Source organism: Veillonella dispar (assembly GCF_937975875.1).
GTDB lineage: Bacteria > Bacillota > Negativicutes > Veillonellales > Veillonellaceae > Veillonella > Veillonella dispar_B.
Genome location: NZ_CALJSP010000014.1, coordinates 1 through 56572, shown reverse-complemented (window position 1 = coordinate 56572; position 56572 = coordinate 1). Strand labels below are relative to the sequence as shown.

The 56572-nt window shown below is 37.2% G+C and carries 31 protein-coding genes; 2 read left to right on the top strand and 29 right to left on the bottom strand.

Annotated elements, in window-relative coordinates; translation table 11 throughout:
• The 3 genes from Q7P05_RS00635 to Q7P05_RS00625 form a co-directional block, all read right to left on the bottom strand.
• The coding region (locus Q7P05_RS00635) for an ESPR-type extended signal peptide-containing protein (RefSeq protein ID WP_303930032.1) at positions 1-5752 on the bottom strand (5752 nt) is incomplete at its 3' end.
• Between the two features lie 790 nt (positions 5753-6542).
• Entirely contained in the window at positions 6543-7331 is a 789-nt protein-coding gene (locus Q7P05_RS00630; RefSeq protein ID WP_005384742.1) for a hypothetical protein, read from the bottom strand.
• 164 nt (positions 7332-7495) lie between these two features.
• Complete coding sequence (locus Q7P05_RS00625; RefSeq protein ID WP_303930031.1) at positions 7496-15241, bottom strand: ESPR-type extended signal peptide-containing protein; 7746 nt, start codon at positions 15239-15241, stop codon at positions 7496-7498.
• 773 nt (positions 15242-16014) lie between these two features.
• Between Q7P05_RS00625 and Q7P05_RS00620 the strand changes: the two genes are divergently transcribed.
• Entirely contained in the window at positions 16015-17673 is a 1659-nt protein-coding gene (locus Q7P05_RS00620; RefSeq protein WP_303930030.1) for a class I SAM-dependent methyltransferase, read from the top strand.
• 158 nt (positions 17674-17831) lie between these two features.
• On the opposite strand, the gene Q7P05_RS00615 is transcribed toward Q7P05_RS00620, so the two are convergent.
• From Q7P05_RS00615 to Q7P05_RS00490, 26 genes are all read right to left on the bottom strand, one after another.
• Entirely contained in the window at positions 17832-20546 is a 2715-nt protein-coding gene (locus tag Q7P05_RS00615) for an S-layer homology domain-containing protein (RefSeq protein WP_303930034.1), read from the bottom strand.
• A gap of 584 nt (positions 20547-21130) precedes the next feature.
• Entirely contained in the window at positions 21131-22174 is a 1044-nt protein-coding gene (locus Q7P05_RS00610) for an inverse autotransporter beta domain-containing protein (protein WP_303930029.1), read from the bottom strand.
• A 226-nt stretch (positions 22175-22400) separates the two neighbouring features.
• The gene (locus tag Q7P05_RS00605; protein ID WP_295221013.1) at positions 22401-23780 is read right to left on the bottom strand and encodes a YadA-like family protein; all 1380 of its coding nucleotides are present in this window, start codon (positions 23778-23780) and stop codon (positions 22401-22403) included.
• 260 nt (positions 23781-24040) lie between these two features.
• Positions 24041-24592: a hypothetical protein gene (locus Q7P05_RS00600; protein ID WP_303930028.1), complete on the bottom strand. Its 552-nt coding sequence runs from the start codon at positions 24590-24592 to the stop codon at positions 24041-24043.
• A gap of 387 nt (positions 24593-24979) precedes the next feature.
• On the bottom strand, positions 24980-27277 hold the full coding sequence (locus Q7P05_RS00595; RefSeq protein WP_303930027.1) for an autotransporter outer membrane beta-barrel domain-containing protein: 2298 nt from the start codon (positions 27275-27277) through the stop codon (positions 24980-24982).
• A 549-nt stretch (positions 27278-27826) separates the two neighbouring features.
• Positions 27827-30064: an autotransporter outer membrane beta-barrel domain-containing protein gene (locus Q7P05_RS00590; RefSeq protein ID WP_303930025.1), complete on the bottom strand. Its 2238-nt coding sequence runs from the start codon at positions 30062-30064 to the stop codon at positions 27827-27829.
• A 592-nt stretch (positions 30065-30656) separates the two neighbouring features.
• The gene (locus tag Q7P05_RS00585; protein ID WP_039968814.1) at positions 30657-30983 is read right to left on the bottom strand and encodes a hypothetical protein; all 327 of its coding nucleotides are present in this window, start codon (positions 30981-30983) and stop codon (positions 30657-30659) included.
• Between the two features lie 308 nt (positions 30984-31291).
• A complete protein-coding gene (locus Q7P05_RS00580) occupies positions 31292-31702 on the bottom strand; it encodes a hypothetical protein (RefSeq protein ID WP_303930024.1) in 411 nt (136 codons plus the stop codon).
• Between the two features lie 203 nt (positions 31703-31905).
• Positions 31906-33465 (bottom strand): O-antigen ligase family protein, encoded by a 1560-nt coding sequence (locus tag Q7P05_RS00575; RefSeq protein WP_303930023.1) that lies wholly within the window; start codon positions 33463-33465, stop codon positions 31906-31908.
• Between the two features lie 34 nt (positions 33466-33499).
• Positions 33500-34741: a flippase gene (locus Q7P05_RS00570; RefSeq protein WP_303930022.1), complete on the bottom strand. Its 1242-nt coding sequence runs from the start codon at positions 34739-34741 to the stop codon at positions 33500-33502.
• A gap of 160 nt (positions 34742-34901) precedes the next feature.
• The gene (locus tag Q7P05_RS00565) at positions 34902-35855 is read right to left on the bottom strand and encodes a glycosyltransferase (protein ID WP_295792783.1); all 954 of its coding nucleotides are present in this window, start codon (positions 35853-35855) and stop codon (positions 34902-34904) included.
• A gap of 4 nt (positions 35856-35859) precedes the next feature.
• The gene (locus Q7P05_RS00560; protein WP_303930021.1) at positions 35860-36681 is read right to left on the bottom strand and encodes a phosphorylcholine transferase LicD; all 822 of its coding nucleotides are present in this window, start codon (positions 36679-36681) and stop codon (positions 35860-35862) included.
• Positions 36682-36692: 11 nt separating this feature from the next.
• Positions 36693-38027, bottom strand: a complete 1335-nt coding sequence (locus tag Q7P05_RS00555) for an adenylyltransferase/cytidyltransferase family protein (protein WP_295792778.1) — start codon at positions 38025-38027, stop codon at positions 36693-36695.
• Position 38028: 1 nt separating this feature from the next.
• Positions 38029-39105: an alanine--glyoxylate aminotransferase family protein gene (locus Q7P05_RS00550; RefSeq protein ID WP_303930020.1), complete on the bottom strand. Its 1077-nt coding sequence runs from the start codon at positions 39103-39105 to the stop codon at positions 38029-38031.
• Between the two features lie 14 nt (positions 39106-39119).
• The gene (locus tag Q7P05_RS00545) at positions 39120-39974 is read right to left on the bottom strand and encodes a phosphorylcholine transferase LicD (protein WP_303930033.1); all 855 of its coding nucleotides are present in this window, start codon (positions 39972-39974) and stop codon (positions 39120-39122) included.
• A 32-nt stretch (positions 39975-40006) separates the two neighbouring features.
• On the bottom strand, positions 40007-40765 hold the full coding sequence (locus tag Q7P05_RS00540) for a DUF4422 domain-containing protein (RefSeq protein WP_195186145.1): 759 nt from the start codon (positions 40763-40765) through the stop codon (positions 40007-40009).
• A 57-nt stretch (positions 40766-40822) separates the two neighbouring features.
• On the bottom strand, positions 40823-41920 hold the full coding sequence (gene glf / locus Q7P05_RS00535) for a UDP-galactopyranose mutase (protein WP_303930019.1): 1098 nt from the start codon (positions 41918-41920) through the stop codon (positions 40823-40825).
• Positions 41920-43356 carry an undecaprenyl-phosphate galactose phosphotransferase WbaP gene (wbaP, locus tag Q7P05_RS00530; protein ID WP_303930018.1) on the bottom strand — a complete coding sequence of 479 codons (1437 nt, stop codon included), beginning with the start codon at positions 43354-43356 and terminating at the stop codon, positions 41920-41922. The genes glf and wbaP overlap by 1 nt, the downstream gene beginning before the upstream one ends.
• A gap of 231 nt (positions 43357-43587) precedes the next feature.
• Positions 43588-44799, bottom strand: coding sequence for an O-antigen ligase (locus tag Q7P05_RS00525; RefSeq protein ID WP_303930017.1), 1212 nt, complete (start codon positions 44797-44799; stop codon positions 43588-43590).
• 107 nt (positions 44800-44906) lie between these two features.
• Positions 44907-45851 carry a DUF535 family protein gene (locus Q7P05_RS00520; RefSeq protein WP_295782509.1) on the bottom strand — a complete coding sequence of 315 codons (945 nt, stop codon included), beginning with the start codon at positions 45849-45851 and terminating at the stop codon, positions 44907-44909.
• A gap of 36 nt (positions 45852-45887) precedes the next feature.
• The gene (locus Q7P05_RS00515; RefSeq protein ID WP_005384770.1) at positions 45888-46973 is read right to left on the bottom strand and encodes a glycosyltransferase family 4 protein; all 1086 of its coding nucleotides are present in this window, start codon (positions 46971-46973) and stop codon (positions 45888-45890) included.
• A gap of 105 nt (positions 46974-47078) precedes the next feature.
• Complete coding sequence (locus Q7P05_RS00510; RefSeq protein WP_303930016.1) at positions 47079-49100, bottom strand: LTA synthase family protein; 2022 nt, start codon at positions 49098-49100, stop codon at positions 47079-47081.
• Between the two features lie 66 nt (positions 49101-49166).
• Positions 49167-49922 (bottom strand): glycosyltransferase family 2 protein, encoded by a 756-nt coding sequence (locus Q7P05_RS00505; RefSeq protein WP_303930015.1) that lies wholly within the window; start codon positions 49920-49922, stop codon positions 49167-49169.
• 96 nt (positions 49923-50018) lie between these two features.
• The gene (locus Q7P05_RS00500; protein ID WP_303930014.1) at positions 50019-51998 is read right to left on the bottom strand and encodes an LTA synthase family protein; all 1980 of its coding nucleotides are present in this window, start codon (positions 51996-51998) and stop codon (positions 50019-50021) included.
• Between the two features lie 199 nt (positions 51999-52197).
• Positions 52198-53466, bottom strand: coding sequence for a transcriptional regulator (locus Q7P05_RS00495; protein ID WP_303930013.1), 1269 nt, complete (start codon positions 53464-53466; stop codon positions 52198-52200).
• 300 nt (positions 53467-53766) lie between these two features.
• Positions 53767-54366, bottom strand: a complete 600-nt coding sequence (locus Q7P05_RS00490) for a class I SAM-dependent methyltransferase (RefSeq protein ID WP_303930012.1) — start codon at positions 54364-54366, stop codon at positions 53767-53769.
• Positions 54367-54849: 483 nt separating this feature from the next.
• Between Q7P05_RS00490 and Q7P05_RS00485 the strand changes: the two genes are divergently transcribed.
• Positions 54850-56214, top strand: a complete 1365-nt coding sequence (locus Q7P05_RS00485) for a hemolysin family protein (RefSeq protein WP_303930011.1) — start codon at positions 54850-54852, stop codon at positions 56212-56214.
• Positions 56215-56572: the final 358 nt, after the last annotated feature.

Genomic DNA, 56572 nt, shown 5'->3' with positions numbered 1-56572 from the left:
CATAAGTAACTTGGTTGCCGTTTTCAGTTTTATTAACTGTTACGGAGTTATCGTTAGAAGTTACTACTGTACGAGCATCTTTCAATTGTTTTACGTTAACTGCATCAGTATCGTTTACGCCTGCTTTCACATTAGTAATGTTCAAGTTACCAGCGTTGATACCAGTTTTAAGAACAGATGGACCACCAGAGATAGTCAAACCACCGTTGTTAACAACAGTATCACCAATAGTTAAGGAACCAGATGGAGTCAAGTTTACGTTGTTGTTAAGATCGTATTTAACTACGCCATCAGCAGCTACGGAAGCTGTTGTGTTGGAACCATTTGTGAAGTTCAAACCTTTATCCAATGTAACTTTTTGGTCGTTAGAGCCGTTCGCTTTGTATGTCAAAGGAATTTGTTTAGCAGCTTTATCGCCATCGAATGTTACTTGGTAAGTTGTGTTGTGATTTGCTTCGTCTTGTACAGGTGTAACAGTGATTGGGTTATTGCTATTGTTTGCATTGTTAACAGTCACTGCTTCACGAGCTGCATCTTTTACAGCATTACGGGAAACATTTACTTCGTATTTAGCGTTTGCATCACCAGTTTGTTTGCCGTCAGCCACAGTAATGTCAGCGATGTTAGTGTCGCCTGCTGCAGCAGATTTTTTAACTACACTTTCAACAGCAGCTTTGTCGCCTGTAGGCAAGTTGCTCAAGTCGATCTTAGCTGTTTTGTTCACTGCATTATCATTGCCATCAACATATTCCAATGTAACTGTTTTATCAGCGTTCACTGTATATGTTTTGTCTTTGATATGAATGTCGTTAGCTTTGGAGATACGTTTAACATCGCCAATGTTAGCTGCGTTATTGATCACATCACCACCAGATTTAAGGTTAGTGATGTTGTTGTCGCCCATATTCACATTACCGCCATCGAATTTGAATTCGTTGCCGCCGATTGTGAAAGTAGCAGGGCCTTCGTTTTTAATAGTCTTGATGTTAGTCAAGTCACCAGCTAAACCGAATTCAACTTTAGCGCCATCTTCAGTGTTAGATTGTTTTACAGTCAAGTTTTTACCTGCTGCCATTTCAACTGTTTTACCATCAGTAATAGTTTTTGCAGTTGTTGCGGAGTCAGCAGTTGTATTACCAGTGGATTTCACATTCCATACGGATTGTGCAGCACCTGGAGCTACATGCAAGTCATAAGTAACTTGGTTGCCGTTTTCAGTTTTATTAACTGTTACGGAGTTATCGTTGGAAGTTACTACTGTACGGGAATCTTTCAACTGTTTAACGTTAACTGCATCAGTATCGTTTACACCAGCTTTCACATTAGTAATGTTCAAGTTACCAGCGTTGATACCAGTTTTAGTTACGGATGGGCCACCTGTAATTGTTAAGCCACCATTATTAAGAATAGTGTCGCCAATTTTTAAGGAACCATTTGGAGTCAAGTCGATGTTGTTGGACAATGCATATGTGTAAGTATGTTCGCCAGTTGCAGCATCGATATTTTGTTTTACAGTCAAGTTATCGCCTGCAGCATAGGAAACAGTTTTACCATTGCCAACAGCTGTAACAGCGTGGTTACCAACTACATTGCCTTTAGCGTCAGTGGAGAAGGAGTAACCGTCTTTGATTTGATCAGCCAAACCGGACAAGTCGATTTTCGCAACTGTACCAGCTTGGTTAGCACCGTTACCATCATTATATTTCAATGTTACGGATTTGCTTGCTGCATCGTAAGCGTAAGATGTAGTAGTTTCACCTTGACGATCAGAGGATGTTGGAGCAATGTGCAAGTCGTTAGCTTTAGAAATACGTTTTACATCGCCAATGTTAGCTGCATTGTTATTTACATCGCCACCAGATTTAAGGTTAGTGATGTTTTGGTCACCCATGTTGATAGGGCCATTTGTGATGTTAATGGAGTTAGGACCAAATTCCATTTTTGGACCATTTGTAGTATTGGAAATGGAATTGATATTAACTAAATCTTTATTCACATCGTATTTAACAACGCCTTCAGCATCTACAGAAGCTGTTGTGTTTTTACCATTTGTGAAGTTCAAACCTTTATCCAATGTAACTTTTTGTTCGTTTGTGCCATTCGCTTTGTAAGTCAAAGGAATTTGTTTAGCAGCTTTGTTGCCATCGAATGTTACTTGGTATGTAGTGTTATGATTTGCTTCATCTTGTACAGGTGTAACAGTGATAGGGTTGTTAGTTGTGTTTGTAGTATTTACAGTTACTGCTTCACGAGCTGCGTCTTTTACGTCGTTACGGGATACGTTTACTTCGTAAGTTGCGCCTGCATCACCGAAGTTTTCACCAGCTTTAGGTGCAACTTTAGCGATGTTTTTGTCGCTAGAACCAGCTACATCTGCTTTAGCTTGTACTTTTTCAGTAGAAGCTGCAGTAGGTTTTACGTTGTTAACATCTACAGTATATACAGTTTTTGTGCTGCCATCTGCATTTTGAATTACATTGCTTGTTACTTTCGCAGCATTTTTACCTTCTACTACAACAGTGCTGTTCAATTTATTTTTAGCGTTGTCGGACAAGTCAGCTACTACATTGGAACCAGAAGCAGTTGTTTTAATGTACTCACCATTGTTAGCACCTACAACGCCGAAGCTCAAGCCGCCTTGTTTGTTCAATTTTTGAAGATCAGTAGCGCCTGTGTTACCAGTCAAACCAACTGTGTTATTGAAACCGTTATTTACAATTTTCAATTGTTCTTCAGTAGCAGCACGACCTTTTTTAGCGAAGTCAGGAGCATCCAAAGTTACGTTAGTTAAACCAGTGATATCACCAACTTTAGCATTCAAGTTAATGTTGTGATCGCCTGCTACGTTTACAGTTTGGTTACCACCGAATACAACTTTGCCGTCGCCATCTTTGTTTGTGATGGATGTAATGTCAGTTAAATCACCTTCAACGTCTACTTTGAAAGTTTTAACGCCATTTACGTCACGGTGAGAAGCAGTTGTGTTCTTACCGTTTTCCATGTCGATAGCTTCTTTAGCAAGGTTTTTAATTACAGTCTTACCACCATTGTTGATGTTGGAAAGATCTTGTTTAGCAATACCTGTGATAACAGCAGTTTCGTTAGGAACGTCTTTGTTGTTACCATCAAGGTAAGTCATAGTTACTTTGCCGTTATTATCTACTGCGTATTCACCTGGTTTGATATGACGTTCGTCAGCACGAACTTGCTTCAATTGGCTAACATTAACAGCATCATTATCGTTTACACCAGCTTTTACATTTGTAATATTCAAATCGCCAGCGTTGATACCAGTTTTTGTAATGGAAGGGCCACCATTGATAGTCAAACCATTATCTGTAATGTTTGTATCACCGATTTTTAAAGAACCATCTGGAGTCAAATCAACATTTTTATTTAATGCAAATTCAACTTGTGCATTACCATCTTTGTTGGTTTGTTTGATGGTCATGTTTTTGCCGGCTTGCATTTCAACAGTTTTACCGTCTTTGATTTCTTGAACGCCAGCGGAACCTTGTGCAACCTTACCTTCTGTAGCAGAAGATTTAACGTTGAAGGAGCTCATATCGCCAGTTTTCAAACCGCTCAAGTCGATAACTGCTTTAGGGCCATTTACAGTTTTACCATTACCATCTTGGTATGTTAATGTAACTTTTTTGTTAGCGTCTACAGTATATTCAGCTACGTTATTGTTTGTGCCTGCTGTAGGAGCCACGTGCAAGTCATTCGCTTTAGAAATACGAACAACATCGCCAATATTAGCAGCATTATTAATTACATCGCCACCAGATTTAAGGTTAGTAATATTGTTACCACCAAGATCTAGGTTACCACCAGTGATGCTGATGTTGTCACCACCAAAGTGCATTGTAGGGCCACCATTGTTAGTAATGGAAGTAATGCCACCAAGATCGCTATTCAAAGAGTATGTATATGTTTGTTCACCAATGGATTGGTTAATGTCTTGTTTAACTGTTAAGTTCTTACCAGCTGCATAGTTAACAGTTTGACCGCTTTCAACTTTAGTTGCTGTAGCAGTACCATCTAATTTACCACCGTTAGCTTTAGCATTTGTTAAGAAGTCATATTTAGCAGCAGTATCAGCAGCGTTGATTGTGTAAGTAGTTTTACCGTCTTTCACAGATGTATCAACAGTTACATTTCTACCAGCTTTTACCAAGTTAGTGTCATCGAATTTCAAAGTTAATTTGGAATCCTTACCACCATCATCGCTAGCAGCTACAGATACACGACCTTCACCACGAACGTTCAATTTACCGCCGTCAGTCAAGAAGTCACTAGAACCAGTGTTACCAGTTACAGCAACACCAACGTTTTTCAATTGAGCTACGTTAACAGCATCAGTGTCTGCAGTACCAGCAGCAAGACCTGTCAATTGACGAGTCAATGTTTTACCATTACCGATGGATACAGCAGCTGTAGTAGCTGTTTGTACATTACCTTGTAAGTTAGTATATTTACGAGTATGTAAATCAGATGGATTGTAGCCAAGAACGCCTTTATCTGTTGTTGTAACAGAAGAGGAACCAAGAGCTACACCGTTAGCAATGTTAGCTTCAGTTTCATTACCTAAAGCTATTGTAGCTTCAGCATTTGCTTTAGATTTACGACCTAATGCAACACCATATTTACCGCCTGCACGAGAAGCTGGGCCTTCAGCAATAGCAGATTCACCAGATGCTTGAGATTGCATACCAATAGCAATAGCATTTACACCAGATGCTATAACACGATCAGAAGTTTTACCACTTTGACCGATAGCAATGGAGTTATTACCAGATGCATCAGCACGAGCACCTAATGCTGTTGCACCAGATCCAGTAGCATGTGTATCTCGACCGATAGCAATTGTATCTAAGTGAGTTGCAGTATTGTCTCGGCCAATAGCGATTTGGGAGTTTTCATTACGAGTTTCAGGATCATTTGCACCACCATTTGTGGAGTCAGTTAAGTTATTTTTACCGATGGAGATACCACCCATTGTTTTAGCATTATTAGATTGACCTAATGTAATTGTGTCTGCTACATGGGATGTATTTTCAGAACCAATCGCAACGGAGTTTTGACCCAATGCATTTTCTTTGTAACCAGCGGCAAAAGATCCAGGACCAGCAGAATTGGAATATACACCCATAGCAGCAGATTCTCTACCAGTTGCACTAGAATAGTTACCAACTACTGTAGAGTATGCACCTGCATTTTTAGGTGCTGTTTGCCAAGTACCTTTTGTGTAGTCAACGTTGTTATAGGAACCGATTGCAATGGCACTTTGTGCATTAGCATTACTTACGTTACCAATAGCTACCGTTGCCGCACCAGCTGCTCTGTTGCCAGCACCAATAGCAGTGGAAGCACCGCCGCTAGATTCGTTTTGATTACCAACAGCTAAACCAGAATTACCATAAGCTTGGTTATTTGCACCAAGAGCCGTAGTACCATCTTCATTATCAGTTCTATTTTGGTAACCTACAACGATAGAATTAACGCCAACACTGTTAGCAGGTTTAGCATTAGCATGAATATCAATTCGGCTACCTTCTGTATTAATACTGCCATCGGAGCTAACTATTGCGTGAGCTGGGTTACCAGCAACTGCACCACCAACAAGTGCCAAGCCAGCCAATACGCTAGCTAATACTTTTTTCTTGCCGTTATTATTTTTAGCAGTTTCAGGTACTACTACGTAGCAGCCTTTAGATTTGCTATAAACGACTTTAAAAACCTTATTCATAGAAACTATGAACCCCTTTCTCTCTTATAAAGAAAACACTAAATGCCTTATTCATACATTTTTTGTTTCATGAATGGTTTATGACACACGTTCACATACTATTCATTAAGATATTAATATGATAACAATTTATAAACTAATTGTAAATAGAAATTCCCAAAATAATTAAAATAAATTTTATATTTCTAAACAAAATAAACCGAATTTTCTAGATATGAGAAAATATCTCCACATCCGCATAAAACAAGGCTTTTCTTTATAATGGTTTTATATATAATATAATACATTATATATATAAGACTATAAAACGGATCAATCTAGTTTATATTTACATTATATTTGAATATCTTATACAAGATCATCTTCATCTTAGATATATAAACATTCTAAATTAGATGAAGTTTAAATACAGCAAAAAAGCGTTTCTTCATAAACGTGTAGAAAAAGGTAGTTAATATAATCAGTCTATTATTTTATAATTGTTTATATTTGCACAATTATAGAGTCATATTATAGAGTCATATTATAGAGTCATATACGTATAGAAAACAATCCATAAACACAAAAAAACAACGCCATCCTTTCGGATGGCGTCGTTTTGCATAAGGATTGTGTGCCCTAGTCGGGGGCCAGGGTACATCAAGGCCCTCAAACAATCGCCGTATGAGGGCCATATGTAATTGTTCATTATATACACTGTGCGTCACACATCATCTTCCTAATTCATTGTATATCGTTTATGCCGAGCTCTCAGTGTGTTAATGATTTATTGTTAAGTTTACAAACCTTATTATTGAATCGCAGCGCGCAAGTCTACTTTTTTAGTTTCTTGGTTAGCTGGACGATTGATCGCTTCACGAAGATCTACAGTGTGTTCATCTTGAACAGTAGGTTCTTCACTAGCTTTATTTTTTACAGTTTGTTTAGCTGCGAACCAGATTGTTTCGTTCATGTAGTGACGAAGTTCTTCGTTAGAAACGTTTTCTTGGTCTTTAGCCATTACATCCAAAATAGCATCTTCTAATGCTTGTGCTTCATCGTCAGTCATAGGACCGCCAACTTCTTTTTGTTTTTGGATGATTTCGTTAATACGATCTGTCATGCCACGCAATACATTGTAACCATAGCTGTTAGTGAAGCCATCTTCTTTATTGTATTTAGGCATTTCAAAGTATTCGTATTCGTTTTTATTACGGTTTTCACCATTCCAGTTCAAGAACACTTCTTGACCATGTACACGACCGATGGAATGTGTACGGAAGTAGTCAGCATAGTTGTGTTTGTCATAGGAATGTAACCATTTTTTCTCAGCTTTAGTCATACGCTCATGGTTTTCGTATTTCACTTTAGCTTTTGCGATGTTGATCTCCGCATTTTGCCAAGCTTTTACATAGTCATGAACAGCAGACACTGTTTGTGGACTAGCCACTGGAACCAATACTACATTGCCCAATGCTGGAGCAGATACTGGGTTACGTAAAATTAGGTTATCGTCATATGTTGGAGCGGATTGTGCACCTACAACGCCTGTAGAAATAACAAGAGCCGCTGCACAAGCAAGTAATGTAGATTTTTTCATTCTATATTCCTCTTTTCTATCGTTAGATTATGGTGAAAGTATCTCTCACGCGTTTCACGTTCATATTTAAAAGCATTATTTTCATAAACAATAGGGAGAGGTAAGCGCTACGCTAGGTAGCGCATACCTTCCTTTGTTCATTCAGTTCTTACACTCACAAATGATTACATACCAAGTTTTGCCATCATAGCAGCAATTTGAGCTTTCATTTGTTCGTTTTCAGCTTTCAAATCAGATACTTCTGTTTTTAATCCAGCGTTTTGTGCTTTAACGGAAGCCATTTCTTGTTGCATTGCATAAGCAGAGCTGATAGGGCCTTTGCGGTAACGATCTGCTACAGCAGCTTCGCTATCACGGTTGCCAACTTTCCAAGTTACACCAGCATTTGCCATCATGTGACGGGAACCACCTGCCCAAGCTAAGCCTGCATGCATCATTGTGGACTCATTTTTGTAGTGAGCAACGCCCATTGCAATAGCGGAGTTACCACGGTAGTTACCATAACCAGCCATGATTTGAGTTGGTTCTAATGGATCGTATTGGATAGGTTTCAATGCTGCAAGAGCTGCACCTTGTGCACCAGTACGGCCGATTTCGTCTGTCAATTCATCGAAACGAGGGCTTGCACCAGTAGTCAAGTCGTATACTTTTGCACCATCTGTAGTTTCAGATTCTTGAACACCTACAGTACCATCAGTGGATTTAACGATTGTACGGGAATCTTTCAATTGTTTCAAGTTAACCGCATCTGTATCGTTAGTACCTTTACCAAGGTTAGTAATTTTGTTACCACCCATGTTGAGGTTACCACCAGTTACGGAAAGGTCACCAGCGTTGAAGTTCAATGCAGGACCATTGTCGCTATTCTTGATGGAGTTGATACCTTTAAGGTCTTTGTTCAATTTAACAGTTAAAGTATCGTTACCATCAGCTACTACGTTGATGTTACCAGCAGCGGATTGGAATGCAGTGGATTGAGCCGCAGTCACACCTTCACCTTGAACTTTAACAAGCGTATTCAACGCATGTTTGTTTTCAGTGCCAGTGTTGTTACCTGTGAATCTCAAACCATCATCCATAGTTGCTACTTCACGTTTGATTGGGTTACCATCAGTATCTTTCAATGGGTTGCCATCTTTATCTTTTGGTACGTATACGATACGTTCAGATTTATCGCCATTGTTAGCTTCTGGTTTAACAAGAGTTTTGGAACCGTGATCTGTAGAGATATCTACACCAGTACCATCTGCACCAGCAGGACCTTGAGGACCAGTCAAGCCAATGTGACCTACACCGTCTTTACCAGCGATGGATACAGCATCTTTACCATCTTTACCGATGGAAACTTTGCCGTCGATACCGTTAGCACCATCTTTACCGGAGATGGATACACCATCTTTACCAGCTACGCCATCTTTACCAGGAACGCCAATGGAGTTCAAGCCGTTAAGATCTTTATCAAGACCGATTACAACTTTACCATCTTTAGTCATAGTTTTGATGTTGGATGCGCTGTAGTTGTCATCAGCTTTAGTGCCTTCACCTACGATTTCAAGTTTTTCACCCAAGTTTTTATGGATTTCACTATTAGCACCAGTAGATTGTGTACCGAAGTTCAAACCTTTGTTGCCGATTGCATCAGCAGTTTCTTTAAGGTCGGATACGTTTACAGCACCAGTCTTAGCATGAGGATCAGCAGCAGCATTGTTAATCTTATCTAAGTAAGTATCGCCAGTTTTATCAGCAATAGAGGAGCCAACGTTTTGTAACTTAGTAGGATCAGTAGAAGAGTTAGCAGCATTATTCATGGATGCTATAACTTCGTTTGCTGGAACTACGTCGCCAGTACCATCAACATTTGTTGTGAAAGTACCATTTGGTTGTTTGTAAACTTTAGTACCATCTTCTTTAGTGTATACTACTGGAATTTGAGCGTTGTTTACAACACCTTGGTTATTGATCTTGATGTCATAAGCATGACCTTTAGCAGGATCAGTGTTAGTGTCTGTTACAGATATAGAGTTATCGGAAGATTTAACAGTTGTAGCGTTATCTTTCAATTGTTTAACGTTTACAGCATCTGTATCGTCTTCACCAGCTTTAACGCCTGTGATTTTCTTATCGCCAGCATTGATGCCGTCTTTCTTAACAGATGGACCACCAGTGATAGTCATACCGTCATTATCAATCTTAGTATCGCCAATTTTTACGGAACCATCTTTAGTAAGATCAAGGTCTTTAGACAATTGAACTTTCAATTTGCCATTGTCGTTATTTACACCGATGTTGTTATCAGTCAATTTGTCTTTATCAGCACCACCAACGATATCTACTACGTTGTTAAGATGTTTCTTAATAACTTTAGTTGGATCAGTTTGACCGTCGTCACCAGCAAACTTCATGCCATCATCGTGAGTTGCTACTTGATGTTCGTTGCCATCTTTATCGTTGTAGAAGATACGAGTGATACCATCAACACCGTCTTTACCGTCTACACCAGCTTTACCTTCTTTAACAGTAATATCAGCAGTTACATTTTTACCATCTTTACCAGCAGGGCCAGTCAAGCCAATGTGACCTACGCCATCTTTACCGGAGATAGATACTGCATCTTTACCATCTTTACCAGTGATACCAACTTTACCGTTGTTACCATCTGTACCTGCTGCACCAGTAGGACCAGTAATGGATACACCATCTTCACCGTCTTTACCATCTTTACCATTAACAACTACTTTATCCAAGTTAGTTAAGTCTTTGTTCAATGCATAAGTGTAAGTGTGGCTACCATCTGTACCGATTTCTTGTTTTACAGTCAAGTTTTTACCTGCACCGAAGTTTACAGTTTTACCACTTGCTACTTCTGTTTCTGTAGAAGTACCGTCAACGTTACCAGCTGCATTAGTTTTGAAGCTGTAAGCTGCTGCAGGAGCTGGGATGTTCAAGTCGGAGAAGTCGATAACTGCTTTAGTATCAGTTACTGCTTTACCGTTGCCATCATTGTAAGTTAATGTAACTTTCTTAGTAGCTGCATCGTATTTGTATACGTTTTCAGTACCGTTAGCTACACCGCCTTTAGCTTCAGTGCTACCAGCTTTAACTGCTGTAGGAGCGATATGCAATTCAGAAGCTTTCAATGTATCATGTACAGATTTCAATTGATCTTCTGTAGCTGCTTGACCAGATACGATATTGTTAGGATCGAATGTTTTATTAGTCAAACCACCGATATTGCCAGTTTTAGCGTTCAATGTGATAGGGTTAGTACCACCAACTGTTACTGTTTCGTTAGGACCGAATGTGAGTTTACCAGAACCAGCGCCATTTGTGATGGAGTTGATATCAGCTAAGTCACCTTCAACGTTAATTTTGTATGGATCAGCGTCTGTACCAGTACCAGATTTCTTAGTGTTTTTACCGTCTTCAATTTTCGCTAATTTAGCATTTACAGTGTAAGTTTTTTGACCTGTAGTTGCATCAGTTGTATCAGTAACAGTTACGTTGTCACCAGCTTCAACTTTAGAACCAAGACCAGTAATTACTTTCTTACCTGCATCAGTGATGTTGGAAAGATCTTGTTTAGCAATACCAGTAAGCTCTACTTTATCATTTGGTACATCTTGACCTTTACCGTCAACGTAAGTCATTGTTACGTTGCCTTTATTGTCTACAGCATAGCTACCTGGTTTGATGTGTTTTTCATCTTCAAGAGTAGCTACTTCATGAACTTTAGTATCACCGTCTTTAGTGTATGTAATACGGTCGCCATCGTTCTTGATTGTTGTAGTTTTACCAGTTGGATCTTGTAAGCCGATTTCTTTAGTTGTTACTTTTTCAGTAGTTACGCTTGTAAGATCTTTAAGTTCTTTATCAAGAGCGTATGCAACTTCTGTATTACCGTTACCGTCGTTAGTTTGTTTAACAGTTAAGTTTTTACCAGCTTGCATTGTAACGGATTTACCGTCTGCAATGTTTTGATCTGTGTCACCAGAATGTGTACCTTCTGTAGTAGAAACTGCACCAGATTTCAAGTTCCAAGTAGATGCTGTGCCAGCAGCTGCATTTACATGTAAGTCATATGTTACTTGATCGCCATTTTCTGTTTTGTTGATTGTTACAGAATTATCTTTAGAAGTAACAACTGTGCGAGCTGCTTTCAATTGATCGTAGTTAACAGCGTCTGTACCATCAGTAGCAGGAGCTAGGTTAGTAATTTTCTTACTACCAGCATCAATACCAGTTTTAGTAACAGATGGACCACCAGTGATAGTTAAACCACCATTGTTCATTACTGTATCACCAATTGTTAAGGAACCACCGTTAGTCAAATCAACGTCTTTGTTCAAATCGTATTTAACTACGCCATCAGCAGCTACGGAAGCTGTTGTGTTGGAACCGTTAGTGAAGTTTAGACCTTTGTCCAATTTAACTGTTTGGTCACCAGTACCATTAGCTTTGTATGTCAAAGGAATTTGTTTAGCTGCTTTTTCACCATCGAATGTTACTTCATATGTAGTGTTATGGTTAGCTGCATCTTCTTTAGGTGTTACAGAGATAGGGTTATTTGCATCAGCTGTGTAGTTGCCACCAGTAGTTGTACCACCGTTGTTAACTGTTACTGCTTCACGTGCTGCATCTTTAACTGCATTACGGGAAACATTAACTTCGTATTGAGCATCTGGATCATTAGTATTTTTACCACCAGCTACTGTAACGTCAGCAATGTTAGTGTCGCCAGCTGCGTCAGCTTTTTTAACTACACTTTCAGTAGAGGAAGCACCACCAGGTGTAGAAGAATTAGCTACAGCTACTTTATAAATTGTTTTATTAGGATCAGTTGTATCTGTAGTTACTGTTACATTGCTAGAACCAGAAGCTACTTCTACTTTGTGGTTTAATTTAGCTTTTGCGTCATCGGACAAATCAGCTACTACATCTGTACCAGAAGCAGTTGTTTTGATGTATTGACCGTTGTTAGCACCAACTACACCGAAGCTTAAACCACCAGCTTGGCTCAATTTTTGAGTATCTGTGTTGCCAGTGTTACCAGCCAATTTAACTGTGTTGTTGAAGCCATCGCTTACTTTTTTCAATTGGTCTTCAGTTGCTGCACGACCAGAAACAAACGTTGGGTTAGTAATATCCCAATCTTTATTTTGTAAGCCAGTTACATAGCCACCTTTACCATCTAAGGAAATAGGGTTGTCGCCTTCAACTTTTACAACTTGATCACCAGCGAAGGAGATTTTACCAGAACCGTTACCATTTGTAATGGAAGAGATATCTGTTAAGTCACCTTCTACATTTACTTTGTAAGGAGTAGCTGCTGTACCATCACCTGTTACAGTAGTGTTTTTACCAGCTTCAACTTTAGAAGGATCAGTGTTACCAGTAGCACCAGTGGAGCTTACTGTGTAGATATCTTGACCTTCAGCACCTTGAGATTTAGCTACAGTTACGCCTGCACCAGCTTTAACTTCTGTCTTAGCAGCTTTTAATTGTTTTACGTTAACTGCATCAGTATCATCTGTACCAGGAGCTACATTAGTGATTTTGCTACCACCCATGTTAAGTGGGCCACCAGTGATGTTGATGGAGTTGCCACCAATTGTCATTTTAGGACCACCGTCAGCATTGGAAATGGATGTAATACCTTTCAAGTCACCTTCTACATTAACTTTGTAAGGAGTAGCTGTGGAGCCATCACCTTCAACAGTAGTATTTTTACCATCTACAAGTTTAGTTTTAGCGTCTTTTAATTGTTTTACGTTAACTGCATCAGTATCGTTTACACCAGCTTTTACATTAGTAATGTTTTTATTACCAGCATCGATACCAGTTTTTGTAACAGATGGACCACCAGTGATTGTTAAGCCATCGTTGTTAACTTTAGTATCACCAATTGTTAAAGAACCATCTTTAGTCAAGTCAACGTCCTTGTTCAAGGAGTATGTGAATTGTTTACCAGCTTGGTCTAATACAATGTTTTTACCAGCGCTGAAAGTAACAGTGTCGCCAGGGCTCACTTTTTCAGAAGTTGTACCGTTTGTAGTACCACCGTTGTTAGCGGAAGTTACTTTCCAACCAGAGTTGTTGATCGCTTGAGTTACATTGTCAGTAGTAGCAATGCCGTTTGTAGTAGGAGCTACTGCTTTACCATCAGCATTAGTAGTAATATTTTCACCTACTTTAGCAGTGATTTTTACACCATTTGCATCAGCAGATGTGGAGATGAATTTGTCATCACCTTTAACATTCAATGTACCGTCTTTCAACAATACGTCGCTATTACCAGTGTCACCAGCATATTTTAAATTAACGTTTTTCAATTGAGCTACGTTAACTGCATCAGTGTCAGCAGTACCTGCTGCAACACCAGTGATTTGACGAGTTGCAGTTGTACCATTACCTACGGAAACTGCAGCTAATGTAGATGTACCAATTGCACCAGCTTGATCACTATATTTATTAGTACGGCTATCCGCTGGGTTGTAACCTTTTATACCTTTATCTGTAGTTGTTACAGAATCAGAACCTAGAGCAACACCGCCAGCGATAGATGCAGTAGCACTATGGCCGATTGCAGTAGCATCTTTAGCACTTACAGTTGTAGCCCAACCAATACCAGTACCGCCTGCAGCAGTTACAGTAGATTTACGGCCTACAGCAGTAGAACCATCTGCTTCAGTAGAACCATCACCAGCACTTGCACCAGGACCGAATGCAGTAGCGCCTAAACCATTAGCAACAGCTTGTGTACCGAATGCAGCACTGGAGGTACCAATAGATTTAGCGTAACTACCTACAGCTGTACCATTATTACCAGTTGCTTCAGTTTTAACACCAATTGCAATTGTATTATTATTATCAGCCTTTACTTCTTGACCGATTGCAATCATACCAGATGCACTTTTAGCTTTACCATCTGCTTGAGCACCGTTACCAATAGCTAGTGCAAATACATTATTTACCTGACCTGTTGCAGGATTTACAGTATCGTTACCACGTGCAATTGTTTGTAAATATTTACCAGCATCACTTGCTACACTACCAATAGCAATTGTTTTACCTGTACCAGCAATTACTTTAGTACCAATACCAATACTATCTTCTCCTGTAGTAGTATTTTCACTACCAACTGCTACGTTACGTTCACCGTTAGTAACATTGGAAAAACCACCAGCAAAGGAACCTGCTCTATTAATTTTGTTTGTACGACCAATTACAGTTGCTTGGTTAGCATCAGTTGCAATTGTATTACTAGAACCTACGGCTGTAGATTGTTCACCATCTACATTATTATTAACACCAAGTGCTACAGCAACATTCTTTTTAGCTTTACTTAAGTAACCTACAGACACAGCACTGGAAGCTGTTGCTTCAGCTTGACGACCGATTGCCACAGCAGCGCCTTCAGTAGCATTTGCGCCAGAACCGATCGCGATAGAACGGTCACCAGATGCTGTACTGGAGTTACCCATTGCTACAGATGCTTCACCAGATGCTGTATTGCCAACACCGATTGCACTTGCAGATTTATTAATAGCCTTATTTTGATTACCAAGTGCTAAAGAGGATTCTCTATTTGCAGTATTTGCAGCACCATAGATGATCTTGCCACTTTCGTCAGCTGGGCCACCAGCAGCATTATTTTGGTAACCTACAACTACGGAGTTTTTAGATGTTTGGTTACTACCATTCAATGTACCATCAGGTGTAATGTTAATGGCACTGCCCCCCAAACCTACACTAGCTTGTACAGGTGTACCTGCTGTAGCAGCTACCATAGCTAAACCAGCTAATACGCTAGCAAGAGCTTTTTTCTTACCACCATTGTTTTTTGCAACTTCGGAAACTACTACGTAGCACTCTTTAGTTTTGCTCCAAACAACTTTAAAGATTTTATTCATATTACTATGAACCCCTTTCTTAACTAGACACAATTACAATCCTTATAATTAAATCATTATAAATACAAAAGAAGGAAAAGCCTAAATTTCCCATACCTTTACGCCTTTCTGAGTATCTTTCATATTTCTTTCATTTTGTGTCATGAACAGAATATCATATATCGAAAATGTTGTAAATAGTTTTCTTCATGTTTTTATCATAAACAGCAAAGTTTGTTGTTAGAACCTTTATTTTGTTAAACAAAATTTAATATATGAGTGTTTTTTTACTCATTTTTTCGGCGTTTTATACGTATTTTATAAAATATAATCTATTTTTCTCTATGCAGTACTAGTTTTTTCGATAACAATATTAATGTAAGTTATAAATAAACGATTAATTGATTTAATCTCATTGATTTTTCTCGATTTTGTCATCTATTTATATACTATCTATAAAATATGGATCATAGAAAAATATGAATATAATAATTTCACAAGCTTTTAAAGGTACTTTCACCAATTTTTCATATATTAGTTTATAAATGAATTAACTATGAATTTTCCGGCCGATTTTGATAAAAATTATGATATACTAAATCATAATGCAGTATAATTGGGTCATCCCATAGGAGATGATACTAACCATTTTAGAAACTGTATAAACAGATAGTTCATATAGATATAGATATAGATATAGATATAGATAGAGATATAAATATAGTTACAGTTATAAATATAGTTATAGATATATAAGTTGGTATTTACCCATAAAGAATAAGAAAGGACTCGTTATGGATACACAAACTAAAGAGCCATCAAAAAACACTTCTAATGAAGTATATAAAGACAATAAAGGAAACAATCATAATGAATCACAACAAATAATTAGTGCTCCACCGCATCAAAAGTCTGCGGATCAAGAAGAGATTGATGCATTGAAGGACTCTTACGATGATTTTCTTTATGTATCAAAAGCATTTTCTAATTGTGCTATCAACTCTTTAATTGCCAAAGCACGTCTATACGGTCTCAATCCAGCGCCAATTAAAGGTGCCCGTGTCCTCGAGCTTGGTTCCTCTTGTGGTGGTAATATCATCCCTCAAGCACTGTACTATCCAGAAGCAACTTTCACAGGCATCGACCTCTCCCCTGTCCAAATTAAGCATGGTAACGAGTTAATCAAATCTATCGGCCTCACTAATATCACGCTGCTAGAAAAGGATATTATGGACATCGATGATGATTTCGGCACCTTTGATTACATCATCGTCCATGGCATCTGGTCTTGGGTGCCAGATATTGTAAAAGATAAAATCTTATCCATTTGTAATCGCAATTTATCAGACCGCGGTATCGCCTATGTATCGTACAATACATATCCTGGTTGGAAACGATTAGAACAAATTCGCGACATTATGCTCTATTCTGAAACACAGGCTAAAAAAGATAGCTTGCAAGAACGCACGATTTACACAAAGAATGTGCTAAAGCTAATTGCAGAAACCATGAAAATGGACGATGAAATTCAAAAACAGTCTGGTTATAAAATCGATAATATCAATCGCGTGTTGCAATCCAATAACTATTATGTAGCCCATGAATATTTAGAAACCTTTAATGATCCTGTTTATGTGGCTCAATTCATTGAGCGTGCAGAGCATCAAGGCTGCGTATATATTGGTGATGCACGATTAGAAAAATCCTTTATTACTTGGTTAGATGACAGCATCGTAGATAATATTAAGGTCCTCTCTAATAATGATTACAAGGCAAAGGAGCAATACTACGATTTCGTTTACGATACACAATTCCGCATGGCCTTATTAACTAAACAATGCAATGCAGATGCAATCGTGCGTAATGAAACAGTAGATAAAGAAATTCTTGATAGCATTTACTATTGCGGGCCTGCAGAGGATAGACTTGGTACACCAAATGGTTGGACAGATCCTTTACATCAAACTATCAAGTATTTTATGAATACAAAACAACTATTTACTATAGAGGATATTCAAAAATATATAGAAGAACATTATCCAAACGAAACCTTTGATATGAACAAGCTATATGTGCGCCTATTCCACCTCTCTATCCTCAACCACCTCAATGCATATGGTGAGAATTATGAATGCTTGCCATTTGTAGAAAATGTGAGCTATATTCCTGAGCGATTTATTAATTATGTTTCCACACTAATTGAAGGTAATGGCAAACAGTACATGACGTTAGGTAATATGTTTAACCAAGAGGACGCTAGTGTAGATGAAGGATTACTATATGTAATGAAGCAAATGGCAAAACCAATCTCTCGAGCAGAGTTAATTGCAATTCTAGATGAAACACTAACGATTACACGCACTCGAAATGGTGAAACATTTACGGTGCCTAGCAAACAATATTTAGACGAATCAATTCAACATATCACTGCTTTGGGATACTTCAGACAATAGATATACCATGATATAAATAAAAAAGCGTAACTGATTAGAACTTAATCTATATCAGTTACGCTTTTTATGTTCACTACTATGCAACCTCGGGGTGGAGTTGAGGTATGGCATAGTAGCTACTTATTAAGTTGTATGAACACTATAAACTAATAGTATCCTTATTTTTTATTAACACGAACGCGTTCAATTGTTGGTTCACCTTTAGCATTTTTTGCTACAGTGTCAACACGGAACAAAGCCATTTCAGGGCTGAATTCTGTTACAAGGCGATCATTAACTGTTACGCCGTCTTGAATGGCACGGTATACAATTTGAGCAAATTCATAACGTGTTAACATACGGTCACCACCAAATGTGCCATCTGGATAGCCTTCTACTAAACCACGGCGAGATAAATCGCTTACAGCTTCATATGCCCAATGGTTTGTAGGGATATCTGGGAACAATGTTGTGTGATCGGCTTTCATCTTAGTACCAGCAACACCATTTAACAATGTAGTCAATTTTTGAATTTGAGCATTTTGTTCAGCTACTGTTTTCTTAAGAGCTAATACTTCTTTACCAATTGCTACACGAGAGCGAGATACACCACTATGAGCGCCTACTTTCACAGATAAACCAGCATTGAATACTGTTTCATCACTGCCAACAGTAGAACCTACGCTAAGTTGTACGTCTTCATTAGGACGGTAGAAAGCACCGATAGCTGCTGAATCACCACTGCGGTAATGACCATAGCCTGCAGCAAAGTCCCATTTAGCATCTGGATCGAAATCAAGTGGATGCAATGCTGCCAACGCTGCTGCACCCGCTACAGATTTATCAACACGTTTATCGATTTTAGATAAATCACCTTTGATATTTTTGATATCATTTGTATTTTTGTTGATATTTGTTGTGTTATTTGTAATTTGATCAGCAATATCATCAGCAAGAGATACTTTATAGTCGTGAGTATTACCATTTACAGTTGGTGTTACCTTAATATGGTCACCAGCTGTTACAGTTGTAACACTAGAAGATGCTGCGATTTGATCTTGTAAATGTTTAAGTTGAGATACGTTAACCGCATCAGTATCTGCTACGCCAGCTTTCACATTGTTGATTTTTTGATCGCCTGCACTAATACCGTTTGTAGTGTAGTAAACAGTTGTATTCCCTTCACTAGCATACATACCATATTTATCAAATTTTGCTTGTTCTAAGCTATCTGTGTTTTCTATTTTGACACCTTCAGTAGCTGAAATACCGATATTTTCGCTACCGTTGAAGAAGCTAGCACGGTCTTTATCGATACGAGAACGCACATTATCAGTAGCTTTGCCGAAGTTAGCAGAGTTCATATCTACTAAATCTTTATTTACAGCTACTTTGTATTCCGCACCACCATTAGCATTTGTACCAGATGTGACAGTTGTATTATCCCCTGCTACTACAGTAGTATGTTTTTTAGCATCTGCCTCAACAGTAGAGATTTTAGTTTCTACCTTTTTAAGTTGTGCTACGTTAACCGCATCAGTATCATTTGTACCAGCTGCAACAGATATAATTTGACGTGTTACATCATTAGCTACGTCGCCAACGGATACAGCAGATGCTGTGGCTTTCCATGTGGAGCTTGTATCAGTAGATGCTGCTTTGGTGCTGATATCATAACCAGCTGCGCCTTTATCTACGGTCGCATTAGATTTATAACCAAGAGCGACACCACCTTCAACAGAAGCTTTTGCATCATAACCAATAGTTGTTGTATTGGCAACAGAGCGTGTTTCACTAGAAGAAAGTCCACCTATAGCAATTGTATTATCAGCAGTTATTACATGATCATTACCCATTACAATATTATTAGACGCATTAGTAATTGTATTATTGTACCCAGTTACATTATTCAATTTTGCAACATTACCAGCAGTCCCTGTAATAGTATTATTAACACCTGTCATTGATGTTAATTGCGTATAATCAGCTTTATTACCACCACCAATAGCTAAGGTAGAACCACCAGATTTATTATCTTTTACTAAATTACGCACAGTTTCTGATAATTTAGTTACCGAGGAAGGTCCTCCAAAAGCACTTGGTGTTATTGCATCCGCATCTATATCAGTAATAGAGTTAGTAATTTCATTACCTGCACCAAAAATCAAAGAACCATTAGAGTTGTAAGTTCTATTAGCGGTACCAACAACAGCATTACCTATCCCTGAATAGCTATTAGCAGCTGTAGCAGACTCAATAGAGTTTAAAGAGCCATTAATAGTAGCCCCAAAATTTTTAACTCCTGCAGTATCAGAATTAGTGCCATCATAATTACTGGAAATAACATTTAAAGCACCTGTAGTGGTTGCAACGGTACCATTGGTAAAACTATTTGTACCAATTGTTGTTGAATATACACCTAATCCAGCTTTACGTTTTTCTGTGTAAGTATCGGTGTTGACAGTAATATCACCAATTTTACCACGATAGTTATGAGATCCAATCATGGTACCACCACTACGAACATACGTATTATCCCCTATTGCTACACCAGTAACAACTTTATCTGGTTTTTGTGGAAGGCTTCCAAAACCCCAACGATTAAAAGTAGTTTGATCAAACGCAAAGAATTTATCTTGTTGACCAATTGTATTTTCTACATATGCATTTTTACCGATAGCTACTGAGCCAGATTGGTCATAGTAGCTATGGGTTGTTGCATTTTCACCGATAACTACATCGCCATTAATATTAGCATAGCCAGATCCGCCAGCATAATTGGTATGTGCACCTTTACCAATAGCAACTACTCCATCTTTTTGAGCACTAGACCCTGTGCCAATAGCTACGCCAGTACCTGCCCCAGCTACATTATCTGCAGCATTAGCTACCATACATAAACTGGATAACAACACACCGTTAATTAACAAGGTTAATAAACGTTTCCGTTTGTTCATAATTTAGAACCTCCATTTACAAACTACAAAACCTATCATTCTCTCTTTACTTTAAAATTCACGATTTATTCATGAGTCTTATATGAATATTGTAGCACTTATACGAATTTTGTAAACAGTAATTTATATATCTATTAAGAGAATATAAAAAGGATAGTTAATCGATGAGAATTAACTATCCTTTTTTTGGTAAGAGGAAGGCGAACCCCTTACCGGTGCCGTATGATATAGGTTTGTTATTAAGAGAGAGATTTTGAAGTAAACACAACACAAAGATTATCAAATAGTTGGAGAGTAACTAAGATGAACGGGCGATCACACGGCATCAATAATAAGATAATGGCTTTTATAAAAAGCCATTATCTTAAAAAACAATTGATATGAACACTAACGTTTCCCTTACCTAGAGTATATCACTTATATAGGAACAATAGTAGGTTATTTTTCATTTAATTTTCATTAAAATAAAATGAATGCAGGGAATGGCATGACTATTCAATTTGTCTATTCAGTTATCAAAATTATTGTTCAACAAAAACCGTATTAGTTCGTCTTACGAGGTTGAGCATTTTATCGCGAACTGTTGCAGATTGTTCTAAACGATGCTTGCCACCATACCAAGCCATCGGAGCTCCCGCTAAACGGAACGTAATTTTACCATATGCACCGCCAGAGCTATGTTCCGGTTTATTGTATCCCATATCTACAGATACACGCGGTGTCAGTTGCATCTCAGAGCCTATGCGCAAACCATTCTTATCAGCTTGTCGATCCTGGTTCCAGTGATAGCCTTCAACATAGACTCTAGCCCAACGCGCATTTTTAAAGGTTTTACCATATTCTAAGGTATAACCATTAGATACTCGCTCTAAGGTATGTAGGTTCGCATCCAAAACACGCTCATCGGAAGCAGAACCATACCAGTTAAAACGAAACTCGCTTTCACCAGACATATATTCAAGACCAGCACTGAGTCGATCGTGACGATTTAAGAAGCGATGGTCATAGAATAGATGAGCCCCATAGAGACGACGGTCGTCCTTGGAAATACGACGGTACCCAATGCCTACATTAAGGGTAGTACCCGTATCAGAGGCGCGAGAAATGCGCTGCTGCGTAAACCACACATCACGAGAGGTATTATCGTAATGACCTAGAGGCTGAATCGTCTCCGCAGAATACAACGGCTTCCACCCTTCTTGGAACTGAAAGCTCAGCGTAGTGCGTCGCATCCACGGCTTACCTTTGGCACCATACATAGCATTAGATACATTGGACATAGCCACCGCATTAATGGCGCGGTTCACTGCATCCACATTGCTATACTGCACGGTCTTAGTATCTTGCCGGTCCATGATGAGCGGCCCACCTTGGCCAATCACATGGTCTGGTGTAGCAGCAGGCGTAATGTGAAAGCCCTCTGATGCGGCCTTCATGCGCTCTATTTGAGCATCAGTTTTTGCAGACACTACGCCCTTATCATTATGTAATTGTTGTTTTTCTGCCTCAGCTGTACCCACACAACACAATAGGGCGCCCAAGGCGATACACACAATACGTTTCATTACTCTCTACATTTAAAATTCATGAACAACAAATGAAATATATACTAGTGTATCGAATAATGTTTATGTATGTCAAGATAGGTAGTCACTAGAAACGTATTAGTTTACTATTATATATATATAAAAAAGAGGTAATAACTATGTTATTACCTCTTTCATATCCTTTATCAATATTAAAGCTTATTCTATATTACTACACTGAATATTAAATATTAGATATTAGATTCTATTTTTCATTAAGTTTTTGCACAAGCATATCTACTGTTTCTTGTAGTTTTTTGTTTTGTGCTTCTAATGTATCTACCCGTTGTTCCAATGCGTTATAGGATGCAGGGGAAATCTTAGGCAATGTTTTATTTTCACCGAATTTATAGGATACGCCTACATTAGTCATCAAATCACCACTTACAGTTGTACCTGCTGTAAGGAGTAGGTTTTCTTTCGGATAGTAACCTACGCCAAGAGCCAATGCATTTTCGCCCTTGTAGTGACCATAGCCACCCATAACTTGGACCTTGTGGTCAGGATCAAATTGTAGTGGATGTAATGCAGCTAGTGCTGCGGCACGAGCATCACCGCGGTTGGATTCTTTTTCCACGTGGCGTACATCGCGATGCAATACATCGATTTGTTGGTTTGTACCATATAACTGGGAGCCGTTAACCGCATCTGTAGAATCCGCTGTAATACGACCTGCTGCAACATGAGTGATAGTGCGCTCTTGACCTGCTGCACCAACAGATACAGTAGACACAGGAGCAGTACCGGCGAAGCTTTCAGTAACACCATTATTGTAGGTATAACTAGGAGTGCTCACTACATCACTACTTTCAGCAGTAGAATTATTACCTAATACAACTGCATTGTCTAGAGATGTTTTCACATTATTACCCACTACGAATGTATTATTAGCACTCACTTGGTTCTTGTTACCAACACTGTAGGAATTATCGCCCTTAACAGTATCCACATTATACGTACCTACACCAAAGGCACCAGATTGGTTACCTTCAATTTTGTTATATGCGCCAATAGCGGAGTTCTTATCGCCTTTAAAGATAACACCATGACCCATGCCATAGTTAAAATTACCATTTACAGTGGAGTTAGAACCAATTAATACTGTATTGTTACCCTTACTAGCGGCAGCTTGAGAAGCGCCGAGCCATACATTTTTATTACCTTGAGAGTAGGAACCTGTAAAGTAGCCTATAGCAATCGTATCAGAAATGGTTGAATTATAACCTGCTGCAAAGTTACCTAAGAAGTTATAATCACCTTTACCGCCTACAAATGTCTTAGAACTGAGCGCTACGTTACCACCACCTTGAGAACCATTCAAGGCAAGACGACCGATGGCAATATTATTACCCTTTGCATTTGGATCCCCTACATGGGCATAGGGATCGCTATTAGCCGCCCCAGTTTGACCGCCAAGATGTACATTATCTGAGTTAGTGAAAGATGACCAGCCTTGTAAACCAATGTTATAAGTGGCACCACCACTAGAAACAACAGGAATATCTGCAGCCTGTACCAAGCTAGCAGAAGATATGGTCAAAACTCCGAGTACTGCTAATAATTGTAGTTTCTTTGCGTGATTCATAATCATACGCCTCCCTTGTTACACTACAAAACACTTCTCCTTCATACTTTCCTCATAATTCTACAAGTAGATTATACTGCCATCGAAAAAATATGTAAATAACATAAATAATAATTCATAAAGAATAGATCAGATAATATAATTAATTAATAAACAAACCCCCGTAGAATTTGTTCCTACGAGGGCATTTGTTTTGAAAACAAAAGAGGCAACGGCCTATGCCGTTACCTCTTTCATAGATATATAGTTATATATACCGATTAGCGGATACGTTTAACGCGGTTATTACCGTCACGCATAGCTTCTTTTAAGCTGTAGATTACCATTTCGTTCATGTAGAAACGCAATTCATCATTAGACACGTTAGCTGTATTCTTTTCAAGAATTGCCAAAATTTGGTTTTCATATTCAGCTTGATTCATTTCAGATACTGTAGTGTTATTCGTGAAGAATTCTTTGTAATCTAAGTACAAGCGATCTAATGCTACGCGAGCATAGCTGTCTTTTTTATAGCGATGGCTTGTGATGTACCAGCTACGACGAACGTTCATGTAGTACAACGCATTGTTAGCAAGACGTTCTTGACCAGACACACGGCCAATATTTGGTTGACCAAGTTGGAATGCTGCAAATTCAGATACTACAGCTTTTACCTCTTCACTAGGAACAGCAAGAGAGATTTCTTGTTGTTCTGCAGTCAAAGGAGCCGTAGGTTGTTCAGGCATCATCAAAGGATCTTGTGCCGCATGTACTTGGCCAGCAACACCTACAGAAGCAATTGCCATAATAGGTAATAATTTAATTAGTTTCATTAGTTCTCCTCTCTTAAAGCGCCCTCCCCAGAGCTACTTCATTTATCATACACTAGATATTATCTCTTTTGGAGCTGTTATCCCCTTAGAGATCCCCATACTAAGCATGGTAAATTTATTAATACGGTAAGCATCAATCAATAATGATTTTAGTATGCTTACTATTTTCATTAGTATACACAATATATCGTATTTCGTCTATATAGTTTTTCATTAAGGTTAGAAGAAAAATGCATCGGTGGCTATATAGTTAGTTCTATCCTCCATACAATAAAAGCCTCCTAATAATAAAGTCATGACTCTATTATTAGGAGGCTATATATGTTAGCTATTGTACAAAAAGATTGTTTAATAAATTTACACTTAGAATTTATGGTAAATCTACACTTAGAACTTATGCGTAAATCCTGCATTTACGCCCCAGTCTGCTTGGAGATCACCAGACAAACCAGTAGCAACGTCAGCAAATACGCTATTATTACTATTAAAGCCATAACGGCCGCCGAATGCCAATTCAGTCCAAGTACCTTTGAGGTCTTGTTCTGTTAATTTCACAACACTGCCACTAGCGAATGCAGTTTTCACATTGCCTGTGAAAGCATGACCTGCGGCAAAGCGTGTATAGAGGTTACCATGGCCAAATTGTTTACCCAATTCAAGGCCAAGCTTACCAGAAGTGCTATTCACACCAGATTGGTTAACAGATACATTGCCTACATTGAAGTTACGACCACCGAAGTGTGTGAAGTTCAATTGTGCTTGTGGTTCTACATAGAAACCATTAGCGTATTTCAATGTTTTGCCATAGCGAACACCGATGCTATACGCATTGGATTTTGCATCGCCAGACATAGGGTCACCAATTTCATTACGCGCTGTGAAGTCATTAGATACACGACCTACTTGCGTTTCTACATGTACGTATTGATCCTTACCAAGGTCTTTCAAACCATAGGCACCAACAGAGAAGGATTTAACCTTACCGGAACCATCAAATACATAGTCTTCAGAACCGCGAAGGTAGGATACTTGACCACCTACAGTCCAGCCACGGCTAATTTTAGCATCATAACCGCCTTGGATGCGTGTGTAATCTGTAGCTGTATCGATACCACTGCCAGAATAGCTATATTTACCGCCACCGATGCGAGCCCAAATACCAGTTGGTTCGCCTTGTTGCAATACACGAGGGCGATACATATCGTCAGCTAATGTACGCCAAGCATTGATATTACCTACTACAGCAGAACGAATACCACGCATATGAGGTGTATCGTACGCACCACGAACAACAGGATTAGGAGTTACTGGTGTAACTGGTTTAGGATCTGGTGTTACTGGTGTAACTGGCTTAGGATCTGGCGTTACAGGAGTAACCGGTTTAGGGTCTGGAGTTACTGGCGTAACTGGTTTAGGGTCTGGAGTTACTGGCGTAACTGGCTTAGGATCTGGAGTTACTGGTGTAACTGGTTTAGGATCCGGAGTTACTGGTGTAACTGGTTTTGGCTCTGGAGTTGGTGTAGGTTTTGGTTCTGGCACCACATAAGAGCCTTGACCATTACCGTCTTTCCAAGTAATATCCCCTTCTTTTTGATCTGTAGTCAACGCTTTTTTGTAGCTAGACACGATACCTTTGGAAGCGATGGATACAGTACCAGAAAGGTTTCTTTCACCCTTTACATAGTTTTCATAATAGAATTTGTGGGCCAAGTTATCTAAAATCTTGTTTACATTGCTTTCAGAAGAAGTATCAAGATGATCGCCTGTTACATAGCCATGCACGCCGGAGCCAGCTGCAGCGGATTTCACGATGAAGTTACCACCCTCGATATCAGCCGGATCAAGACCATTTTTCTTGGAGCCTTGTTTAGCGAAGTTCAAGCCCGTGCTATCACTCATGTCATAAATAACATTGATATGGCCGTCCAATTTATTTACATGAATGTCGCTGCGAGAATCTTGCGCAATACGGCTGAAACCTTCGCGCGTACGAGTGCCTGTGAGGTTATTAATACTACTGCGTTCCGTTTTACCATCAATCTTGAAAGATTCCAAACCGCCCATGTAATCATGGCTCCACATGCCCCCATCAAAGGTCATGTTAATTTCGCCACCCTTATCCTCTAAGGTGTTCACAGCCTTACCAGAAAATTGGTTAGGACTGTTGTGCGCGCGGCCTAGACCGATGTTGATAACAGATGGTTGCTGTTGTTGATGAGGAGGCATCATTTTATCAGATACCAGCACATCACCTTGCATATTAAACACTTTGTGTTTTACAGTACCCGCATCATCAATGCCGAGATTAATTTTACTATTATATGCAAATGCTACTGGATATGGAGACTTCCATGGTGCAGTAGTCACGTCCATAACCCCGCCATCCACTTGAATGGAACTGTTATTTAGCATGCCTGTAATGAAAGCTGGTTGACGATAGCGTTTAGGCAATTGAGATGCATCAGGAGTATCCAAAGAGCCAATTCTAACTTGACCACCATCAGATGCGACTACACCATTTGCAGTCGCATTACCTGTACTTTCAAATTTGCTATCTGCAGTAGTTGCAAAAATACGTCCATCGGAATTAAGACCTGCTGCAGCCCATGTGCTAGGCATAGCCATCGTAGATGACAATAAAGTCATCATAACAGCAGATAATAAAAATTTATTTCTTGCTCTCATCCTCTTACACCTCAACTATTAATACAATTACACTCAAATTTGTGAAAGTCTCTTCATAAACGAATATATCTATAAGTTGATTTATCAGTCGTTATTTATAGAAAAAGATAGATATATACTCACTTTATTAAGAACTCACATCTAACACTTTTTAAAATATATTTAAAATATTACACCATTTTTTGTGAATTGTAAATGAATTATACTCATTTATTTTAGAAATAATTAAGTTTTGATATGTATTAGATAAAAATATAGCAAAAGAGGCAACGCTTAATTCGCTGCCTCTTAGTAAATAATAACCATATAAAATTGTTTAATATACACTTGTTTATCCGTATTTGACGATATATGATATAAACCCTATAATATAAACAGATAGCCAAGCGAGTGGTTCCGTCGGGCTCATCTCAAAGTTACAAAAAATTGATGAAATGGCCTTTCAGTTATCCAGTTATTGAAGCCCCATGTATTAGATAGTTATATCCAATACATGGGGCTTCTTTTTATTCTATTATTACCATATACATTTATATGGTAACCAGTATATTAGAATTTATGTGTAAACCCAGCATTTACAGACCAGCCTGCTTTATAGTCGCCAGATAAGCCTGTGCTAAGGTCAGCAAAGATGCTGTTATTAGCATTGAAGCCATAACGACCACCGAATGCTAGATCGGTCCAAGTACCTTTAAGGTCTTGTTTTGTATATTTTGTAGTATTACCTGTTGTGTACGCTGTATTTACAGTACCAGAGAAGGCATGGTTTACACCAACGCGAGTATAGATATTACCTGCACCGAATATTTTACCGATTTCAAGGCCAAGGCCCCCTGCTGTGCTGCTCACACCAGATTCGTTGACATGCATACGACCCGCATCAAAGCTATCCCCACCGAAGTGAGTGTAGCTCAATTGCGCTTGTGGTTCAATGTATGTACCATTTGAAAGCTTCACAGTTTTACCATAGCGTGCACCGATAGAGTATGCATTAGCTTTAGTCTCGCCAGACAGTCTTTCACCAATTTCATTGCGAGCTGTGAAAGCATTAGAAACGCGACCTACTTGGGATTCAAAGTGAATGTATTGGTCTTTACCAAGATCTTTCACACCATATGCACCTACAGCAAAGGCTTTTTCCTTACCAGAACCGTTGAATACGTAGTCATCATTACCACGAAGGTAGGATACTTGACCACCTACAGTCCAGCCACTACCAGTTTTAGCATCGTAACCGCCTTGAATGCGTGTATATGTTGTATCTGTATCAATACCTTTTGCATCATAGCTATATTTACCGCCTCCAACGCGAGCCCAAATACCTGTTGGTTCGCCTTGTTGCAATACGCGTGGACGATACATATTATCTGTCAATGTTCTCCATCCGTTAATATTGCTCATGATAGCAGAACGGGCACCGCGCATATGAGGTGTATCAAAATCACCCATGATAACGTGAATATGAGAATTACGCTCTGGCACTGGAGTTGGTTTCACTTCTGGTTTAGGAGTTGGTTTTGGTGCTGGCTTAACCTCAGGTTTTGGCGTTGGTTTAACCTCTGGTTTAGGAGTCGGAGTTGGTACCGGCTTAACCTCAGGTTTAGGAGTTGGTTTTACCTCCGGCTTAGGTTGAGGTTTCGGTACAGGTTTATTTTCACCATATACGTATTTACCTTGACCATCCTTATCGGCTTGCCATGTAATATCACCTTCTTTAGCATGACCAGATGTAATTACTGTAAAACGACCAGATTCAGAACCATCAGATGCAATAGCTACTGTACCTTGAAGGTTTCTTTCACCATTAACATAGTTATGATAGTACATCTTGTGAGCCAAGTTATCTAAAATCTTGTTCACATTAGCCTCAGAGGACATATCTAGGCCTCGTTGAGTAGTATACACATGAGCCGCTGCACCAGGAGCCGCACTTGTAATATGAATATCACCACCCCAGAAGGAATCTGGAGTCAAACCATTATAGGTTGTAGTCGGTGGTTTATAATCTGGATCCTCAGTATCGCCACCTTCATCATTAGGGTCGTAAATAAAGTTTACATGACCTTCCAGCTTATCTACATAGAGCTTATTATGCTCACTTTGGGTTACCATATTCGCATAGTTGCGGTTCTTGGAACCTACAAGTCGATGTACATGGCTAGGTTGTGTACCACCATCTAATGTTCCATCATGCAAGCCGCCTTGATAGAAAAGCTCCCAAGAACCATAGTCACCAAGGAATACATTAATATGACTTGGATTCTTTGCATCTTTGTCTGCTAAGTTAAAGGCTAAACCATCCCAAAGAGATTCTTTGCCAATGATACCAATATTGATCTCAGATGCATGATTTGGGTCGCTTTTAACAATGACATCACCTACCAAAGACAAGTCATTACCAGTAAAATTACCTTTATTGCCGTCTACACCAATATTAACGGTGCCACCTTGAGCCACTGCAACAGGAGTGCTTACATTTTGAACATCATAAACGCCTTCCTTAAGGCTAACTGTACTGCCACCTTTACTACTAATGAAAGGCTTGTTATTATAGCCAATATTAGCAACAGCTTTATCAATACTAACTGTACTACCAGTATCTGCTTCAATCGTAGATATGTAGTTTGTCATTTCGCCAGCCTTAAACTTCCCACCGTTGTTTACCGTAATATTTGCACCATTAGGTGTAGTAACTAATGTACTCCCCGCCATTGCATAGGGCACTACAGAGCTAGCAATTGTCAGAGCAATCGCTAAAGATAGGTTTGCTTTATACACACGTTTCATAAAAACCCTCTCTCATTTACACACTATAAACTATTATTAAATAATTTAATTATATTTAATAATTATATTCTTGTAAATATGAGGGAAATTTGCCACATAACTATAAAATTATCACAAGTAAAAAAAAAGCAGTAATTATAGTTACTGCTAACGTATACGTATATATATTTTTGTATATTTCTATAAATAGATTCTTATTGATTCGCTTATATGTTCGCCATATAATTGATATAGGATAGTTAAGCGAGGTTGGGCCTCTCTTCGTCTATGAAGGGAGGGTTGTCTATGAGTGATTATGAGTTAATCATGCTAATCCTAGAGGTAATGACTGTAGTCATTGCTTTTGGTGCACTCGTGGCGCTTATTTGTCTTGGAAAAGACAAATAGCCCTTCGTTATCCCTAGATAATTAGGTAACTGAAAGGCCATTTCATCAATTATTTATTCTCTTGAGATGAGCCCGACGGATCTACTCGCTTGGCTATCTATTTATATTATAGGGTTAATCTTATATATCGTCAAATACGGATAAACGATACTATAGTACACTTATACAGACCAAAAGGCAGCGATCGAATCGCTGCCTTTATTCTTTATCTACGTGCCACACGCATAGCGGCCATCATACCTGGAGATTTCCATACAGATTGGCCATTGTCTGAAACGAGTTTGTTGTTATAGTAGAATACATCTGCATTGTAATAGTTACTATCGCTAGATGATACCTTATAGCTAAGGCCAGATGTAGTGTACACTGTAAAATTGAGTACATCCCCTACTCTCTTTACAGAGTCTTGGTCTACATACCAGCTATTACCATTATAAGTAGTAGCATACACATCGGTACGAGCTTCTACATCATGTGTATTAATACCGATCAACACAAGTAGAGCTGCTAACATATATAAAAATTTACGCATTAGAATTACCTCCGTTTTATCGTTGGAATACTTGTTTATTATACCAAAAAACGGTGAAATTCGCATTAAAATGGCAACTTCTGAGCCAACTACTATCGGCTGCTCAATATACAATACAATACGTTTCATAACAGATTTGTTATATAAGAGAACATTCAATCCCTATTTCTTATCTTCGTATATCTAATAAAGATATTATAGGTTGATCTAAATTTAGTATCCCATCAATTTGATTTCTACATAAAAGAAGGTATCAACTGCCGTTGATACCTTCTTTTAATTCCACTATATAGTTATTAAGAATTATCTTAATATACTAGTTCTCCATTAAATGTACGATATTCATCACCAATTTTTGTTAAATCCTTTACAAGTAATCTAGAAGTTTGATGATCTAACTTCATAACTAATGTATATCCAACAGATTTAGCCTTATGTATTACTTCACCTAAGAAATTAACAATGTTAAAGAATACCTCCTGAGGAGTACAATCTAAACATTTTAATAAAGAGTCATCTTCTTGTAATCTAATACTATATATAGTCTCTCGATCGTCTTCCAACGTAAAATTCAATAAAACAGAAGTTGTCTCTACATCATAATCCAAATGATATGTATTAAGACGACCGCGCACTATAGCTTTATTATCATCTAAAATATTTGTAATTTCAAGCTCTATAGGCCTATTCTTATCAACTGAAAGTACATATTTTTTCATAATTAAAATCTCCCAAACCAATATATTAACTAATGTAGTCCCCTAGAAATGAATACTCCCAATATATTCATTCTATAATATTTTGCTATACAAATTATAACTAATTATGAGATAGAAAAGCCATAAACTATATATCAAATATATTCGATATATTTTAAACATTAGTTACAATATACACATTATACTTTATTTAGAATAACCCCCTATTCTCTGGTTATATCATTATGCTCATAAAATTTAATATAACAAATCAAAATCCCTACAAGAATTGGATAAGCCAATATAAATTCATTACTCATAAAGCATGCAATTTGCCCAAAGAATGCTACCAATAGGTAAACTAATGTAGGGTTATTAATATACTTTTTAATCTTATAGGTTCTATATAAAATATATAAAATTGGGGTAATAAACAAGATTTCCCCTATCAACCCAAACCATGCCAATATAGCTGCAAACTCATTAAGTACTGGATACTCAAATGCTAAAAAGCCTTTTTGTAATACGTCTTCTGTCCAACGTTTAACTTCGCCACTATCTTTAGCAAAATCAGGGAATTTATCAACCATATAACTTGAGTGTAAGCCTCTACCAACACCAAATGCTAAATGATCTAGTCCAACGTTAAACATAGCTACGGTATTACCAAATCTAGCTGAATTAGATCTAGAACTAGTATTGCTGACTGACTTAACATTGCTATCAATATACTTATCTAGAGCTTTTTCTACAGATACAGACTTAGGTCCTTCTTCAATAGCAGTCGTTTGAGAAATACTAGCTTTAATCATAGGGCTTACTACGGAGTCACCAACAATGGCGAAGGAATAGCTAAAAATACTTAAACCAATCGTAAATAGACATAACTTCCACCAAGATTTATATCTAAATATTAGACTTAATACAATAAACGCAACCAGTTCGAATAGATAAACAACAACACCTGTTCGAGCCCTAGTTAAGAAAATCATGACAACTAAGAGAAATGCTAATATAATATCAAGTTTATTCTTAGAATTTACATAATGAATACCTAATAATGGTGCCAAAAACACCGCAATCATACTAAAATAGGATGGTTCTAACGCAAGGCTTCTAAGTTGACCTGGCCATAATTCCGGAGGCCACCACCCACTTTGTACTACAGGGTCATATAAGCTATTATTGATCATTACTAGTATAGAAGCTAAATAATCTGAACCACTCCATAGCCAAGAAACCTCTATAACAGAGTAAGCTATACATAGAATTGTTAATATTCTTGCAGCATTAACAATTGTATCGAGACCTTTTTTACAATCATCCTTATATAGATTAAAAATAATTAAGAATAACCCTATTAGTGGGAATATAAAGTTTCTAAATAAATACCAAACTAAAGATACCATCAACTTTACTTGTAGAATAAATTCATTACCTACGAATGAAGGAAATAGAGCATATAGTTTTTGGATAACAGATGTATTAATTAGATACGTATAGATAACAGTATCATAAAAAGGAAAAGAGAATACCCCTAAAATAGTACAAAAAACAATCCAAACGATAGATATAGCAAAATATGGTTTAAATGGAACCTCTGTCTTCTTTTTCCATATACTATATACAATAAATAACAAAATGGAAAAGAAAAGAAATATCATCGATAGATTATTACCCATTGAGAACAAAGTATACCGATCTGGTATCCGCATCAATGGTAATGCAATTATCATTGCACAAAGCAATAGCTCTTGAATTTTATAATATACTGTATTAATCATATTAAGACAAACCTCACAAACTAGTTAATACATCTTACAAGAGTCGCTTCCATAATAAGCCTCCCATAACAATCATAATTAGAAATTCTGTTAGTAGCATTGTCATTGCTACGCCTTCTGCACCCCACATATAACACAATGGGAATATAGATAACAAACTAAAGAATGCTGCTAACACTAGAGTTCGACTATAAGCACTATTCATATTAAGGGGTAACATCGTTTCTTCACCAAATACAGTACTAATAGCAACAGCTAATGGAACAAATGACAAGATTCGTAATACATCAACTGTTAACTCATAATCCGCTCCAAACAGTAGCGTAACTATAGTATCTGAAAAGAAAAATAGAGATGTACAACCAACGAGGCCAATAAGCAAATACAAGAATAATTGCTTTCTAATAAATTGTAATCCCTTGGGAATATCATCTCTCATCATCTTACTTATAAATGGATATATTGCATCACTTACAGCATATATACCTCTGCGAACACAGGTAATTAATTTATCAGCAGCACTATAATAACCAACGATAACATTATTCGTAAGCATACCTAATACTACTACATTAGTTGCAGTATACAAGTTAACTGCCAACGAAGATACGAATATAGACCAGCCTTCTTTATAAGAATTAATAATCTCATCCATAGGTGGCAATTTAAATAATCCTGTATAGTGTTTTCTTAACCAAACTATTGAAAAAATACCTGCAATTAATGGAGTACAAGCTTGTAAAAATGCCGCAAGTATATAATCATCTGGAGATTTTACGAGTAAAAATATACCAAGCATTGTACAGATACGACCACTCATATTTAAGATGGTAATATACCGCATTTTCTGTATGCCCTGGAAAAACCATACAGGAAATAAAACATTGCCTATAATTCCACAGTACATAACCTGAAATAATACTATATCAATCATATTTCCTAGTAATATACGTTGCAAATTATAAATAGCGAAAAATACTATGGTAACAAATATTAATATACATACTTTTCCATAAAAATATTTGGCAAATAGAGATCCTATCTTCTGTTCTTCAGCTTGTGCTATTGCCTTTGGTGCCGTTAAGGAGTACCCAAAATCAACAAAAATTCGGAAATATTCCATAATACCTTGCATAAAGGCAATCATCCCGAAATGCAATGGTCCTAATACGCGAATCAAATATGGTACCAAGATAAATGCGAGTACATATTCTAAAGCACGCAGAGTCAGCAGAGAAAATATATTCTCTATTAATACGGAGTAACTCTTCCTCACATTACCCATCCTCTAACATTAATATCTATCAAACCTTACTAATCATGCTTTCATAATTAGAGAAAACCCCATAGTATTATCAATCTAAAAATATCAAGATAATCTCTATGGGTTTTAATCATATATAATATACAACCTTACAAATATATATAATTTATATTTAATAATACAATTTAACCAATACCCTCTTTATATATTGTTTGCATTTCCACAATGGGTTATGGCTAGTATCAACTGTATGAGCTAATACATAGTGTTTATATTGAGTTAGTAAATCATTGTACTCTTTCTTACATTTATTTGCACAAACTCTACGAGACAATTCCACATAGGAATTTAAAAGATACAGTTGCAGCTCATTCTTTACACTACTACAGTGATTCATAATATAATCACTCATATATATATGGGACTCTACTGTATCTGTCATAAAACGTCTACTGAAATTAGCCATTATACTACCAGCGCGTTGTACATAATAATAAAGGGGTTCATTTACTGTTACTATAGTATTAGCATTTAAAAATAGCCTGAAAATAGTAAAATTATCCTCTTGAACTCTCCCCTTTGGAAAACGAACTAGTACTGTCCCATTGAATAACTCAGATTTAAAAAGTTTATTCCATACTACATTGAGATCGAATGGTTCAGTTTTTAATAGATAATATCTCAACATATCCATGCCTGTAAAAGTTCGTTTATCATCTTGAACAGACATAGTGTGTATACTTATATCATCATCGCCTCTATAGATATAATAATTACAGGAAACCATATCAGCATTGATACTATTCGCTACAGTAAATAATCTTTCACACATTGTATTTTCTATAAAATCATCACTATCAACGAATAAAATATAGTCTCCCGTAACATGATCTAAACCATAATTACGAGCATCGGAAAGCCCACCATTTTCTTTGTGAAAAACCTTAATTCGTTTATCCTTCGCCGCATAAGAATCTGCAATAGAACCGCTACAATCGGTTGCCCCATCATCGACTAAAATAATTTCTAAATTTTGATAGGTTTGATTAAGTATTGATTGAATACATTTATCAACATACTGTTCAACATTATAAATAGGAACAATAATAGAAATTAATGGCTCCATATACTCAATCCTTTCGCTCTATCTTATAAGCAACAATATTATGTCCACAGCGTTGGTCCTCAGGAGGCATCTGCATATAATCATCATACATATTGTCCAGGTATTCTCTCCAACAAGACATAACAGAGAATGATTGATCTTCAAATTCAATGGTAGTCATCTTTTCAAAATCTTGTTTAGGTAATCGTTCCTTTACACCTTCGCCCCATGCAATTACACCAACATGCTCTGAGGTGATATAATCATAGGATTTAGCCAATCGATCCATAATATCGATACAACGTTGTTTACCAAATAAACGGCATAATGGCACAATAACTAATTTGCCTAAAGCATGGATGAGAGATTTACCCTTAAATAGCTTAGCACTAGCTAATGTAAGTATTTTTTGATAAAAAATCGATTTATCATAAATTTCTTTCATGATAGACATATCTTCACTAAACCCATCAACAGGAAAAATATCTATCCACAAATACTTACTACGCAATGTATTAGAATATATATTTTCACAAGGAATATTTTTATTGATTATAGCCGCATAGGTTGCATCCAAACTATGATTGATAGGATTAGCAATTAGCTCTAATCCATCGTGATCGTAGTGCTCTTTTAAGGTTAATAACCGTTCATAATCAGGTCTTGGCATGCAAACATCAATATCATCATCCCAAGGTATAAACCCTTTATGTCGAGCTGCACCTATTAATGTGCCATAACATAAGCTATATTTTAAATTATATTTTTTGCAAAATTGGTCAAAATCCTTGAGAAGATTTAACTCTTCTAGCTGAACTTCTCGTAAAGATAATTGTTGCATACTCATCAAATCCCATACTAAATTACAGTAACATCGGTATCAGATACAAACTTATGGAGGACGCGTACCTCTTCAATTATATCTTGATGGCTCATCAAGAAGCTTTCAGAATCCTCTCTAATACATTTCAAGAACTCAACAATTCCATATCGTAAGCCTTCACCTTCAAATTTATAGAAGTACTTTTGATTCAAGTTTACATCTTCAAAGCGCATTTCAAAGAATTCTGTTTTCCACCAAGGTGCAGGTACATAGATATATCCTTTAGAACCAGATATGACTAAATCACCCTCAGCTTTAGCATTGATAGCCACTGTAGCAGAAGCCATCGCATCATCATAAAGGAAATTAATTTTCGATAAAATATCGACATCATCAACCTTATGACTTATAAAATCAACGCGGTTATAATTAAAGCCTAAGAGTTTAAAGATAGCCAATAACGGATAGGATGCTAAAGATAAAATACTACCACCCGCTATTCTAACTTGATTAGCCAAATCATCACCTAAAACTTGTGTAAAATTAGCCTCTACATTAAAGATTTTACCAATTTTTCCACTACGAGCCATGGCAATTAACTTATTAAAAGCAGGGCTATACGCTGTTTTTAAGCCTTCCATTAATACTAAGTTGGAAGATTTCGCCAACTCTATCAAGCGTAATGTTTCATCAAGGTCACTACTAAATGGAAATTCTGTTAATACATGTTTTCTAGCTTGTAGTGCTTTTTCAATATACGCACCACGTTTAGATAAAGGCATGTTAATATATACCGCATCTACCTCATCTAGTAACTTTTCAGATGAACAAAATTGCTCTAAATCATTAAACTGATATGATTTATAGATAGTATCAGTCTCATCTGTCTCTGTGTACCCACCTATAATATCAATACCACTAACAAATTTAGACTCATCTAAAAATCTGTCCAAAATAACTTCATTACCAATAATACCTAATCTAACATTCTCGGAATTTCTGATTTGAGTACTAGAAATACCTTGTGTTCTTGGTAGATAAACTACCTTACAATACTCATTTAAATAATCAAAATAGCCTTCCCAATCAGATCCAACAGTAAATATATCTACATTAAAACGTTTGATATCATCTATTTTTTGGCCAAAATATTCTTCTACTACGATTTCATCTGCAAAACCTGTAGCACGCACATTATCTATGCGCGTCATTAAAGAATCACGAACATTAAATTTGCCTCTAGATTTATCAAAATAGTCGGATGTAACCCCAACAATAAGATAATCACCTAATGCTTTTGCATTCTTTAATAGATTATAATGTCCCTCATGAAACAAATCATATGTTCCATATGTTATCACTTTTACCATATTATTTACCTGTAATCTCTTTAATGACTGATTTCATTGTTTCTACGAGCATTTTATTATCCTCAATCGTTGTATCACCAATATGAGCAACGCGTAGTACAAAGTCTTCATTGACCCCACCCGTAGGATTTACAAAAATATCATATTTGTCCTTCAAAATTGTAAATACATCTTTAGCAATTGGTTGTTCAAAACGAATAGGTGTAACCGCATTACTGATAGTAAAAGTAGGAAGAGATACTGGTAGTTCTTTAATTCTATTTCTGAAATCTTTTGCCACACTATCAATACGAGATAAATAGTTTTCAAAACCTTCTTCTTCAATTAAATGTAATGCTTTATTCATTTCTAAGCATACCCCAACAGCAGGTGTAAATGGTGTTTGACCTCTTGTAAAGTTCTTTATATATTGGTTGAAATCAAAATAAAGATTCTTAATGTGATTATTTTTTACACGTTCCTCATATAATCTGTCACTAATTACAATAGGAGATATACCTGGTGCAATACAAAGTCCTTTTTGGGAACTCAAAATAGTAACATCAATATTATTACCAGCCATATCATAATGATCAATTAAGAATGAACTAATTGCATCAATCACCAAGTACGCTTGCTTCTTTTTAGCAAAGCTACTTAATAAATTAATATCATATAACTGTGCTGTAGAAGTTTCATCAATATTAGCAATAACAAAGGTAAATGATTGTTCTTCTACTGCATCAAAGTGTTTAGCAGTCAACTCCTCGCCATCGTCTAGTTTAATCACAGTATGAGGGATCTCATGGAGTTCACATAAATCAACGAAACGTTGACCAAAAGTACCACCATTAATAACTAGTACATGGTCAGTTTCATTCATACAATTCATAATAGTAGCTTCTAATGCGCCTGTACCAGAAGCTGTTAAGTAGATGGATTTATAGCTTTCTGGTGCATTCATAAACTTTTTGAGCAGTTTATCTGAGTCTAACATAACTTCAGAAAATTCTGCTGTTCTAAAATAAGGAACTTGTTGATGTCTTACATCAAGAATTTCCTTTCTCATTTGTGTTGGTCCTACTGTAAATAGTTTCATAATATAATCCCCTCTTATTGTTTCCAATATACTCTATAGTTATGATGCGGTACCTGGCGATCTTCAGGTGGTGCTTCCATATAATTATTGTACAAATGACTTAAATAGAAATCGCTATCTGTAAGTCCCCAAAACTCAGTATCCTCAAAAGGATATAAACTTCTATTATCAAACAAGGTCTTTTCATAGACCTCTCGTTTATTACCACTTGCACAGTCAACGAGAACACTTATATATTTCGCATCTGAAAATGGATACTGTTGTGCATCTTGGTTAATCTTTTTAATTAAACTTGTAGTTGGTAAAAAATGCATTAAGCTAATGGCACCAAATTTCAAGAATGTACGAATATAACCTTTTAGCTTAGCAAAGCTACCTTTAGAGTCTACATAGCGATTACTAAATGTAAACTTCATAGAAGACCCATGGAATAACAAGTTTAAAAGTTGTTGATGTCTAAATATTTTTTGTTGTGCCTGTGTTTCATCCGGTAACCCATCAATTGGGAAAATATCTATAAATACACCTGCTTTATCAAAATTACGCCACAATGTATTATCAATCATAACTGTTTCTTGATCGAATACCTTTGCCATTGTATAGGTATAAGTGTCATCATTTTCAATAGAAAATACCTGATATCTTGAGTTATGCTCATTATATGTCTTAATAAAGCGATTATAATCATCCCGTGGCATCATAATATCAATATCATCATCCCATGGAATAAAACCTTTATGTCTAACAGCCCCCAACATCGTTCCATAGGCTAATACATATCGAATATCATGTGTATCACAAAAATGTGCCACATCTTTTAAAATATCTAAAGCGACACGCTTAATTTCCGAAAAACCAATTTCTCGCATCAAAAAATTTCTCCATAATACAAATAGGTCTATTATTTAAAGAATTTTCTTTTTAAGAATAAGCCACCTTTTTTCAACCAATTTTGAGGCTCCATAAAGGATACATTTTGTTCTTTATAGTCGATGTTATTAGCTTCAATCCATACGTCGAGCAAGATTTCGCTTACAAAACCATAAATGCGAGCTTCGTATGTATCGTAATTGGAAATATCGACGCGATGTTCAATCTCTTCCAAGATGGAGAACATCCACTCGCAATATTGATCAAATAGGTCTCGGCGCATAACAAACATATTGAACATGTGCGCCCATGTGCGATTACAAACCTTTGTGAAAGCAGCGCTATATTCTGGATATTTTTCAGCGATGATTTGCTCTGCCGCATCAAGGCCGTCGCTGTGATGGGCATGATTATAGTGAGAACGGTTAGATTCAATATAATATTTACGCTTATCTGCTACCACAACAGGATACTCTGAAAGTAGTTTTTCCCATTCTGGACCTGTAAGAATTTGATTCTTTTTGTCCTCTACGGAACGCACCTCTTTGCGTGTAAAGTATCGTCTGTAATGAACAAGGCCGATATAGTCCGCATCAAGGTTTTTCCAAGCCCAATAGAGGCCTGTCAATTCGCAGTAATTTGCATTTTTTGAGGAAATATTATCCCCCGTATGATCGCCGGTATAACCAATATCAGCCTTGCCCTCTCTACCTACATGGATTGGCATATATACAGAATCCTCTGGCATCCAATATTGCTTATGTGTAGCTACTAAAATCTTAATATTCACTAGTACTCTCCTACATGAGTGTTGTCTCTCAAGTCTATCTACTTACCATATGAAAAATTAGGCTAACTCTTTTTCTACTAATGCCAAGGCACTAGCAATAACCTTATCCATATCGTAATATTTATATTCCCCTAAACGACCACCAAAGATAACATTGGAAATCGTTTCAGCCTTTTTAACATATTTTGCGTAAAGGTCTAAATTCTTTACATCGTTCACTGGATAATAGGCTTCTTCGCCGATTTTCCAGTCTTTTGGATATTCTTTAGTTACATATGTAACAGGTTGTGTACCAAATTCAAAGTGTTTATGCTCGATGATACGAGTATACGGAATGTCGCCTTCTGTATAGTTCACAACGGCAACACCTTGATGATTTTCCTCTTCAAGACGTTCTGTTTCAAAGTGAAGGCCACGATATTCTAAAACTCCTTCAGAATAACCAAAGTATTCATCAATAGGACCTGTATAGATGATCGTATCTGCCAAGGCTTCATATTCATCACGATGTTTGAGGAAGTCTACGCCTAAACGAACTTCAATACCCTCTAACATGCGTTCAATCATCTTGGTATAACCGCCCATAGGAATACCTTGGAAACGGTCATTAAAGTAATTGTTATCGTATGTATAACGCACAGGTAAACGTTTAATAATAAAAGCTGGCAATTCTGTACATTTACGACCCCATTGTTTTTCTGTATACCCTTTGATGAGCTTTTCGTAAATATCTGTACCTACAAGGCTAATAGCTTGCTCTTCTAGATTCTTAGGTTCACTTGTAATAGCAGATCGTTGCTTGGTAATGATGTCCTGTGCCTCTTTAGGAGTTCGAATATTCCACATTTTGGAGAATGTATTCATATTAAAAGGCAAATTGTACATTTCACCTTTATAGTTCGCTACAGGACTATTTACATAGTGATTGAACTCAGCAAATTGATTCACATAATCCCACACATGCTTTAAGGAGGTATGGAAAATATGCGCACCATACACGTGAATGTTAATATCGTCTTTGCTTTCACAATACAGATTACCTGCTATATGATTACGACGATCGATAACAAGTACAGATTTACCACGCTTGTGCGCCTCATGGGCAAATACAGCACCAAATGGGCCCGCCCCAACTACTAAATAATCGTATTTCATTAATAGGCCCCTTTCGATTTAACGACAGCCAACACAGTTTTCAAAAGATATACAATATCAATCCACACGGACCAGTTATGAACATACCAAGAGTCCATTAATACACGCTCTTCATAGGTAGTATCGCTACGACCGCTAACTTGCCATACACCGGTAATCCCTGGTGGTACAAGGTAAAAGTCGTTGATATACTCACCGTATTTCACGATTTCATCGCGCACGATAGGACGTGGACCTACGAGACTCATATCGCCAACGAGAACATTCCACAATTGAGGTAATTCATCAAGGCTTGTTTTGCGAAGGAATTTACCAATACGAGTAACACGAGGATCATCTTTTAATTTGAAATCTCGTTCCCATTCCTCACGGGCTGCAGGATTTTCTTTCAAATATACCTCTAATGCCTCTTGTGCATTCGGCACCATGGAGCGGAATTTATAGCATGGGAACTCTTTACCACCTTGGCCAACGCGCTTATGACCAAATACGATAGGCCCTGGAGAATCTAGATAAATCAGTACGGCTACAATGGCTAAAATTGGCAAAATCAAGATGCCACCACATACAGTAGCTACAATATCAAATATGCGCTTCATAATGCGGTTAGACTTGCGAGCCAAGTTATTTTGTACGCGCAATACAACAGCTTGCTCTTCCATCATGCCCCGAGCCGTAATATTACTTGCTGGTAAACCAAATAACTCAGGCACAAAGGCTACTCGTTTTACCAATAATTGCAATCGATTGATCAAAGATACTAACTTTTTAGGTTCTAACCCTGGTGCACAAATAAGAACTGTTTGTACACCTGTATCTTTAATAACTCGTTCAACATCGGAAAAAGCACCTAAACATGGATATTCTTTAGCAATGGTAGAGGATTTAGGATTATCATCTACATAACCAATAATCTTGTACGTAGCAATTGGCATGCGATCTAAGGATTTCTTTACGAGCTCTGCTGTTTTACCTGCACCAACGAGAAGGACTGGTATATTTAAATATCCTGCCTTTGAGAGAATCTTGCCTACAATAAAACGACTACTAAAGATAAAGAGTAGCATAAATAAATAGGCAAAGATAACAAAGAGTCGAGATACATCGTTGATTACATGACCTGTGTACATGAGTACAATAGATACAACGACGCCAATAGTGATACTGCGGAATAGGTTCTTCATCGTATCCCAATAAGGAGATACTACTGAGTATGCATTATTAAGAAGTAATATGGCTAGAAACACAAGAGGTATAATGCCATATACATAGATTTCATCTACCTTAAAATGTGGACTCACCGGTAAAAATGGCAAATTTAACCGCAAATGATAAGCTGCTAATGTGCCTAGCACAATAGAAATATAATCAGCTATAAGTACTATAAATTTACTAACAAGCAACTTGTTGTGATTATTATATCCATAACTATTCATACTAATACCCCAAACTATAAAAAAAGGTTGTTTTCTCAATACAATTTTCAAGAAAACAACCTCTAAAACATACGAATACAATGTACCAATATTTACTTATATTGTATCATATTCAAAAGTTTAAAACTATGAAAAACCATAGATTTTAGCTATCTTTTATGTAGTTTTTTGGAGATTCTCAGTCTATTTAAATCAGACATAAAAACCAATTAAATAATGCGTAAATATTTCCTAAACAGCCTTGTGATTCTCATTTATTTTCAATTGAATCATGATGCCCATAACAATCCAAAACATGCGGATCCCCGATGAATTTCCCCATGTATAATCTATAGATCCAAACAAAAACAAATAGCTAATAAAGCCTACCATTATTGATAAATCATAAGGGTTTCTTGATTTAACATAATGTATTAAAGATTTACAGAATATAAAGAATGAAAATCCTAAGAATCCAATGAGGCCTAATATGCCAGATTCAGAAGCTATTTGCAATAGATTATTATGAGAATGGCCTAGATCTTGAGTTTCTTGTTTTAATTTATAGTGTTCTCTATATGTTTTTTGCCATAATCCAGGACCAACACCTGTTACAGGATGATCCATAATCATTTGCTTATCTGCTTCCCATACATAGATACGGCCCAAATTTGAACCATCTGTGCTTATATTAAAAGTACTTTCAAAACGAGCTACATAGGCTTGATTGCTACTAAATGCATATCCTATACCTACAACAGCTACAAGTAATACTAATACATAGCGAATATTTACAAAGCAATAACGCAATGTAATGAGCGCACCATTAATGCCATTAAATAACCAGGAACCACGACTTTGGTTCCCCCACATGCCTAATAGCATGCCAAGCAAAGAAAATACAGCAGATTTTCTTACATACGAAGGAAATGCTTTATCATAAGCAGCAATTAAAGCCAATGGAAAGGCCAATGTCAACAACATGGCTAGCCCCATCATAGAGCCATGAATAACACCACCTGCACGACCTCCTGGACCTAAATTATAGCCCAATAGATACTGTGCAAAGGCAGATACAGCATCGATACCCATATATACAAAGAATACTGATAATATGGCGTATAATTTGCGAGAACTTTTAATAAATAACAGAATTGGTACGATGACTAATACCTTCCAAACCCAAATATTAAAGAAATATTTAGTAGTCACCGCTATATCATTGCTGATTAATGCGGACGGCAATACGCATAGTAACATGCCTAAATAAGCCCATCCATATTGGCGTATCGATTGAGGTATGGAGATTTCATGTCGCCTATACCAGCACGTTATTAAGGTCATCAATATAATGAGGCCATATAGTAAATTACCTAATGCCATGGATGACCGTGTCGTACATATCATAACTGAAATAAGTACGGTTAGTACCATTTCAGAATTTTTAAGTATCCAAGATTGCATACTAACCTCTTTTCCCCTACATAGTTACAATCTACTATTTATCATATTAACATCTATACTTTATAGATATCTATTTAGTTTATAAATATCTATTTGCTGTATAAATATTATTTTACTCGTAACAATGGTCGTACATGATTTTGAATTTCTTGTTCATATTGATCGAGTAATTCATAACGTTTTCTGTATTGACTACGTTTTTGTGATTTAATCTCTTCAATGGGTTTACGATATTCCTCTAATGGAATTTTGAAGAACCGTTCATCACTACATACAACACCGCCAGATTCCTCCCACAATGGATCTAGCTCAGCTACCTTAGCACGGTGACCGCGAACTAAGTGGGTATTTGCGTAAAAGCCTTCATCAGAAACAGCGTAAATAGATTCTACCTTACAGATGACTGCAATATGGCGCAATAAGAACATGATAAAGTTTTTTGGTCGATATCCAAACATCTTTTTAGTCACTGTTTTAGCATTATCTAAACCATCTTTATAGCCTTGAATTGTGCCAATCCACATAGCAGGTTCCCCATTAAAACCTTTGCCAAAGCGGAAATTAGCATGGTATACGCCTTGTTTACCCAAGGTTAGTAACAAGGTTAAGAAGCCTTCTTTACGCTGACCAGGGCCATAATATAAGCGCGCTACCATATCAAGGTCTTCTGATTCCCATACGATAAAGCCACGATTCATACGACTAACATCGTCGTAAATATTATCTGGATCTACAGAGTACATTTCACGAATCGCTTCGTCTGTAAATACATCTTTTAAATAATCAAAATGATTAACAATAGCCTCTAATCGTTCCTGTGGTGTTGAGCTTTTAAACAAGAAAAATCGTGTCATTAACTCAAATAAACCAACTTGACGGTCTAATAAGGTTGGATCAGGCGTATAGTTTGCAAAATAGGTCTCTAGTGCCTCAATTTCCCCTTTATTGCGGATAGAGCGCATTGTATGAAGGAAAGTACGTCTAGTTTCCCTCCAACTACGTTTGCCATAAATCTTACGGCCTCGCTGCCATTGTGTTTGTAAATATCCCATCTCATACTCCTATCCACTCATATAACTACAAATATATCAATGATTCGTGGAATGTAAATTATCTATAATCGTAACTAATTCATGGGCCACACGATTAACCATGAATCGTTCCTCTACAACATGTCGTGCATTGGTGATGATCTTCGGCAAGTTTACATCATCACTCATCACATGTTCCATAGCCTGTTGTAATGTGTGTTCGTTCAGCGGATCTACAATAAATCCAGATTCTCCATCGTCTATGATTTCTCGCTGAGCCCCAGAACTGCTTGTAATGACTGGTACACCGCAATACATCGCCTCACAGATAACGAGACCAAAGGCCTCCCGTGTTATTGTTGGCAATAGTAAACAATCAATTGATCTATATAAACCTTCAATATCTCGTGTAAAGCCTATAAATTCAACATAAGAATGCATTTGATGCGCTTCTATATAGTCTGTTAGTTTTTTAATTTGATCCTCTGTACCAGCCCCAGATATAATCAATCGAACATCTGGATTGTTTTGATGAATCTGTTCAAGGGCACTTAAAATCAGATATAAACCTTTTCGTTCTGTAATACGCGCACTATAGCCAAAGGTTCTAACCTTGGATTTCATAGGAACTGCATCTGAAAAGGACTGGAATCGGTCCGGATCGATACCATTATATACAACATGGTATTTGCTAGTATCCTTTATAACAGGCGTCATAAGGTCGTCATAAACGAGTTTAGATACACAAACAAAGGCATCCACTTGTGCATTGATCCATCTATGATACATATCTGTTTTACCAGGTACAAGATTATGTTTAATAAACACTAACTTAGCACCTGTTAACTGCTTAAGGGCAATACAGAATAAGATATATTTACCAGAGTGGCATACAATCGTATCAATCCCTTGTGCTTTTACCTGTTTAGCTACTGCATTAACAGATAGAAAACCCTTCAAGGTATAAAGATTGGCCGTCATCACATAGCCCACTTGAGCATAGCGAGATTGCATATCTTCATTCGATTGGTCCACTAAGATATAGGCAGTCCTATGTCTCTGTTGTAATTGTTTACAAATATCATATACATATTGTTCGCCACCACCCCAAATTTTGGCGCCTACAACATTGATTATAGACATAGGTTCCTCCTATCATACACATATCAATACACATTTAGTAGCATCTATTGATGTATACGAAATACTGGTTACATATACATCAATAGATATTATTGTTTAATTATACTACGACTTATTCATACTGTCTTCATGATTAATGAGCCACATGGTCAACAATGTCCAATCACGAGCATCATCCCCGTGATTATCAATAGGCCGAATTGGCTCAACCGGTTTATAAGACGGTGTGTTGCTTTCACCATAATCCATGCGAACATCGCCCATCATATGCGGCGTAATCCACTGGTACGGCGTAACTAACGTATCGGGCTGTTTATCAAACAAGGACGGCACAATGGAATAATATTTAAAACCCTTTGGTGCAATGGCTTCAATGATCGTAGGCATGAGGCTCATATGCGTGCCAATGGATGCCGTAATACTGTCCTTAGTGAAAGCAGGATGTTGCAATAGTCCTACCGTACAGAATGTATCGCGCAACGTATAGTCTCGTTGAATTAAGGATGTATTATTCAAAGAGCCAAATAGATTAGAGTGGTCACCAGTAACAACGAATAAACTATCAGGAAATGCCTCTTTCATAGCATTAACAAAGTTAAAAATCGCCCTATCACTATAGCGATAGGTAGCCAATTCCTTATTGCGTTTCTTGTTGGATTTTAAATCATCTCCAAGGTTTGGCATCACCTGTTCAGGATCATAATCTAATAAGGAATCCTCCATTTTATAAGGACCATGATTGGATGTAGTATAAATAAAATGGAATGTAGGATGTTCTAAAGATTTGATTTTCTCTTCAATATGTTCTAAAAATACATGGTCATAAACGCCTACCCAAGTCTTAGGTGCATAGGGACCACAAAAAACGGAAGCACTTTCTACGCGGTCAAATCCTTGAGCCTTACCAAAGTGATTAAAGTTACCATACGATGCATTACCACCATACCAGTAAATCGTATCATAACCTAATCGCTTCATTTGAGATGCCAAAGAAGTCGGCAATGGTTCATGCCAGAAGGCTTCCCGTTCATTGATTTCCATACCCGCATCATAGACACCAGATAACAGACTCACAATGGATGGACGAGATACATTACCGGCAGGCAAGAAATTAGGTACTTGTGCCGTATGTGGATTATCTTTAAAATCCCATAAACCAGGACATATATTAAGTTCCTTATAAGGTTTATCAAGAGACCATTGTGGGATACTTTCACCAACAATAAAGAATATATGTTGTGGTTTATCAATACGAGGACCTGATGCAACGCGCTTGAATGCATGAAGCGGTGTATTCAAATCCTGCCAAGAATCTTTATATTCCTTAGGAACAATACGGTGAATTGCGTCATCAATGTCCTCAGCAGATGCGGTATATTCATCACGAAGGGGATGTTTTAGCACCGTTTCTAAGGCACATAGATCTGGCACTGTAGCACGAGCAAAGAATATATCCTCTTTTACCACTGTAGGAATCGTATCCCATTCTGGTTTATCATCATGAGATAAGGTTCCACCATAGCGGAACCAATAAAATCCCAAAACGGAGGCAGCCACAAGACCTATATTCCAAGCTACAGTAGGCCAAGTTCCTTCAATAGTTGGATAAGGTATAGATGGCAAGGATAAGAAGAAATCTCCCATGTACCAGGATATAAACGTAATAGGAATCAAGCCTAAAATGACGAGAATTCCTCGATCTTGATTAAAGAATACATCAATCAAATTACGTTTCTCTGCATGATTTCCATAATGAACCATATAGTTATACGTATCATGGAAATGCTTATAAAAAATCATTTTTCCTGCAAAAGCTGCATAAAGTATGCAGGAATAAATAGTTAATCCCACTAACCGTACAGTATCTTCTATTTGGTGATACCCATCAAATAATAATGCAGGGAGCGTCACCAATACTAAGGGTAATAAGAATACATAAGCATCAAAATCCATGCCCCACCAGAAGCCGTAACGCAATGAACCTAATACAGATTTCCAGCGTCCCTTCCATGTGGGATAAGGATTATACACAAACATGAATATGATTCGAAAGATGGTGCTCAATATAGGAGCCCAAAGCATTAGTTTTATATTTTGTTGTAGGGATAGAAAAAATTGTTCACTCATTTATACTTCCATATCTACGTCAAGAACAATAATTCTCCATAGTAATCTACTATACTAAATTACTGATTATAATTGCCCATTAGATTTGTTTAAATAATATAATTTTACATATTTCGTCATGGTATACATCATATGGTAGATAGATAATAGAAAACCTATTTTTCCATCTAATATGCCGCCTTGCAAAATATATATCTTAAAAAATGCCCATGTTGGACGCAATATAATATCCCCTAAAAAACTACAAGATTTCCCTTGTTCCTTGTACTTGTTGGCCGCTGCTGTAGTGTATTTATTGAACTTTTCAAAGAACTGATGCCAGTTATCATAAGTGTAATGATACAATTTACCTTCTAATGTAGCTTGTGGATAAGGACTAATAAAAGTCTCATGGACTGCCCCCTCCACTGTAGCCCCTTCACGAGGCATTAATCTCAAAACCTTATCAGGTCTTACTACGCCATGAGTAGCTGGATTGTGATGGAATAAATTATATCTTCGTAGCCAATAAGCCTTTGGCTCTCCTTTAATAGATTCTTGGATTGATTTTGCTAATTGAGGAGATACACGCTCATCCGAATCTATAAATAGAATCCATTCAGAATTTGCTTGAGATATACCAAATCTCCGTTGTTGTGACCAATCTCCATTCAGAGGATGTGGTATAACTTTAGCCCCCAAGTTAGTAGCAAGAGGTACCGTTTGATCTGTACTTCCATCATCAATAACTAATATTTCATCAGCAAATTGAATACTTTTAATACAATCTACAATATGTTTTTCTTCGTTGCGAGCTAAGATAATAGCCGTCACAGTGCTCATAGATCATCCTTTAACTTACAAATCCCTTTAATTTACTATGTAGATACATATGGTAGATACAAATATGATATCTACCATATGTATCATATACAAAAATTATTGAATACTATCCCCGTGCTTAATACGCCATGCCGCGAGTTCGCGCATGTTCTTAATCACATCCCCATAGGCTTGAGGCATATTTGTGCCTTGTTCCATAACTTTTCCACTGTTATCTAGATATAGTCTATGGTTAAAGACAAATTCCTCTTGTGTAAACAAGCTTGGCACCATCGCTTCATAGGTTTGACCAGGTCGACCCGCTAGTTCTGCCAAGGTTGGAATAATTTGAATGCTCATGCCAAACGCATTAGGAGCAAGCCAGTCTTTATGAATACCGCGACCATAGAAGATAATCGGAATCGTAGACGCCACATTAGGACCTACTTCACGAGCAAAGGTAAATCGTTCGCTATGGTCCCCAGTGATAACGAAGAGCGCTGATGGATCTGCTTTTTCTTCACTGGCGATAAACTCGCCCATCACATGGTCTGCATACCAAATATGACCCATTTCGTTCAATTGCTTGTCAGTTTCTGCAATTGTATCAGGTAAATGGCCTTTTACCTTATTCACATCATACCCTTCCTTAGCTACATTGATGCTATACGGCGGATGATTAGAGGTGGTCATGATGACATTGAGGATTTTTTCCCCTCTATGTTGATCCATATACGCAGAAATCGCTTTAAACAAGTCTTTATCGCCTACACCCCAGGCATTGCTGTCTTCGCTAGGCATTTCAGACGCATCGTGGAATTCGTCAAAGCCTTGAGACAAGGTGAAGTTCTTCACGTTTTGCCATGTACTAAATCCGCCGTACCAGAATACAGTTTTATAGCCTAGCTTTTTCATAACAGAGCCAATGCCTAAGCCATACGGTTGTTTAAAACTTTCACCTTCGTAATTAGGATATAGACCTGTGTCAGGCATACCTGTAAGTAAACCATTGATAGCAGGCATCGTGCCTGTACCTTGGGCAAGAGCGAGCTGCGTGCTCATCGCTTGAGGACTGGCAGCGTATTTACGACCTTGTTCAACGAGGTACGCACCAGGTTCGTTGTATTCAGAGAGGAACGGCCACAAACCATAGGATTCACCGAGAACGATATTGATAGACTGTGGTTGCTCCGCTAAACGCTCTGTCGTAATAGTTCTTGTGAAAGAACCATCAAAATCCTTACCATTAAATGTTCCACCAATGGCACTGATTTTCTCACTCAATTCTTGAGGAGTTAAGTTGATAACCTCTAACTCATCCGCGCGTTTTGCAATACTTTTAACACGATAAAGAGCCTGCACATCGTCGAGGATGGTCTCGTTTAACAAATTAGAACTGAGGCGTGCCGCACTTTCCCAGTTAATGGAATTCGTATAGTTAAAAGCACCACCAAATCTAAAGAATAGACCTAGTATACCGATAGCTACAGTCAATCCAATACCTGTGATCCACTGCGTTTTCTTCGTCTTTGGATACCAAGTAGGACAAACTAATTGAGTATCAGCGTAATCACTATATTTCTTTGTACCCCACGACAAGAATTTAACGAGGAAATAACAAAGGGCTGCGCTCAATACTACGGCCCCAACGATATACATCAACGCATTATATTCATTGATGGCTGTATTGATAATGGCGCTGATATCATCATTTTTACCATTAATGAGCATCGCATTATAAGAGGAATTGAATATTTTGTAGAACGGAATGCGGCCTAAAAATAGGAAGGTCAACAGTACAGTTGCTATGGAATACACAACCTGTTTAATGCGTAAGGACGGCCATTTAGGTACAAAGGTATGTACCAATGTGCCCCCTAAAAAGACTAGTAAACATAAAGAACCGACTGTCTTGAGACTCAATCTAAAGCCTAGCCATAAGGACGTAAGGATATTCTCCATCGTCACAGATGCTAGCTGTGATTGAAATACTGCAAGAAACACGATTCTAAATGCAGTCAACAAAGCAGAGAAAAAGATAAACATCTTAATCTCTGTCTTTATGCCTTCAAATAATCGTTGCCATCGGTTCATCATTAACCCCTACTGTTCTTCATATAACGTAACTACTCTATATTACCTAACTATAATTATGTTGGATATTTCTTACATTTAGATCCCTTACATCGCTTGCATTTACCGCATCCGCGGTCGATAGTTCCAGCACTTGCCGATTTTTTAGCACTAGTACTCTCCTTGGACCTCTGTTCAGAGGCCTTACTATTCCATACAGAAACTATCGTTTTTGCTTTTTTTCAGATTTATCCTTTTTGGATTTTTTATCCTTTTTCTTGTCTTTATTCTTATCTTTTTTACTGAAAGTATCGCCTAAAAAGACGGTTTTTAACTTGTCATTTAAGACCTTAAGCTTCTTTTCAGCCTTGTCTTTCTTTTTCTTTAACTTATCTTCGGATTTAGAATGTTTGTCTTTCTTAGACTTTTTATGTTTTTTGTCCTTTTTATCCTCTTTAGACTTTTTATCCTCTTTAGACTTTTTATCATCTTTGGACTTTTTATCCTCTTTGGGTTTCTTGTCACCTTTAGATTTCTTATCTTCTTTGAATTTTTTATAATCCTTAGATTTTTTAGATGTATCGTCAGTTCCATTGATACGCGCCCATTCATCATCTACGCGTTTCAATTGCTTTTTAAGAAGCTTTTCCATCTTCTTATTGGCTTTATCTGAATCTAAGCCAGACTTACCGAATAATAAAGCATTTACTGCTGTATATGGATCAATGGAAGACAAATACTCTTCGTCCTCATCCATATCATCTGAGGATTTATTAGATACCTTATCATTTTTAGATGTAATACTATCTGTTTGATTAGTATTATTCTTGCTATTACGAGATTTTTCTGTATTCTTAGATTCTGAAAGCAACACAGAATTTTCTGTATCAAACGGATTTTCTTCATCTAAGTGATGAATTTCTAAGCTTTCCACACCGTCTAGTGGATTTACATCCATATGCTCTACAATGTCTTCATCAAGGTCCGATATCTCATGTTGGGAGCTTTCACCAGATCCTGTAAAAAGACCGCCCATAGAATGCAATACGTTCAATTTAATATGGTTCATGCCCACTGTAGAGTCATGCTGCGCAGGAATATCCGATAATTGGACCTGTTCCATAGCGTACACGTCGTTATTATGACTAGCACCCTTACCAAGATACGATTTATCAGCAATGATGATATCATCTTGATCGTCGCCTAACACATTGCCAAATAAATCCTCTTCAAGAGAATCATAGGTATGTAACATGGACATCCGTTTTTGAACCTCTTCAATTTGATTCCATAAATCTACGAGAGAGGATGTGTAATAAACGCGTTCCTTAACCTCTAAATAAGCTTGGTAAACGATAGCTAATTCAGACTCGTTGAGTCCCTCTTCGGCACCGATTTCTTCTATCATTTGTTGGATCTGTTGATCTCGATCATAACGTTTAATTAAGGCCTTGCGAATACGTTCAATCAATGCTGTATCGATGATTTCCACGGGTACCTCCAGTCTTCAATACACTCAGCCCTATCCACTAACTTAGTGCATACGAATCAATGTATAGAACCATAAAAAATAATTTGATTTTATAATCTCTAATATATTATTATATCAGAATTTATCTGCTTTTTCCTTAATAATCTAGGTGAAAGTTCCTTAAAAATAGAATAAAACCTCAATTTGAATAATGTCCTAGTCGTACAAATTTAGAACCACTAAAACAAGCCTTCAACATTGAGGTTTCTTACATACTAAAATAAATAGAATGAATACATTAAAATAAGCTGACAGAATATACTAAAACAAGTTAACGGAATACACTAAAATTCGTTCCTTATTATCATTTTCTTCAAAGAGATCACTACAATCAATGAGTTCTTCCTGTTCTAATCGCACATGGTTATTCAAGAAGTTTTCTACCTCTTCGTTGACGTAGTAGAAAAATAGTTTAATCTCCCGCGGATGATGATACAGGGAATCAAAGATATTTCCTAAGACCCGCTTAATCGTATGGAGCGCAAAGGGATTAAAGAAAAAACAACGATCTACTTGGTCTGGCAATTCATAAAGAGCCGCATCACCATGCACAAAGCTTACACGATTGCGAGCAGCTGGGCTTTCACCATTGATAAGAGCCCTTTCATAGAGTCGTTCATCGTATTCAATGCCGATAGAGTAACAGCCCGTTTGGTAAGCCATAAAAATGCTAACACGGCCCTTACCACTGCCATAATCGATGAGGGTATGTTTCTTGCGAATATGACCGCTATTCGCTAACCGCTCTAGGACGCAATAATCTGTCGGCTCGTAAGGATGATGCTCTGTATCAGACCGACTATCATCGCGGCCTGCTGTTTTTATTTGTAAAACCTGTTCCCATTCCTGTTCACTTGTCATATATCTAATCCCATCATGAATTCCCAATTGTATGACCTATTTTTAATACTAAATTGATATTTATATATACTATACCCTTATTAGAGCAATATTTACAAATTAAAGGTAATCATGTATCATAATATATGACAAAGGAAGTCAATGTGAGACACGTTTTCACGCAAACAAAAAAGGAGGGTGGCGGCCCTCCTTTTTTTGTGCTAGTTACTGACGAAAGTATCTATCTAGCCACTTGCAGATGTAGTGACAGGTTACACCTGCTACGATGGATACTATTAAGGAAATCAAAGTGTCAAACACGTTTTCACCCCCTTTCTGTTACCAGTCTGGGGCAGTAACACCTATAGTATACAATAAAAGCACCCTTTTGGGTGCTTTTATTGTGTCAAACATTTATTGATGCTAATATGGTATACTAAAGAGTAATATTTTAATATTCTCATGTGCAGAATGATATGTCATAAAAAAGGAGTGTCTACTTACATGGACAGTGATCTGACCTTAGATTTTATAATTATCATCGTATTAATCATAGCAAACGGCTTATTCTCTATGACGGAATTGGCCATCGTCAATGCTAAAAAACGTAAACTCGAAGAAATGGCAGAGGCAGGCAATGAGCGTGCAAAAAAAGCCTTTGAATTAGCAGAGAATCCAAATAATATGTTTTCTACTATTCAAATTGGTATTACCCTCGTTGGTATTTTAACTGGTTTATATTCTGGTGCGACCTTCTCTGGTCCATTAGAAGAGATTTTAGTAGCTAATATTCCAAGTATTGAGCCCTATGCAGCATCCATTAGCTCCTTCCTCATCGTTGCTATCATCACCTATTTATCCCTCGTTATTGGCGAACTTGTACCAAAACGTTTAGCATTAAATAGTCCTGAAAGCATTGCCGTTGTTGTATCTAAACCGATTTACTGGTTATCTGTAGCATTGAAACCTATTGTTAGCTTCCTCGGTGTTTCTACAGAATTTCTTTTAAAATTACTAGGCGTTACTGTGAAAGAAGAGGCGCCTGTTACAGAATCTGAAATCAACAAAATGCTTACCGAAGGCGTTGCCATGGGTGCTTACGAAGAAGAGGAACCTATCCTCGTAGAAAATATCTTCCACTTGGCAGATATGAACGCTGGTGACATCATGACACCTCGTACGCAGCTCAAATGGATCGACCTTAACGGTACAGAGGACGAAATTATGGAAGTCCTCAAAAATGCCAACCATTATCGCATCCCTGTAGGTACTGATTCCTTGGACGAATTAAAAGGTCTCATTACCGTATCTGACGTATTGGTACAAATCATGCAACGTCCTAGCGAACGTTCCATTCATGATATTATTGAATCTTGCTTGAAAGAACCGTTACTCATTCCAGAATCCATTACCCTCATGAAATTGTTGAACGTACTCCGTACAGAAGGCGTTCATGAAACTATCGTTCTCGACGAGTACGGCGGTTTCAGCGGTCTTGTAACCTTACATGACATCATGGAAGAAATCGTAGGTCTCATGCCTTCCGGTGAAGAAGAAATCAAGGAAGAAGAAAATAAAATCGTTGAACGCGAAGATGGTTCCTGGCTTGTAGATGGCCTTCTCGACGTAGATGAATTCAAAGAATTCTTCCACATCGATGAAGAATTACCAGGCGAAGAAAAAGACTTGTACAAAACAATGGGCGGTCTCTTAAATGTTCTTTTCGGTCGCATTCCAAAAGAATTGGACAAAGCAAAATGGAATGGCTATACCTTTGAAGTTGTAGATATGGATAATACCCGTATCGATAAAATTCTTGTTACCTATGAAGAACCTATTGTAGTACAAGAAACAGAAGAAAAAGAATAATACCTACTAGATCATATACTTATGAGCATTGTAAATTTATAAAGAGTGAGTTCTCCAGTGGAGGACTCACTTTTTTGTATTCCTTAATCAATATTAATAAATCATCTATTTCTACAAATACATAGCTTTCAATATATCTAAAAATCATCTAAAACTAAGAAATATATAAATAATTCTTTTATTTTAAGCATATAGGCTAGCCGTTTACATATAAATATAGTATTATTAAATTGTATAAAATATATAATTAAGACTAATATAGAAATAATAACTAATTTATTATTTATTCGAGTATAGATATAATAACTATTTTATTATTTTATCTCAATATAAATATAATAATAAAAAACACTTTCCT

Coding starts and splice junctions, on each gene's coding strand:
- Q7P05_RS00630 (WP_005384742.1), bottom strand. CDS start 7,331: ATGAAAAAATCTACATTACTTGCTTGTGCAGCGGCTCTTGTTATTTCT.
- Q7P05_RS00625 (WP_303930031.1), bottom strand. CDS start 15,241: ATGAATAAAATCTTTAAAGTTGTTTGGAGCAAAACTAAAGAGTGCTAC.
- Q7P05_RS00620 (WP_303930030.1), top strand. CDS start 16,015: ATGGATACACAAACTAAAGAGCCATCAAAAAACACTTCTAATGAAGTA.
- Q7P05_RS00615 (WP_303930034.1), bottom strand. CDS start 20,546: ATGGTAGCTAATGCTGCAGATAATGTAGCTGGGGCAGGTACTGGCGTA.
- Q7P05_RS00610 (WP_303930029.1), bottom strand. CDS start 22,174: ATGAAACGTATTGTGTGTATCGCCTTGGGCGCCCTATTGTGTTGTGTG.
- Q7P05_RS00605 (WP_295221013.1), bottom strand. CDS start 23,780: ATGAATCACGCAAAGAAACTACAATTATTAGCAGTACTCGGAGTTTTG.
- Q7P05_RS00600 (WP_303930028.1), bottom strand. CDS start 24,592: ATGAAACTAATTAAATTATTACCTATTATGGCAATTGCTTCTGTAGGT.
- Q7P05_RS00595 (WP_303930027.1), bottom strand. CDS start 27,277: ATGAGAGCAAGAAATAAATTTTTATTATCTGCTGTTATGATGACTTTA.
- Q7P05_RS00590 (WP_303930025.1), bottom strand. CDS start 30,064: ATGAAACGTGTGTATAAAGCAAACCTATCTTTAGCGATTGCTCTGACA.
- Q7P05_RS00585 (WP_039968814.1), bottom strand. CDS start 30,983: ATGCGTAAATTTTTATATATGTTAGCAGCTCTACTTGTGTTGATCGGT.
- Q7P05_RS00580 (WP_303930024.1), bottom strand. CDS start 31,702: ATGAAAAAATATGTACTTTCAGTTGATAAGAATAGGCCTATAGAGCTT.
- Q7P05_RS00575 (WP_303930023.1), bottom strand. CDS start 33,465: ATGATTAATACAGTATATTATAAAATTCAAGAGCTATTGCTTTGTGCA.
- Q7P05_RS00565 (WP_295792783.1), bottom strand. CDS start 35,855: ATGGAGCCATTAATTTCTATTATTGTTCCTATTTATAATGTTGAACAG.
- Q7P05_RS00560 (WP_303930021.1), bottom strand. CDS start 36,681: ATGAGTATGCAACAATTATCTTTACGAGAAGTTCAGCTAGAAGAGTTA.
- Q7P05_RS00555 (WP_295792778.1), bottom strand. CDS start 38,027: ATGGTAAAAGTGATAACATATGGAACATATGATTTGTTTCATGAGGGA.
- Q7P05_RS00550 (WP_303930020.1), bottom strand. CDS start 39,105: ATGAAACTATTTACAGTAGGACCAACACAAATGAGAAAGGAAATTCTT.
- Q7P05_RS00545 (WP_303930033.1), bottom strand. CDS start 39,974: ATGCGAGAAATTGGTTTTTCGGAAATTAAGCGTGTCGCTTTAGATATT.
- glf (WP_303930019.1), bottom strand. CDS start 41,920: ATGAAATACGATTATTTAGTAGTTGGGGCGGGCCCATTTGGTGCTGTA.
- wbaP (WP_303930018.1), bottom strand. CDS start 43,356: ATGAATAGTTATGGATATAATAATCACAACAAGTTGCTTGTTAGTAAA.
- Q7P05_RS00525 (WP_303930017.1), bottom strand. CDS start 44,799: ATGCAATCTTGGATACTTAAAAATTCTGAAATGGTACTAACCGTACTT.
- Q7P05_RS00520 (WP_295782509.1), bottom strand. CDS start 45,851: ATGGGATATTTACAAACACAATGGCAGCGAGGCCGTAAGATTTATGGC.
- Q7P05_RS00515 (WP_005384770.1), bottom strand. CDS start 46,973: ATGTCTATAATCAATGTTGTAGGCGCCAAAATTTGGGGTGGTGGCGAA.
- Q7P05_RS00510 (WP_303930016.1), bottom strand. CDS start 49,100: ATGAGTGAACAATTTTTTCTATCCCTACAACAAAATATAAAACTAATG.
- Q7P05_RS00505 (WP_303930015.1), bottom strand. CDS start 49,922: ATGAGCACTGTGACGGCTATTATCTTAGCTCGCAACGAAGAAAAACAT.
- Q7P05_RS00500 (WP_303930014.1), bottom strand. CDS start 51,998: ATGATGAACCGATGGCAACGATTATTTGAAGGCATAAAGACAGAGATT.
- Q7P05_RS00490 (WP_303930012.1), bottom strand. CDS start 54,366: ATGACAAGTGAACAGGAATGGGAACAGGTTTTACAAATAAAAACAGCA.
- Q7P05_RS00485 (WP_303930011.1), top strand. CDS start 54,850: ATGGACAGTGATCTGACCTTAGATTTTATAATTATCATCGTATTAATC.